General features: G+C 67.9%; 52 protein-coding genes and 1 riboswitch (2 of these 53 cut by a window edge). Of the genes, 30 read left to right on the top strand and 22 right to left on the bottom strand.

Going from position 1 to position 57,452, the window contains the following annotated elements:
* Together ACWESM_RS10885 and ACWESM_RS10880 are read right to left on the bottom strand one after the other, a co-directional pair.
* Positions 1–242 carry the start of an HpcH/HpaI aldolase/citrate lyase family protein gene (locus tag ACWESM_RS10885; RefSeq protein ID WP_355071153.1) on the bottom strand. It extends 973 nt beyond the left edge of the window, so 242 of the gene's 1,215 nt are visible here — the first part of the coding sequence; the start codon lies at positions 240–242; its stop codon lies beyond the left edge, outside the window.
* Between the two features lie 13 nt (positions 243–255).
* A complete protein-coding gene (locus tag ACWESM_RS10880; protein ID WP_355071151.1) occupies positions 256–1,473 on the bottom strand; it encodes a hypothetical protein in 1,218 nt (405 codons plus the stop codon).
* A gap of 144 nt (positions 1,474–1,617) precedes the next feature.
* On the opposite strand from ACWESM_RS10880, the gene ACWESM_RS10875 reads away from it, so the two are divergent.
* The 3 genes from ACWESM_RS10875 to ACWESM_RS10865 all read left to right on the top strand — a co-directional run bounded on the left by ACWESM_RS10875 (position 1,618) and on the right by ACWESM_RS10865 (position 4,169).
* Positions 1,618–2,193: a TerD family protein gene (locus ACWESM_RS10875; protein WP_355071149.1), complete on the top strand. Its 576-nt coding sequence runs from the start codon at positions 1,618–1,620 to the stop codon at positions 2,191–2,193.
* Between the two features lie 159 nt (positions 2,194–2,352).
* Positions 2,353–3,450 (top strand): DUF475 domain-containing protein, encoded by a 1,098-nt coding sequence (locus ACWESM_RS10870; RefSeq protein ID WP_355071148.1) that lies wholly within the window; start codon positions 2,353–2,355, stop codon positions 3,448–3,450.
* Between the two features lie 95 nt (positions 3,451–3,545).
* Positions 3,546–4,169, top strand: coding sequence for a TerD family protein (locus ACWESM_RS10865; protein WP_397075120.1), 624 nt, complete (start codon positions 3,546–3,548; stop codon positions 4,167–4,169).
* A gap of 1 nt (position 4,170) precedes the next feature.
* Here ACWESM_RS10865 and ACWESM_RS10860 read toward each other — a convergent pair whose 3' ends face one another.
* Positions 4,171–5,067, bottom strand: coding sequence for a DMT family transporter (locus tag ACWESM_RS10860; protein WP_364424828.1), 897 nt, complete (start codon positions 5,065–5,067; stop codon positions 4,171–4,173).
* Between the two features lie 83 nt (positions 5,068–5,150).
* On the opposite strand from ACWESM_RS10860, the gene ACWESM_RS10855 reads away from it, so the two are divergent.
* Entirely contained in the window at positions 5,151–5,684 is a 534-nt protein-coding gene (locus ACWESM_RS10855) for a CGNR zinc finger domain-containing protein (protein ID WP_364424829.1), read from the top strand.
* Here ACWESM_RS10855 and ACWESM_RS10850 read toward each other — a convergent pair.
* A complete protein-coding gene (locus tag ACWESM_RS10850) occupies positions 5,681–7,072 on the bottom strand; it encodes a hypothetical protein (RefSeq protein ID WP_452491510.1) in 1,392 nt (463 codons plus the stop codon). The two genes, ACWESM_RS10855 and ACWESM_RS10850, sit on opposite strands and share 4 nt — an antisense overlap.
* A gap of 214 nt (positions 7,073–7,286) precedes the next feature.
* Here ACWESM_RS10850 and rpsF point away from each other — a divergent pair, with 214 nt between their 5' ends.
* The 5 genes from rpsF to dnaB all read left to right on the top strand — a co-directional run bounded on the left by rpsF (position 7,287) and on the right by dnaB (position 12,202).
* A complete protein-coding gene (gene rpsF, locus ACWESM_RS10845) occupies positions 7,287–7,574 on the top strand; it encodes a 30S ribosomal protein S6 (protein ID WP_039803204.1) in 288 nt (95 codons plus the stop codon).
* An 88-nt stretch (positions 7,575–7,662) separates the two neighbouring features.
* Positions 7,663–8,199, top strand: a complete 537-nt coding sequence (locus tag ACWESM_RS10840; protein WP_039803206.1) for a single-stranded DNA-binding protein — start codon at positions 7,663–7,665, stop codon at positions 8,197–8,199.
* A 57-nt stretch (positions 8,200–8,256) separates the two neighbouring features.
* Complete coding sequence (rpsR, locus tag ACWESM_RS10835; protein WP_043700357.1) at positions 8,257–8,508, top strand: 30S ribosomal protein S18; 252 nt, start codon at positions 8,257–8,259, stop codon at positions 8,506–8,508.
* A 17-nt stretch (positions 8,509–8,525) separates the two neighbouring features.
* Positions 8,526–8,978 carry a 50S ribosomal protein L9 gene (gene rplI, locus ACWESM_RS10830; protein ID WP_355071139.1) on the top strand — a complete coding sequence of 151 codons (453 nt, stop codon included), beginning with the start codon at positions 8,526–8,528 and terminating at the stop codon, positions 8,976–8,978.
* A 629-nt stretch (positions 8,979–9,607) separates the two neighbouring features.
* The gene (gene dnaB / locus ACWESM_RS10825; protein ID WP_397276107.1) at positions 9,608–12,202 is read left to right on the top strand and encodes a replicative DNA helicase; all 2,595 of its coding nucleotides are present in this window, start codon (positions 9,608–9,610) and stop codon (positions 12,200–12,202) included.
* A gap of 18 nt (positions 12,203–12,220) precedes the next feature.
* Here dnaB and ACWESM_RS10820 read toward each other — a convergent pair whose 3' ends face one another.
* The gene (locus ACWESM_RS10820) at positions 12,221–12,634 is read right to left on the bottom strand and encodes a MerR family transcriptional regulator (protein WP_355071136.1); all 414 of its coding nucleotides are present in this window, start codon (positions 12,632–12,634) and stop codon (positions 12,221–12,223) included.
* Positions 12,635–12,660: 26 nt separating this feature from the next.
* Positions 12,661–13,677, bottom strand: coding sequence for an NADP-dependent oxidoreductase (locus ACWESM_RS10815; RefSeq protein ID WP_452491507.1), 1,017 nt, complete (start codon positions 13,675–13,677; stop codon positions 12,661–12,663).
* A 194-nt stretch (positions 13,678–13,871) separates the two neighbouring features.
* Between ACWESM_RS10815 and ACWESM_RS10810 the strand changes: the two genes are divergently transcribed.
* Entirely contained in the window at positions 13,872–15,542 is a 1,671-nt protein-coding gene (locus tag ACWESM_RS10810; protein WP_452491505.1) for a cutinase family protein, read from the top strand.
* A gap of 113 nt (positions 15,543–15,655) precedes the next feature.
* Here the strand turns inward: ACWESM_RS10810 and ACWESM_RS10805 are convergent, their stop codons facing one another.
* Entirely contained in the window at positions 15,656–16,876 is a 1,221-nt protein-coding gene (locus tag ACWESM_RS10805; RefSeq protein WP_452491503.1) for a phthiocerol/phthiodiolone dimycocerosyl transferase family protein, read from the bottom strand.
* 250 nt (positions 16,877–17,126) lie between these two features.
* On the opposite strand from ACWESM_RS10805, the gene ACWESM_RS10800 reads away from it, so the two are divergent.
* The 4 genes from ACWESM_RS10800 (at position 17,127) to ACWESM_RS10785 (ending at position 21,627) form a co-directional block, all read left to right on the top strand.
* Complete coding sequence (locus ACWESM_RS10800; RefSeq protein WP_355071129.1) at positions 17,127–18,038, top strand: DMT family transporter; 912 nt, start codon at positions 17,127–17,129, stop codon at positions 18,036–18,038.
* A gap of 102 nt (positions 18,039–18,140) precedes the next feature.
* On the top strand, positions 18,141–18,806 hold the full coding sequence (locus tag ACWESM_RS10795; protein ID WP_397276100.1) for a class I SAM-dependent methyltransferase: 666 nt from the start codon (positions 18,141–18,143) through the stop codon (positions 18,804–18,806).
* 134 nt (positions 18,807–18,940) lie between these two features.
* Positions 18,941–20,284, top strand: a complete 1,344-nt coding sequence (locus ACWESM_RS10790) for a WS/DGAT/MGAT family O-acyltransferase (RefSeq protein ID WP_364424839.1) — start codon at positions 18,941–18,943, stop codon at positions 20,282–20,284.
* 218 nt (positions 20,285–20,502) lie between these two features.
* Positions 20,503–21,627: an NAD(P)H-dependent flavin oxidoreductase gene (locus ACWESM_RS10785; RefSeq protein WP_364424840.1), complete on the top strand. Its 1,125-nt coding sequence runs from the start codon at positions 20,503–20,505 to the stop codon at positions 21,625–21,627.
* A 379-nt stretch (positions 21,628–22,006) separates the two neighbouring features.
* Here the strand turns inward: ACWESM_RS10785 and ACWESM_RS10780 are convergent, their stop codons facing one another.
* Positions 22,007–22,783, bottom strand: a complete 777-nt coding sequence (locus ACWESM_RS10780) for a GntR family transcriptional regulator (protein WP_355071122.1) — start codon at positions 22,781–22,783, stop codon at positions 22,007–22,009.
* A gap of 105 nt (positions 22,784–22,888) precedes the next feature.
* Here ACWESM_RS10780 and ACWESM_RS10775 point away from each other — a divergent pair, with 105 nt between their 5' ends.
* Entirely contained in the window at positions 22,889–24,379 is a 1,491-nt protein-coding gene (locus tag ACWESM_RS10775) for an ABC1 kinase family protein (RefSeq protein ID WP_452491499.1), read from the top strand.
* Between the two features lie 119 nt (positions 24,380–24,498).
* Here the strand turns inward: ACWESM_RS10775 and ACWESM_RS10770 are convergent, their stop codons facing one another.
* Positions 24,499–25,098 carry a DUF459 domain-containing protein gene (locus tag ACWESM_RS10770; RefSeq protein ID WP_397276092.1) on the bottom strand — a complete coding sequence of 200 codons (600 nt, stop codon included), beginning with the start codon at positions 25,096–25,098 and terminating at the stop codon, positions 24,499–24,501.
* 85 nt (positions 25,099–25,183) lie between these two features.
* Between ACWESM_RS10770 and ACWESM_RS10765 the strand changes: the two genes are divergently transcribed.
* Together ACWESM_RS10765 and ACWESM_RS10760 are read left to right on the top strand one after the other, a co-directional pair.
* The gene (locus ACWESM_RS10765) at positions 25,184–25,978 is read left to right on the top strand and encodes a 2OG-Fe(II) oxygenase family protein (RefSeq protein ID WP_452491498.1); all 795 of its coding nucleotides are present in this window, start codon (positions 25,184–25,186) and stop codon (positions 25,976–25,978) included.
* Positions 25,965–26,729 carry an SDR family NAD(P)-dependent oxidoreductase gene (locus ACWESM_RS10760; protein ID WP_364424844.1) on the top strand — a complete coding sequence of 255 codons (765 nt, stop codon included), beginning with the start codon at positions 25,965–25,967 and terminating at the stop codon, positions 26,727–26,729. The genes ACWESM_RS10765 and ACWESM_RS10760 overlap by 14 nt, the downstream gene beginning before the upstream one ends.
* 8 nt (positions 26,730–26,737) lie before the next feature.
* On the opposite strand, the gene ACWESM_RS10755 is transcribed toward ACWESM_RS10760, so the two are convergent.
* A complete protein-coding gene (locus ACWESM_RS10755) occupies positions 26,738–27,607 on the bottom strand; it encodes an SDR family NAD(P)-dependent oxidoreductase (RefSeq protein WP_355071113.1) in 870 nt (289 codons plus the stop codon).
* A 21-nt stretch (positions 27,608–27,628) separates the two neighbouring features.
* Positions 27,629–28,528, bottom strand: coding sequence for a polysaccharide deacetylase family protein (locus ACWESM_RS10750; RefSeq protein ID WP_355071111.1), 900 nt, complete (start codon positions 28,526–28,528; stop codon positions 27,629–27,631).
* 279 nt (positions 28,529–28,807) lie between these two features.
* On the opposite strand from ACWESM_RS10750, the gene ACWESM_RS10745 reads away from it, so the two are divergent.
* A complete protein-coding gene (locus ACWESM_RS10745) occupies positions 28,808–31,180 on the top strand; it encodes a lysylphosphatidylglycerol synthase transmembrane domain-containing protein (protein ID WP_364424845.1) in 2,373 nt (790 codons plus the stop codon).
* Here the strand turns inward: ACWESM_RS10745 and ACWESM_RS10740 are convergent.
* On the bottom strand, positions 31,177–31,875 hold the full coding sequence (locus ACWESM_RS10740; RefSeq protein WP_364424846.1) for a class I SAM-dependent methyltransferase: 699 nt from the start codon (positions 31,873–31,875) through the stop codon (positions 31,177–31,179). The two genes, ACWESM_RS10745 and ACWESM_RS10740, sit on opposite strands and share 4 nt — an antisense overlap.
* 98 nt (positions 31,876–31,973) lie before the next feature.
* On the opposite strand from ACWESM_RS10740, the gene ACWESM_RS10735 reads away from it, so the two are divergent.
* Positions 31,974–32,546, top strand: a complete 573-nt coding sequence (locus tag ACWESM_RS10735; protein ID WP_397276081.1) for a TetR/AcrR family transcriptional regulator — start codon at positions 31,974–31,976, stop codon at positions 32,544–32,546.
* A gap of 46 nt (positions 32,547–32,592) precedes the next feature.
* On the opposite strand, the gene ACWESM_RS10730 is transcribed toward ACWESM_RS10735, so the two are convergent.
* The gene (locus ACWESM_RS10730) at positions 32,593–33,195 is read right to left on the bottom strand and encodes a cysteine hydrolase (RefSeq protein ID WP_355071104.1); all 603 of its coding nucleotides are present in this window, start codon (positions 33,193–33,195) and stop codon (positions 32,593–32,595) included.
* 68 nt (positions 33,196–33,263) lie between these two features.
* Entirely contained in the window at positions 33,264–34,835 is a 1,572-nt protein-coding gene (fadD5, locus tag ACWESM_RS10725) for a fatty-acid--CoA ligase FadD5 (protein ID WP_412806898.1), read from the bottom strand.
* A gap of 342 nt (positions 34,836–35,177) precedes the next feature.
* Between fadD5 and ACWESM_RS10720 the strand changes: the two genes are divergently transcribed.
* On the top strand, positions 35,178–36,155 hold the full coding sequence (locus tag ACWESM_RS10720) for an NAD(P)H-dependent flavin oxidoreductase (protein ID WP_364424849.1): 978 nt from the start codon (positions 35,178–35,180) through the stop codon (positions 36,153–36,155).
* A 6-nt stretch (positions 36,156–36,161) separates the two neighbouring features.
* Here ACWESM_RS10720 and ACWESM_RS10715 read toward each other — a convergent pair whose 3' ends face one another.
* Entirely contained in the window at positions 36,162–37,133 is a 972-nt protein-coding gene (locus ACWESM_RS10715) for an MBL fold metallo-hydrolase (RefSeq protein ID WP_452491495.1), read from the bottom strand.
* A 114-nt stretch (positions 37,134–37,247) separates the two neighbouring features.
* Here ACWESM_RS10715 and ACWESM_RS10710 point away from each other — a divergent pair, with 114 nt between their 5' ends.
* From ACWESM_RS10710 to ACWESM_RS10700, 3 genes are read left to right on the top strand one after another with little or no spacing between them, the layout of a single operon-like run.
* A complete protein-coding gene (locus tag ACWESM_RS10710) occupies positions 37,248–37,580 on the top strand; it encodes an acyl carrier protein (protein ID WP_356963158.1) in 333 nt (110 codons plus the stop codon).
* Positions 37,577–42,646 (top strand): SDR family NAD(P)-dependent oxidoreductase, encoded by a 5,070-nt coding sequence (locus tag ACWESM_RS10705; protein WP_452491493.1) that lies wholly within the window; start codon positions 37,577–37,579, stop codon positions 42,644–42,646. The genes ACWESM_RS10710 and ACWESM_RS10705 overlap by 4 nt, the downstream gene beginning before the upstream one ends.
* On the top strand, positions 42,643–44,505 hold the full coding sequence (locus ACWESM_RS10700; protein ID WP_452491491.1) for a fatty acyl-AMP ligase: 1,863 nt from the start codon (positions 42,643–42,645) through the stop codon (positions 44,503–44,505). The genes ACWESM_RS10705 and ACWESM_RS10700 overlap by 4 nt, the downstream gene beginning before the upstream one ends.
* A gap of 21 nt (positions 44,506–44,526) precedes the next feature.
* On the opposite strand, the gene ACWESM_RS10695 is transcribed toward ACWESM_RS10700, so the two are convergent.
* The 3 genes from ACWESM_RS10695 to ACWESM_RS10685 all read right to left on the bottom strand — a co-directional run bounded on the left by ACWESM_RS10695 (position 44,527) and on the right by ACWESM_RS10685 (position 46,256).
* Entirely contained in the window at positions 44,527–44,931 is a 405-nt protein-coding gene (locus tag ACWESM_RS10695; protein ID WP_355071094.1) for an RNA-binding S4 domain-containing protein, read from the bottom strand.
* A 3-nt stretch (positions 44,932–44,934) separates the two neighbouring features.
* Positions 44,935–45,531, bottom strand: a complete 597-nt coding sequence (locus tag ACWESM_RS10690; RefSeq protein WP_355071092.1) for a C40 family peptidase — start codon at positions 45,529–45,531, stop codon at positions 44,935–44,937.
* A gap of 78 nt (positions 45,532–45,609) precedes the next feature.
* Positions 45,610–45,779, bottom strand: a riboswitch (cyclic di-AMP (ydaO/yuaA leader).
* Positions 45,780–45,998: 219 nt separating this feature from the next.
* Positions 45,999–46,256, bottom strand: a complete 258-nt coding sequence (locus tag ACWESM_RS10685; protein ID WP_355071090.1) for a hypothetical protein — start codon at positions 46,254–46,256, stop codon at positions 45,999–46,001.
* A 168-nt stretch (positions 46,257–46,424) separates the two neighbouring features.
* On the opposite strand from ACWESM_RS10685, the gene ACWESM_RS10680 reads away from it, so the two are divergent.
* The 7 genes from ACWESM_RS10680 (at position 46,425) to ACWESM_RS10650 (ending at position 55,797) form a co-directional block, all read left to right on the top strand.
* The gene (locus ACWESM_RS10680) at positions 46,425–47,606 is read left to right on the top strand and encodes an ATP-binding protein (protein WP_355071089.1); all 1,182 of its coding nucleotides are present in this window, start codon (positions 46,425–46,427) and stop codon (positions 47,604–47,606) included.
* A 161-nt stretch (positions 47,607–47,767) separates the two neighbouring features.
* Positions 47,768–49,723 carry an acyl-CoA dehydrogenase family protein gene (locus ACWESM_RS10675; RefSeq protein ID WP_364424853.1) on the top strand — a complete coding sequence of 652 codons (1,956 nt, stop codon included), beginning with the start codon at positions 47,768–47,770 and terminating at the stop codon, positions 49,721–49,723.
* Between the two features lie 330 nt (positions 49,724–50,053).
* On the top strand, positions 50,054–51,016 hold the full coding sequence (locus ACWESM_RS10670; protein WP_452491488.1) for an alpha/beta fold hydrolase: 963 nt from the start codon (positions 50,054–50,056) through the stop codon (positions 51,014–51,016).
* Between the two features lie 191 nt (positions 51,017–51,207).
* Positions 51,208–51,495, top strand: coding sequence for a hypothetical protein (locus ACWESM_RS10665; protein ID WP_355071084.1), 288 nt, complete (start codon positions 51,208–51,210; stop codon positions 51,493–51,495).
* 756 nt (positions 51,496–52,251) lie between these two features.
* Positions 52,252–53,082 carry a hypothetical protein gene (locus ACWESM_RS10660; protein ID WP_452491486.1) on the top strand — a complete coding sequence of 277 codons (831 nt, stop codon included), beginning with the start codon at positions 52,252–52,254 and terminating at the stop codon, positions 53,080–53,082.
* Between the two features lie 25 nt (positions 53,083–53,107).
* Positions 53,108–55,048: a fumarate reductase/succinate dehydrogenase flavoprotein subunit gene (locus ACWESM_RS10655; protein WP_364424855.1), complete on the top strand. Its 1,941-nt coding sequence runs from the start codon at positions 53,108–53,110 to the stop codon at positions 55,046–55,048.
* A gap of 2 nt (positions 55,049–55,050) precedes the next feature.
* Positions 55,051–55,797: a succinate dehydrogenase/fumarate reductase iron-sulfur subunit gene (locus tag ACWESM_RS10650; protein WP_355071079.1), complete on the top strand. Its 747-nt coding sequence runs from the start codon at positions 55,051–55,053 to the stop codon at positions 55,795–55,797.
* Between the two features lie 46 nt (positions 55,798–55,843).
* On the opposite strand, the gene ACWESM_RS10645 is transcribed toward ACWESM_RS10650, so the two are convergent.
* The 4 genes from ACWESM_RS10645 to ACWESM_RS10630 all read right to left on the bottom strand — a co-directional run.
* Positions 55,844–56,041 (bottom strand): hypothetical protein, encoded by a 198-nt coding sequence (locus tag ACWESM_RS10645; protein ID WP_355071078.1) that lies wholly within the window; start codon positions 56,039–56,041, stop codon positions 55,844–55,846.
* Between the two features lie 89 nt (positions 56,042–56,130).
* Positions 56,131–56,355 (bottom strand): DUF397 domain-containing protein, encoded by a 225-nt coding sequence (locus ACWESM_RS10640; RefSeq protein ID WP_355071076.1) that lies wholly within the window; start codon positions 56,353–56,355, stop codon positions 56,131–56,133.
* Between the two features lie 178 nt (positions 56,356–56,533).
* Positions 56,534–56,926: a DNA-directed RNA polymerase subunit beta gene (locus tag ACWESM_RS10635; RefSeq protein WP_452491484.1), complete on the bottom strand. Its 393-nt coding sequence runs from the start codon at positions 56,924–56,926 to the stop codon at positions 56,534–56,536.
* Between the two features lie 283 nt (positions 56,927–57,209).
* On the bottom strand, positions 57,210–57,452 hold the 3' end of the coding sequence (locus tag ACWESM_RS10630) for a DNA-3-methyladenine glycosylase family protein (RefSeq protein ID WP_364424879.1). 681 nt of this gene lie beyond the right edge of the window; only the last 243 of its 924 coding nucleotides appear in the window; its start codon lies beyond the right edge, outside the window — the gene reads right to left on this strand; it ends in the stop codon at positions 57,210–57,212.

Genomic DNA, 57,452 nt, shown 5'->3' with positions numbered 1-57,452 from the left:
CACACGCCGTGCCCGGCCCGCCTGCCGATCGTCAGCGCGAGATCGGGCCTGGTCGCGGGCGCGTACAGCGTCGCACCGAGACCGATCGCGAGCAGCTCGCGGTCGGTGTTGTCGTCGCCGAACGGTTCGGGCTGCCGGTGGAAAAGACGCCTCGCCTCCGGTCCGGGCAACTGCCGGAAGTGGCGCAGCGGCATTCGCTTCCGCAGGGAAACCTCCTGCTGGACGGCGATGCCTGCGGTCATCGTTGCCCCATTCTCATTCTCGTCGTGGTCCTGCTTGTCTTCTCATTCGATCCACTACCCCGGCTATGAATTCGGTGACGGCATCCAGTTCCGCCACATAGGCCCAGTAGTCGGGGTGACGCCCCGACAGTGTTTCGCTGATTCGGTCGATTCGTGCCGCTTGCGCGTCGAGGACCGAGCCCCATTCGGCGACCAGCCCGCGGCTCACCGCGAGCATCTGGGCGTCCCGCAGCCGGAATCGTACGGCCTTGGCCTGTTCGTGCGGGTCGGACCGAATCGCACGCAGCAGGCTGAGCCGCTTGGTGACGGCGTCGACTCGCTGCTCGGCCTCGGCGAGGAACCCGCGCGCGGATGTGGTCAGATCAAGTGCAAACTCCGGATTGTTCTCTACCGCCGCCGCACGCGCCCTGCCGAGGGCCGCGTCCGCGGCCTCGATGGCTCGCTGACTTTCCCGCTCATTGTTAGCCAGATCGGCCGAACTCGCAGCATTGAACTCGCGCAGCAGCGCCGAGAACGCCTGCGGAACGCCTTCGGCCCTGGTCCGGACCGCGGCAAGCCGGGTTGTCACGGACGATATCGCGTTGTTCGCGGCCGCCGCCCGAGATGGTGCTTGCGCCAACGCATCCGCCAGCTCGTTGGTGACCGCCTGCAGATGGTTCGCGGCCTCCCGCACGGTGCCCGCGGACCCGCCGGAGCCCGCCGCCTCCAGTGTGACCAGCGCCTCATCGACCGCGGCGGCGTGCCTGCGCACCGACGGATAGTCCGCGAACTCCGATTCGGCGGCCCGCCCGCGCACACCGGCCGCGGCGACCTTGACCTGCTGGGCCAACTGCGGCACCGCGCCGAGCACCGCCACCGACTCCTCCAGCTTGCCCTGGTCGCCGCGATAGAACTCGTCGACCGCGCGCGCCGCGTCGGCCAGTTGCCGTACCGCCGCGTCGACGCGCTGCCGGCCCTGCGGCACCGGCGGGCCGCCCTGCTGCGCGGCCTCCAGCTCGGCGCTCAGCGTCAGATACACCTCCGCGGCGCCATAGCACCTGTGCCGCAACGGTTCCCAGCGCGCGCCCGTGCGCCGCTCGGGGAAGATCTGATCGGCGGCGTGCACCGCGGCCTCGGCCGCGCTCTGGCGCCGATCCATGTCGAGGAAAGCCGTCGCCAGCGTCGTGCGGGCATGCTCGATCCACTCGTCGTTCTCCGACGAACGAAACCATCCACGCCTCCGGCCTGCCACGCCCCGATGGTAGGAGATCTTCCTGTTCGCCGGGGGTTACGCGGGTTCCTACGAAAGTTCGCGGAAACCTACTACTGTCGATGGCGTCCCCGGCGATCCGGACATGCTGGGAACCAATGACGGACTATTGAAAGGGAATCCCGCATGGGTGTCAGTTTGTCCAAGGGCGGCAATGTCTCGCTGACCAAGGCGGCGCCTAACCTCACTGCTGTCTCGGTCGGCCTGGGGTGGGATGTGCGGACCACCACCGGCACCGACTTCGACCTCGACGCCAGCGCCATCGCGACCGGCGGGGACAAGAAGGTCCTGTCCGACCAGCACTTCGTCTTCTTCAACAACCTGCGTTCTCCCGAGGGCTCGATCGAGCACGCGGGCGACAACCGGACCGGCGAAGGCGAGGGCGACGACGAGGTCATCAACGTCGACCTGGCGAACACCCCGCCCACGATCGAGAGCATCTTCTTCCCGGTCTCGATCTACGACGCCGACTCCCGGTCGCAGTCCTTCGGCCAGGTCCGCAACGCCTACATCCGTGTCGTGGACCGCAGCAACGGTGAGGAGCTCGCCCGCTACGACCTCACCGAGGACGCCTCGACCGAGACCGCCATGGTCTTCGGCGAGCTGTACCGCAACGGCGCGGAGTGGAAGTTCCGCGCGATCGGTCAGGGCTACGCCTCCGGTCTGGCGGGCATCGCCCGTGATTACGGCGTGAACGTCTGAGCAACACTTAGCTGTTCACAGGGGGCCCGGCGACGGGCCCCCTCGTCGTGCCACCCAGGCATGCCGGCGCCCTGGGAGCAACGTTGGACAACCGGCGATCCAGCAGCCACGCTGGTAGCAAACGTCGCCGCCTCGTTTTCACTCACGAAAGGTCCCAGCGTGGTCCTGCGCATATTCGGCATGTCCCTCGTCGTCACGGTGCTCTCGCTCGTCGTCGCGGTCGTGTACGGCGGACCGACCGCCCTCGCGCTCGCCGCGATCCTCGGCATCCTCGAGGTGTCGCTCTCGTTCGACAACGCCGTGATCAACGCCACCGTCCTGGAACGGATGAGCGCGTTCTGGCAGCGGATCTTCCTCACCGTCGGCGTGCTGATCGCCGTGTTCGGCATGCGGCTGGTCTTCCCGCTGGCGATCGTGTGGATCACCGCGGGGCTGGATCCGGTGCGGGCCTTCGACCTGGCCCTCAACCCGCCCCCGGACGGCGCCCTTACCTTCCCGGACGGCAGCCCGAGCTACGAGAAGCTGCTCACCGACGCGCATCCGCAGATCGCGGCGTTCGGCGGTATGTTCCTGGCCCTGCTGTTCCTCAACTTCATCTTCGAGGAACGCGAGATCACCTGGCTGAGCTGGCTGGAGCGGCCGCTTGCCAAGGCGGGCAAGCTGGACATGCTCTCCGTGGTGGTCGCGGGTGCGGGCCTGATCCTCACCGCGGAGTTCATCGCCGACGAGGCGCACCGCTCGACCGTGCTGGTCGCGGGCCTGCTCGGCATGATCACCTACATCGCGGTGGACGGGCTCGGCTCCATGTTCCACACCGAGGAGCAGAGCGGAGGGCCGTCGGAGCTGGTCAAGGCCACCGGTAAGGCGGGCTTCTTCCTGTTCCTCTACCTGGAGGTGCTCGACGCGTCGTTCTCCTTCGACGGCGTGATCGGCGCGTTCGCCATCACCTCCGACCCGATCATCATCGCGCTCGGCCTCGGCCTGATCGGCGCCATGTTCGTCCGGTCGATCACGGTGTACCTGGTTCGCAAGGGCACGCTGTCGGAGTACGTCTACCTGGAGCACGGCGCGCACTGGGCGATCGGCGCGCTCGCGGCGATCCTGCTGGTCTCGATCGGAGTGCACATCAACGAGGTCGTCACCGGCCTGGTCGGCGTCGCGTTCATCGGCGCGGCGTTCATCACCAGCATCGTCCGCAACGGCCGAGCGGACGAAGAGGAACTGGACAGCGAACGGGAACCGACGCCGGTAGGCTGATTCCCGGCAAGCAGCCCGAAGACCCGTTGCGGCAGCGGCCCCATCCCGAGGGATGGCCGCTGCCGCTCTCGTTTCCACAGAGGGGGGATCGCGCCATGGCGATCGACGACAACCCCGGCGGCGTCAACCTGTCCAAGGTGACCCTGTCGAAGGCGACACCGAGCATCAACCTGACCAAGCCGGGTGAGCAGCAGGGCACCATGCGGGTCAACCTGAACTGGTCGAGCGGACCGAGGGGATTCTTCCGCCGCGCCAAGCCGATCGATCTCGACCTCGGCTGTCTCTACGAACTGTCCAACGGCGCCAAGGGCGTCGTCCAGGCGATCGGCGGCAATTTCGGCACGCTGGAGGCCGAGCCCTACATCCGGCTCGACGGCGACGATCGCAGCGGCGCGGCCGCGTCGGGCGAGAACCTGCACATCGACCTCGCGCGGCCCGAGCTGTTCCGGCGCATCCTGATCTTCGCCTTCATCTACGAGGGTGTGCCGAACTGGGCCGCCGCCGACGGCGTGGTGACGCTCTACCCCACATCCGGTCCGCAGGTCGAGGTCCGCCTCGATTCTCCGGTGGACGGCGCTCGCTCGTGCGCCATCGCCCTGCTGCAGAACCAGGGGGCCGGGATCACCGTGCACCGGGAAGTGCACTACGTCAACGGCGCCCAGCGCGAACTCGACCAGGCATACCAGTGGGGTATGCAGTGGCAGGCCGGGCGCAAGTAGGTCACCGCGGCACGGGCACCGGCTGCCGCGCGACGACCGCCGTCGCCGGCTTGCGAGCCGCGAACACCAAACCCACCAGGCCGATGGCGAGTCCGGCGACGGTCAACGGTCGCAGCGGCTGATCGATCAGCAACCAGGCCAGGATCGCGGTCACGGCGGGCGTCGCGAAGAACAGCTTGCCCACCCTGGTCGCGTCCCACCGGCGCAACATGGCGTTGAGCAGCAGGAACGCGGCCATGGAGTTGACCAGCACCATCCAGATGAGCGACCCGGCGAACCGGCCCACGTCCGACACGTGCACTTGGCCGGACAGCCAGGTCAGCACCCCGGCGATCGGCGCGCTGATCGCCACGTGCAGCGCCGTGGCCGCCCTGGGATCGACGGTGGGCGTGAATCGCTTCTGGTACACGGTGCCGATGCTCAACCCGAGCAGCCCTGCCACGCACAGCAGCAGTCCGGCCAGGGAGAAGTGGGACTGGTCGAACACGGCGAGTGCGACTCCGATGCCGCCGATGCCGAAGCCGAACCACTGCCGCATCGTGACGACTTCGCCGATCAGTCCGGCGCACAGAGCGATGACCACCGGATTCAAGCCCTGCACCAGCGCGATCACCGCCGCCGAAACATGCTCGGCCATCGCCGTGTAGAACGCGCCGAACTGGACCATCTGCATCAACAGCCCGGCGACGAGCACGTGACGCAATTGGCCTCCCTGCGGCCACGTGACCCGCGCGAGGAGGGCGTAGGCCGTGAGCAGCACTCCCGCGACGGCGAAGCGCACGAACAGCACCAGTAGCGGCGGCGCCGCGCCGACCCCGATCACCCCCGCGATGAACGCACTGCTCCACAACAAGACGAACAGCGGCTGCGCGGCCACCATCGCGAATCGGCTCTGCACGGACCCTCCTCGAGTAACCACCTTGGGTGGTTATCACAGTGGCATCCGGTTCAATAACCTGTCAAGGCGGTTACTATGAGGAGGTGTTCACCTTCGTGAGCGGCAACCTCGCCCTGGACTTCGCCGGTACCGTCATGGGGCGCTCGACCAGGTTCGAGGACGTCCTCTCCACACCCGCGGCGCTGGCCGACTGGATCGTCGCCGCGGGCCTGCTCGACAGTCCGCCAACCGCCGACGCGGACACCCTCGCGCGGGCGGTGCGCTTGCGTGAGGCGGCCTATCGCATGGCGCTGGCCGCTGCCCGCGAAACCGCCTTCGACGACGGCGATCGCCGGACCGTCAACGAATTCGCCGAGGGCGTCCCGCCCTCGATCAGCCTGCGCGCCGACGGCACGGTCGTCCGTTCCGGCGACGCGGACGCGGCCTTGGCCGCCGTCGCACGTTCCGCGATCGAGTTACTGGGCAGCAGGGCGCTCGTCAAGGAGTGCGGTCGCCCCGTGTGCACGCGGCTGTATGTGGACACTTCCCGTGGCGGCTCGCGCCGGTGGTGCGACATGACCCTGTGCGGCAACCGCGCCAAAAGCGCGGCCTTTCGGGCCCGGCACGGTGGGCCTTAGACCACCGGAACCAGATCGCGGGGGTCGGACCGCGCGGCCCGGGGCGTCATCGACCGATTTCCACGCGGCGCCGCCCACAGGAAGACGAAGAAGAACACGATCAGCAGGCTCGCGCGCCCCCACACACCGAATTGGACGATGTGCTCCATCAACTCGACCGACTTGCCCGTACCCATCGAGTAGAAGTAGCGGAACACCCCGATCCCGATGGCCGCGTCGGCGACGAGATAGCTGCCGACCAACCACCAGGGGATCTCGAGCAGCACCAGGAACGGCACCAGCCAGAGGGTGTACTGCGGGGAATGCACCTTGTGGAACAACAGGAATCCACACAGCATCGCGCCGCTCACACCGACCCACGGGAACACGCCGGTCGCCAGGTAGCGCCGCCAGCCGAGCCACATGGCCAGCGCGAACGCCGCGAGCACCAGCAACGGGGAAGCGACCGAGACCAGTTGCTGGAACGCCGCCTCGCTGCGCGGATCGGGACCGAACATCGGCCGAAGTCCCCAGTACCAGATGGAATTCGTGGTGATATCGGCCTGACGCAACTGCTGGAAGGTGATGGACGCGCGCCAGCCTTCGTAACCCACCAGCGCGAACGGCAGATTCACCACTACCACGGTGCCGATCGCCGCGCCCGCGGTGAGCAGAGCGCCACGGACGTCCGGTCCGCGATCGCCCGCTCCCGTGTCGCGCTCGCCACCGCCGGTGAGCACGTACGCCAGCAAGGGCAACACGAAGATCCCCGGGTACAGCTTGAGGCAGAACCCGAGCCCGAGCAGCACCGCGGCCACGACGCCCCTGGTACGCACCGAGTAGCGGGTCAACGCGGTCATCACGTAGACGGCCGCCACCGCCGTGCACACCACCGGAAGCTCCCAGTTGTGGAAGGCATAGAGCACCAGCGGCGGTCCGGCCGCCCACAGCAGGGCCGCGCCGCCGGCCAGGCGAGCCAGCATCCACGCGGTCAGCAACGCGAAGGGCGCCAGCAGCAGCGCCGAGTACCGCAGGAAATCGGCGTCATTGTGCGCGCTCACCGCGCCGAACCACATCAGCACGCCGCTGAGCACCGGATATTCCACCGCGCCGCCGACCAACGCCCCGTCGTCGGTGATGCCGCCGGTCACATAGGGAAAGACGTGCTCGTTGATGTCTCGGCCGAGCCAGAGGAATTGGATATCGGAATAGCAGACGTCCGAATCCTTGATCACATCGAAAACCGTGCTGCGCCCGTCCCGGTCGAACGGCGCACCCGCGCAACGCGCCTTGTTCGCGTACGCCAGCGCGAGGACGAGACCGCAGAGCAGCACCACCACCACGGCGAACGCCGCGCGGCGTCGCACGCCACCCGCGGGCAGGTCGCTGGCGGCGAGTCCGGTCGGCATGGATCCACCCTAAGCGGACGGTCGGGGCCGTGCCGCCATTCCCCTTCCTAGCGACGCGAACGCGCGAGCCGAACACGTGCGAGCCGGGGCGGCTCGCGGGGCGATTTCACTGCTCAGGTGCCGCTCATGTAGCCTGTTCGGGTTGCTGACGCAACGACCCTCCTGCCACGGACCGTCCGTGGCCGTTTCCTAGTCCACAGGAGGTGATTGGTCCGTGCGTCATTACGAAGTGATGGTCATCCTCGATCCGAGCCTGGACGAGCGCACTGTTGGTCCGTCGCTGGACAACCTGCTCAGTGTCGTTCGCACCGAGGGCGGCAAGATCGACAAGGTCGACATCTGGGGCCGCCGCAGGCTCGCCTACGAGATCGCCAAGCACGCCGAGGGCATCTACGCCGTGGTCGACCTGACCGCCGAGCCCGCCACCGTGAGCGAGCTCGACCGCCAGCTCGGTCTCAACGAGTCGGTGCTGCGCACCAAGGTTCTGCGCCACGACAAGTAGTCCGGCAACCCTCGTTTGCGTCGGAGCCTGTGCCTAGGCTCTAGCGCAACAGCGAGACGCGGACTGCACACCGAGCAGGAGGAACCACATGGCAGGCGACACGGTCATCACCGTCATCGGAAATCTGACGGCCGACCCGGAGCTTCGATTCACACCGGCGGGACAGGCGGTGGCGAATTTCACCGTCGCGTCGACTCCCCGTGTGTTCGACCGTAATTCGAACGAATGGAAAGACGGCGAAGCGCTGTTCCTGCGCTGCAATATCTGGCGCGAGGCCGCAGAGAATGTCGCCGAAAGCCTGACCAGGGGTTCCCGTGTCATCGTGAGCGGACGGCTCAAGCAGCGCTCCTACGAAACCCGCGAGGGTGAGAAGCGCACGGTCGTCGAGCTCGAGGTCGACGAGGTCGGTCCCTCGCTGCGCTACGCCACCGCGAAGGTCAACAAGACCAGCCGCGGCAGTGGTGGCGGCGGCTTCGGGTCCGGGTCCGGCGGCGGTGGCGGCTATGCCTCCTCCGGTGGTGGCGGTGGGCGTTCCGGCGGTGCCGAGGACGACCCTTGGGGCAGTGCGCCCGCGGCAGGCTCCTTCGGGGGCAACAGCCGCATGGATGACGAACCGCCGTTCTGAGAACGGCCACAACGGCCCGCACGATTCGGGCCATCACTGATTACGGAGTACAAGACCATGCCTAAAGCGCCCGCGCGCGAAAAGGTGCTGAAGAAGAAGGCTTGCTCGTTCTGCAAGGAGAGCAAGACCGGAACCGTCACGATCGATTACAAGGACACGGCGTTGCTGCGCAAGTACGTCAGCGACCGCGGCAAGATCCGCGCCCGCCGCGTCACCGGCAACTGCGTCCAGCACCAGCGTGATGTCGCGGTTGCGGTCAAGAACTCGCGTGAGGTCGCGCTGCTGCCTTACGTGTCGACGGCTCGCTGAGAAAGGGAGGCACGCCAATGAAGTTGATTCTTACCGCTGATGTGGACAACCTCGGTGCCCCCGGCGACACCGTTGAGGTCAAGGACGGCTACGGCCGCAACTACCTGCTGCCGCGCGGCCTGGCGATCGCGGCCAGCCGTGGCGCGCAGAAGCAGGTCGAGGGCATTCGCCGGGCGCAGGAAGCCCGCCGGGTCCGCGACCTGGACCACGCCAACGAGCTGAAGCAGGCCATCGAGAACCTGGAGTCGGTCTCGCTGGCGGTGAAGACCGCGGGCACCGGCAAGCTGTTCGGCTCGGTGACCCAGTCGGACGTCGCGGCGGCCGTCAAGGCGGCGGGTGGCCCCGTCGTCGACAAGCGCAGCATCGAGCTGCCGAAGGCGCACATCAAGTCGACCGGCAAGCACGCCATCCTGGTGCACCTGCACCCGGACGTGGCGGCGAAGTTCGACCTCACGGTCACCGCCGCCTGATTCCAGGCATCGCGTCGAGGACCACTCCCGTCCGTTCACGGGAGTGGTCCTCGGTCGTGCTCCGCTGCCGCGAGCCGCTTTGTAGCTAATTATTTGCCAGATGACCGAGCGCGTCATCAGGGACAATCTGGGCCGCACCGCACACCGCAACGACGCCTGGTCTACCCAGCCTGTGGATTACTGGTCGAACCGACCGTCCGCAATGTGATTCAGGCCATATGCAGCTCACGTGCTGTTAACCCAACACGCCCGGCTGTTCAACTTGGCCGACACGCCGGTACTTCATTAATCCACACCTGGAAGAACGCGGAAGTCCATATCTATCTGCGTATTTGACCCCGCCGACCTGGGTTTTCCCCAAGTTGTACACAGGGGGTGCACACGGTTGAGTGAACTCTCCCCAAGTTATCCACAGCTGTGTGCACAGTGCGGTTTGGTGCACAGCCAGCGGGTCGCCTAGGTTCGTCGCATCGCTGCGCGCGGGCCGCTCCCGAGCGCGCGCACGGACCGGTGCCGCGGCGGTAGCTGGAGCCCTGGTCAAAGGCTTTTTCGAACGTGTCGGTGCCCGGGAGTAAAACGAGTCGACAGGGTGCATCCCGGTCGTGGGGTAGAGAGGACGGTCGAGTCTGGTGACAACCACCGATGACCGCGGGCACACGGACTTCCCGCCCGAACCTCCCGGCGAGGACTTCGGCCGCCAGCCTCCGCACGACATGGCGGCCGAGCAGTCGGTGCTCGGCGGCATGCTGTTGAGCAAGGACGCCATCGCCGACGTCGTCGAGGCGATTCGGCCCGGCGATTTCTACCGTCCCGCCCATCAGGCCATCTACGACACGATCCTGGATCTCTACGGGCGCGGCGAACCCGCCGACCCGGTGACCGTCGCCGCGGGCCTGGACCGCCGTGGCGAGCTCAAGCGCATCGGCGGCGCGCCGTATCTGGTCACGCTCACCCAGACCGTGCCGACCGCGGCCAACGCGGGCTACTACGCCGAAATCGTGGCCGAGAAGGCCATTTTGCGCCGCCTGGTCGAGGCGGGCACCCGCATCGTCCAGTACGGCTACGCGGGCGCCGACGGCCAGGACGTCGCCGAGGTCGTCGACCGCGCCCAAGCCGAGGTCTACGAGGTCACCGAACGCCGCACCAGCGAAGACTTCCTCCCCCTCGAAGAACTGCTCCAGCCGACGATGGACGAAATCGACTCCATCGCCAGCCGCGGCGGCATCTCCCTCGGCGTCCCCACCGGTTTCACCGAACTCGACGAAATCACCAATGGCCTGCACCCCGGTCAGATGATCATCGTCGCGGCCAGGCCTGGTGTGGGCAAGGCGCTGGCCCTGGACACCCCCCTTCCGACACCCACCGGATGGACCACCATGGGTGAGGTCCACGTCGGCGACGAATTGTTGGACGCGAAGGGTCGTCCCACCCGCGTCGTAGCGGCGACCGACGTTTTGTCCGGGCGTCCCTGCTACGAGGTGGAGTTCTCCGACGGCTCCGTGCTCGTCGCGGATGAACAACATCAATGGCTCACGGAGACCAGGGCATCCAGACGGTCGAAACGGGCAGCTGCCGAGGTGCGTACGACCGCCGAGATCGCGAGAACGCTGCGGTGCGACACCGCGGATCGCAGACTGAACCACTCGGTCAGCAATTCCGGCCCGCTACAACTGCCTGCGCGCGCCCTGACGGTGCCGCCCTACACGCTGGGCGCCTGGCTCGGCGACGGAACGTCCGCCGCCGCACAGCTCACCTGCGCCGATCCAGAGATCATCGCGCGAATCGAGGCCGAGGGGATCGTCGCGGTGCCCTCGCGGTCGGCTCGGCTGCGTTATCAGCTGACATTGCCTGCCGACGAGCCGATCCCCGCACGCGAGTGCCTGGTCTGCGGCAAGGAATTCGTTCCTTTCACCACCGAGGTCCGCACCTGTGGGCGGTCCTGCGGCGGAAAGGCTCGGTTCCTTTCGGCTCCGGTGCCTGCACCGCGCTGCCCGAATTGCGGCGAACGGTCGATCGGTCTGCGCCTGTGCCAGAAGTGCCGGAACACCGTCGGGAGCGTGCAGGCGCGCCTGCGGACGCTCGGTGTCCTCGGTGACAAGCACATTCCCATCGACTACCTGCGAGCGTCCGAGCAACAGCGACGGTCCCTACTGGCCGGTTTGCTGGACACCGACGGCACCGTGACCAACGGCGGCTCCGTACAGTTCAGTGTCACGAACGCCCGGCTCGTCGCAGACGTGCACGAGCTGATCGTCGGCCTCGGTTACCGCTGTCATCTCTCCACCAAGCGAGTCCGAGGGCGTTCCGAGGAATCCTCTACCGCTTACACCCTCACCTTCGCCACCGACGACGAGGTGTTCGGTCTGTATCGGAAGGCCTTGCTGCACAAGGAACGGCGCGCCAGCCGCAGCACGGTGCGATCGAACTCGCGATTCGTCGTCGATGTACGCCGGATCGACAGCGTGCCGGTGCGCTGCGTCGAAGTGGACAACGCCGATCATCTGTATCTGGCCGGACGCTCGATGATTCCCACGCACAACTCGACTTTGGGAATGGATTTCATGCGCAGTTGCTCGATCAAGCATGGCTTGGCGAGCGTTATCTTTTCCTTGGAGATGAGTCGTACCGAGATCGTCATGCGGTTGTTGTCGGCGGAGGCGAAGATCAAGCTCGGGGATATGCGGTCCGGGCGGATGAGCGACGACGACTGGACCAAGTTGGCGCGGCGGATGAGTGAGATCAGCGAGGCGCCGCTGTTCGTGGACGATTCGCCGAACCTGACGATGATGGAGATCCGCGCCAAAGCGCGGCGGCTCAAGCAGCGCCATGATTTGAAACTCGTGGTCGTGGATTACCTCCAGCTGATGACGTCCGGCAAAAAGGTCGAATCCCGTCAGCAGGAAGTCTCGGACTTCTCCCGTAATCTGAAACTGCTGGCCAAGGAACTCGAAGTGCCGGTGGTCGCGATCAGCCAGCTCAACCGCGGTCCCGAACAACGAACCGACAAGCGCCCCATGGTGTCCGATCTCCGCGAGTCGGGATCTTTGGAACAAGACGCGGATATGGTCATCCTGCTGCACCGTCCCGACGCTTTCGAGCGCGACGACCCGCGCGGCGGTGAGGCCGACCTGATTCTCGGTAAACACCGTAACGGCCCCACCGCGACGATCACCGTCGCCCATCAGCTGCATTTGTCGCGGTTCGTGGATATGGCGCGCGGCTGAGTTCGGGGGAGGCTGGGCTCAAGTACCGCACGGCTGTTGGTCTTCGCCAGTCGGCTCGCTCGGGCTGTCCTGTGCCAGCCACGGCATCCGGTCGATCAGGCGATCACGTAGTTCGATCAGATTCGCGATGCGCCGATTGAGCTCGGCGAACCGTGGTGGGCCGACGGATGCGTACCCGTTGGGGCACCGCGGCTCGAACGGGAAAGTTTGGGGCAGGTCGCGGTCGAGGTAGGGCACGAACGCGCGGACATCGTCGATGGTGAATCCGGCATCGAGCAGTTCCCGGATGTTGTGTACCCGCTTCACCGCCTCTTCGTCGTAGCGGCGGTAGCCCGAAGTGGTGCGTTCACAGGTGAGCAGACCTCGTTCCTCGTAGAAGCGCAGAGCGCGCGTGGTCGTTCCGGTCCGCTCCGCCAGTTCACCGATCAGCATTGTCGTGTCCTTCCCGTGGTGACTGTTCAACGCGTGAGCCGCACAACTACTTTCCCGGTGTAGCGACCTCGCACCAGGTCGAGCAGTGCCTGTGGAGCGTTTTCCAGCCCATCGACGACATTCTCGGCGTGCCGCAGCGAACCCTCGGCGAGCCACTGGCGTAACCGCCGTCCGAATTCCGGCGCCAGATCCAGGTGATCGAGGGCGGTGAATCCGCGCAGTGTGATTCGCTTCGCGATCACCGGCAGCAGGTCTCCGGGCCCACCATCGGGCGTCCCACCCGCGCGCTGCCGGGCGAGCGCGCCGCACAGGGCGATTCGTCCGCCGACGTTCATCGTCTCGATCGCGGCGCGCAGTTGCGCGCCGCCGACGTTGTCGAAATACACGTCGACCCCTTCCGGCGCGGCTGCCCGGAACTGGTCGGACAACGGCTGGTCGTGATAGTCGAACGCCGTGTCGAAGCCGAGCTCGTCGATGACGTAGCGGGCCTTCCGCGGTGATCCCACGCTCCCGACGACTCGCCCGGCGCCGAGCAGTCGCGCGAGCTGGCCGGCCAGGCTTCCGGTAGCTCCGGCGGCGCTGGAGACCAGAACGGTCTCACCCTCGCGTAACCCCGCGACCACGGTCAGCCCCACATACGCGACCAATCCGAAACCGAGGTACGTCGACGGCGACGGATACGCCTGTGCGTCGACGACCCGAACGCTGTCGGCGTCCGCGATGGCGTACTCGCGCCAGCCGTGTTGGTGCAGCACCAATGCTCCCTCCGGCACATACTGGTCAGCGGACGCGACGACCTCACCGATCGCGCCACCGGACATCACTTCGCCGACAGCGAAGGCGGGCATCGGGATTTCGGGATATCCGCCGATTTGCATCAGCATCCCCGGATCGAGCGACAGGTACAGGTTGCGGATCAGCACTTGTCCCGGTGCGGGATCGGGTACCGCCTCTTCGATCAGCCGGAAGTCCGGCAATGCCGGCAATCCGTTCGGTCGCGCGGCCAGCTGAATCGCTCGGGAGGTTCGCGTCACAGTCGTCATGCCCCGACGCTAAGGATTGACGCATACGTGAAGGTCAAGCAGCAATCAGGCGCAAGGGGACGCTTCGCGGTTCGAACCCTTCCATCCGGCACTAAGTAACGCTCAGGGCCCCTACCACGACGTCCTCGGTGACGTATGGCCCGTCGGGGGGCTTGTCCGTCCACTTTGTCGGTGTATGGAATGGAAATCAGGACATGGCTCTTCGCGAGTTCTTCGCGCGGCATCGCATCGCTTCGGCGGTTGCCGCTCCGGCGGTGCTGGGCGTGGCGGCGGTGGTCGCCACCTCGTTGGCGTTGACGTCGACGCCGGAAACCAGGGAAACCCAGCTCACGACCTCTGTCACGGAATGCCGCGACATGGTCACCATCTCGGTGGCCGGTCGCAACGACACTCCGGTGGAGGGGACCACCAGGATGCTGGTGGATGCCAACGGCAACCCGTTGCCCGCCGCGCTGTCGGGTGATCACAGCAGTGAGTGGGTCGATCCGGTCGTCAACGCACCGGCCGACGACGTCGATCCGGACGCGTACGCCGCGGTCTACATCGCCTATCCGGCGAATATGTCCACCTACGAGGACGCTGTCAACGCCGGTGTCGCGAACACCGAGCGGGTGATGCGGGAGATCGCCCAGGCGTGCCCCGACACCAAGTTCTCGATCGTCGGCTACAGCGAGGGCGCCGACGTCGTCCGCCGCGTCGCGATGCAGATCGGCCATCAGGAACCCGGCCAGGACGGCGCGTACGGGATCGTGGATCCGGCCGACGTCGTCGGCGTCATCATCCTCGCCGACTCGGGTCGCTCTGCGGGCGACGGGCCGTTCCCGGGATCGAAGGACCCGTTCAGCAACCCGGACGGCTTCGACCAGCAATATCAGAACGGCACGAACGCGGTTCCCGGGCAGGGCGCGGTGCGCGGCACCAGCGGTGACTTCGGCGCGCTGAACGGCAAGATCGCGTCGTTCTGCTCCGATGGCGATCTCACCTGCTCGGCGCCGCAGAACATCTCCCTGCTGCAATTGGTGGTCAATGTCGGCAGGCAGTTGAACGTGGACGCGCTCGAGCGCGACGGGCTCACGCCGGCGACCGGGCAGGACGTCGCCGTGGTCCTCGGCCGGATCGCGATGGCGGCGTTCGCGGACATCCAGTCGCAGCCGAACTGGATGCAGAGCGACGAGACCTTCCTGCAGGTGCTGCTGCGGGTGTCGGACCCGGCGTACAAGCCGGGTGAGAAGAAAGCGCCGGTGCAGGCGGACTCCATTGCCACGAACGACATGTCGCCGCTGGCCTACCTGCCGCAGAAGGTGCTCAACGAGATCGTCGGGCTCATCGTGACGAACCAGAACACGATCCCGGTCATCCTCAGCGACCCGTACAACCTCACCCTGGGCCCGAATCACACCGGTCACCACTTCGACTACTGGGACGACGCGGACCCCGCCGCGGGCAAGCCGCTGACCTCGGCGGAGTACGCGGCCGCGTGGCTCGCCCATCTGGCGAAGCAGGCGCAGGCCGGTAAGCAGGTCGACCCGACGTCCAAGCCGCAGGAGGCGGACCTGGCCGCCGTGTACAAGGCGGCGGAGACCACCTCGGCGGCTCCGACGACCGAACCCGCCAAGAGCTCGACCACGGCACCGAAGCCGACCAGCGCCGCCCCTACGACGACCGGCACCACGGACCGGCCGACGACGACGGCGCCGACCTCGACCACCACCTCGGCGCCGGTGGTCACCACCACCACGCCCGCGCCTGCTCCGGTCGCGGCGCCGGTCGAGACGACGAAGCCGACCACCACGACCGAATCGACCACGACGACAACGCACTCCGCGGCGCCGACCACCACGGCGACCGCGAAGGCGTCGAACTGATCGACCCGCGGGCCGCGATCACAGCCGTTCGGCGTGATCGCGGCCCGCGGCGTATTCGCCCGCCAACGCGCGAGCGGTGACGTGTAACCGGGTGCGCTCGGTGTCGGGCGGAATCAGTCGTGCACGGCGCGAAGGTTGCGGGCCAGCACTTCGACGCGATGGCGTTGGAGCTGGGTGAATTCCTCAGGATGATGGATCTCCACACTCAGCCGTCCGGCGAAAGTGCTGATGACGCAGGTGCCGCCGCCCGGTTGCTGCGGACGGCGGCCGGTCAGGTCCGGCTTCGCGAGCATGGTGGAGTGGAAGTCGTCGATGCGCAACTCGCCCTGCTCGGGCAGCGGCGGGATAGTGCCCCAGTTGGTCGCGATGACCACGCCGGGCAGAGCCGGTCGCGGCGCCGCCGCCATGTCGGGGATGCTCAACGGCGTGCGTTGCACGATGCCAGCGGCCAGGCCCGCGTGCAGCGCCGCGCTGATGCCGCGGGCCGATTCCACCAGCGTGACGGCGGATTCGGGGGAGAGGTAATTGGCGAAACCGAGGACGTTCGTGCCTTCGGTGGCGGAGATTTCGGGGCTCACCCTGGTCCGCAGGTCGACGGAGTACAGGTAGAGCAGCCCGGTGAGCGGTAGCTCGCGGATCTCGGCTTCGGTCCGCAACAGCGCCGCCGACACCAGACCGTGCACCGTGACGTTCTCGCGATGTCCGAGGGCGACCAGCGCCGCGGTCTCCTCTCGGGAGAGCCGGCATCGGGTGGTGTGCAGCGTCGGATAGTCGTCGTCGCGCGGCTGCGGTACCTGTGGCGCGGTAGCAGCGGCCCCGGCTCCGGGCAGCGCCATCTTCTCGATGCCTCGCGCCGCGAGCAGATGCTCGATCGATTCGGGGAACGCGTGCACCGGCGACTCGGGGATCTTTCCGCCGACCGCGTCTCGATACCCGGCCCAGAACTCGGTGACGATGGCGAACGCGTGGAACGCGTCCGCGATGCTGTGATGGATCACGACGGTGACGCTCGCGGTGTCGCCGTCGCGTACCACGCACAGCCCACAGACGCCGGTGCGCTGGTCGAATTTCGCTCCGGTGAAGGGGAATTCGGTATCGCCGTCGGCGACAAAGACCTGGGGTGCCGCGTCCGTCACGGTGAAGACTCGACCGCCGTCGGCGGACGACTCGATGCGGGCGCGCAGAATGGGATGCGCCCGGGCGACTGCCTCGAAGGCGGCTGTCAACGCGGGCAGGTCCAACCGACCGGATACCCGTGCCGCATAACCGATGAAGACCTCGCCCGCGGCGAACATCTCCTCGCTCGGGGCCAGTCGGCGGATGACGTCGACCACGATGATGCCTTCCCTTCGCTCCGGGCGAAGACTAGCCCGAACAACGTTGCACTCGCGCATCATTCGCTCAAATAGGACGAACGGGACATGGAAACCGGAGCGAACCGGCCTTGCCGGAGCGGGGAAGTGGATCTGTCGGATGATCGGATCACCTGGATAAGCTCCCAGTGGTCGAAAGCGAGCGGAGCATGTTCTCAACCCCCGGCACCGAATCGGTCGCCGTCCGTCCGCACCGCGCGGTGGTCGTGCGATGACCCGCCGCGGATGGGCCCTCTTCCTGGCGATGGGCGTGATCTGGGGCGTGCCGTACGCGATGATCCGCATCGCGGTGGAGGATCTCGACCCGATCGTGGTCGCGTTCGGCCGCACGCTGATCGGTGGCTTGCTGCTCCTGCCGGTCGCGCTCTACGCCGACGCGCTGGCGCCGGTGTTCCGGCGATGGCGGCCTCTGCTGCTCTACACCCTGGTGGAGATCACCGGGCCGTGGTTCCTGATCGGGTACGCCGAGACCACGCTGCACAGTTCGACGGTCGGCTTGCTGATCGCGGCGGTGCCGCTGATCGCCGTGGTGATCGTGACCGTGCTCGGCCACGACCGGTTCGACGCGAGCCGGGTGGTCGGCCTGCTCGTCGGGTTCGCGGGCGTCGCCGCGCTCGTCGGCTTGGATGTCGATTCGGGGAATCCGGCGGCGATCGCGGCGATCGGGCTCACCACGGTCGGCTACGCGGTCGGTCCGATCGTCATCAATCGCGCACTGGCCGATCTGCCCCCGCTCGGTGTGGTGACCGCATCGCTGCTGCTGGCGGCGGTGATCTACGCGCCGTTCGCGGGGTGGCTGCGCCCGTCGCGCATCACCGCCGACGCGGCCTGGTCGGTGCTCGGCCTCGCGGTGATCTGCACGGCCGTAGCGTTCCTGTTCTTCTTCGCGCTGATCGCCGAGGTCGGCCCGGCCCGTGCGACGGTGATCACCTACATCAATCCCGCGGTGGCGATCCTGCTCGGCGTCACGGCGCTCGGCGAGCCGCTGACCGCGGGCATGGCGATCGGCTTCCCGCTGGTCATCCTCGGTTCCGTGCTGGGAACCGCGCGCGGTCGCGACACAGCGGCACGAGCGGACGCGCCCGCCGCGCCGGAAGCTGCCGCCCAATTACCCGAGAGGTGATCGCCACGGCGCCTCATCACCCGGCACCGCGTCTACGCGGACGACCTCGCCGTCGCCCTGGCATTCGATTCGAGGGAGTGAGCACGTAATACGCTGCTCCGGGTGCTGGATTCGACCGAAGACTTCGCAGACGAACACCCTGACGTGGCCGTCACCCGAGCCGCCTACGACGACGTCGCCGAGCTCTACACCGAGCTTTTCCGCCACCACCTCGCCGGTGCGATGCTCGATCGGGCGATGCTCGGCGCCTTCGTGGAATCGGTGGCGGGCAACGGCTCCGGCCCCATAGCCGATGTCGGCTGCGGCCCGGGACGGATCACCGGACACCTCGCTGCGTTGGGTGCGCAGGTATTCGGGATCGATCTCTCGCCGCGAATGGTGGAGCTGGCCCGCGTGGAACATCCGCAGCTACTTTTCGCGCAAGGTTCCGTAGAGCAGCTACCGATAAGCAACGAGGCGCTCGGCGGCATAGTCGCGTGGTATTCGTTGATTCACCTCCCACCGGATCGCGTGCCGCACGTGTTGAGCGAGTTCCATCGGGTACTCGCAAGCAAAGGGCACGTGTTGCTGGCTTTCCAGACGGCCGACCAGCCCGACGCGGTGGAAGCCTTCGACCACAAGGTGACTCGCGCCTACCGGTGGGCGCCGAAGCGTCTCGTGCGTCTGCTCGGTGACGCCGGGTTCGCCATGATCGCTCGCATGGTGCGCGAGCCGGGTCCCGACGAGCGGTTCGGGCAGGCCTACCTGCTGGCCTCGAAGGTTCGGTGATTCACCGAACGCGGTCCGTCGCGCCCGGGTAAGTTTGTCGTGTCGCGGCGGTTTCATGGCTGCGCGGGCCCGCCGACAACGTGGTCGATTCGTACTCCGAACATCCTCACCATGTCGTCAGGGGGCGACTCATCATGGAATTCATCGCGCCGGTCGATGCCGTCTTCTTGCTCGCCGAATCCCGCGAACAGCCGATGCACGTGGGAGCGTTGCAGCTGTTCGAGCCGCCGGAGGACGCCGGAGCGGACTTCGCCGCACAAGTGCACGACAAGCTATTACGCAGCACCGACATCGATCCGGCCTTTCGCAAGCATCCCGCGACGATCTTCGGGTCTCCGCAGATGGCGTGGACGCGCGCCGAGGACGTGGAACTCGACTACCACGTGCGGCGGCTGGCCGTGCCCGGGCCGGGACGCATGGACCAACTCGTTGAGCTGGCCTCCGGCCTGCACGGCAGTCTGCTCGACCGGCACCGCCCGCTGTGGGAGTTCCACCTGATCGAGGGCCTCGCCGACGGCAGGTTCGCACTGTATTCGAAGATGCATCACGCGTTGATCGACGGCGTTTCCGCCCAGCGTCTACTCCGGCGCACGCTGACCGGCGATCCGTCCTCGAGTGTCACGCGCGTGCCGTGGCACCTGCCTCGGGGCAGGCGTAGGACGCCGTCCGGTACGGATGGTGTGGCGCGAAACCTGTTCTCCGCCGCGACATCCGGCGCATCGGTGCTGCGTGCCGCGCGCACCGCGCTGTCGCGGCAGCAGCTGACCCTGCCGTTCGCGGCGCCGCGCACCATGTTCAACGTCCCGATCGGCGGCGCGCGCCGTGCGGTGGTGCGGTCCTGGCCGTTGGAACGGTTGCAGCAAGTGAAAAAGGCGACCGGCTCGACGCTCAACGACGTGGTGCTCACCATGTCGGCGGGCGCACTGCGGCGCTACCTGCTCGAACGAGACGCTCTGCCGGACAAGCCGTTGGTCGCGATGGTGCCGATGTCGCTGCGCGCCGAGGACGACGACGAGACCAACGGGGTCAAGGTCGGCGCGGTGCTGTGCAACCTCGGCACCGACATCGCCGATGCGCTGGAGCGCCTGCAGGTGGTCACCGCGTCGATGCGCGACGGCAAGGACGTCTATCGCACGCTGTCGTGCAATCAGACGATGGCGTTGTCGGCACTGATGCTCAGCCCGCTCGCCCTCAACCTCGTGCCCGCGCTGATCCCGTGGACCAGTCCGACCTTCAACATCGTCATCTCGAACGTGCCCGGGCCGCGAGAGCCGATGTACTGGAACGGCGCGCGTCTCGACGCGAGTTACCCGCTGTCGATCCCGTTCGACGGTCAGGCGGTGAACATCACGCTCACCTCCAACGCGGGCAATCTCGACTTCGGTCTGGTCGGCTGCCGTCGCAGTGTGCCGCAGCTGCCCCGTCTGCTCGACCACCTGGAGGAGTCGCTCGCCGAACTGGAGCGCGCCACCGCCTGATCCGGCATCGCATTCCGCAGAAAACTAGAACGTGTTACTGTCGAGGCATGGTGCGAAGGCCAGTCGAGGATGCCGCAGCCGCTTCATGGCGATATCAGCGGCTCGCGGTGGACTCGACGTGCGGCGACCAGGCCGAACCGAGCGCCACTTATGCAACTCGTTCTAGTACATCTGCGCCGCGCCGTTCGCGGCGGAGCAGTTAGGGAGACCAGCACGCCATGCGTACCGAAATCTGCGAACGGCTCGGGATCGAATTCCCTATCTTCGCCTTCACCCACTGCCGCGACGTGGCGGCCGCGGTCAGCAATGCGGGCGGACTCGGCGTGCTCGGCGCCGTCGGCTTCACCGCCGAGCAGCTCGAGGTCGAGTTGGCTTGGCTGGATGAGCACGTACAGGGCGTGTACGGCGTCGATCTGGTGATTCCCTCCAAGTACGAGGGCAAGGGCATCGATGGACTGAGCCCGGAGGAACTCGAAGCCAAGCTGGCCGAACTGGTCCCGCAGGGGCACCGCGACTTCGCCGAGAAGATCCTCGCCGACCACGGCGTGCCCAAGCTGCCCGAAGGCGAGCACCACAACCAACTGCTCGGCTGGACCGCCACCACAGCGGGCCCGCAGGTGGAGGTGATTCTGCGGCACCCGAAGGCGAAGCTGGTCGCCAACGCCCTCGGCACCCCGCCCGAGGACGTGATCAAGCAGGTGCAGGATTCCGGCCGGTTGATCGGCGCGCTGTGCGGTTCGGTCAAGCACGCGCTCAACCACAAGCGCGCCGGCCTCGACTTCGTGGTCTGCCAGGGCACCGAGGGCGGCGGCCACTGCGGCGAGGTCTCCTCGATGGTGCTGTGGCCACAGGTCATCGATGCCGTCGGCGATCTGCCCGTGCTGGCCGCGGGCGGCATCGGCAACGGCCGCCAGGTGGCCGCCGCGATGGCGATGGGCGCGGCGGGCGCGTGGACCGGCTCGGTGTGGCTCACCGTCGAGGAAGCCAACGTGCCGCCCGCCCAGATGCAGACCTACATCGACGCGACCAGCCACGACACCGTGCGTTCGCGCGCATGGACCGGCAAGCCCGCCCGCATGCTGCGCAACGACTGGACCGAGGCGTGGGAGCGGGCCGATACCCCCGACCCGCTGCCGATGCCGCTGCAGATGATGGTCGCGTTGGAAGGCGTGAAGCGCGGGCACCGTTATCCGGAGGCCGCCAAGGACGTCAACTTCAATCCGGTCGGCCAGATCGTCGGCATGATGAATCGGGTGGAGCGTTCCGCGGATGTGGTCAACCGCCTGATCCAGGAGTACGTCGAGGCGTGCGAGCGCCTCAACAAGCTCAACGGCGGGGCCTGAGTCCGGGCGTCGATTCCGGGACGGCGATGCCGTGCGGCATCCGTCCGGTCGAAGCCCGGGACGATCGCACCGGCGTAGCGGCGGCCACCCCTACGCCGGTGCGATCTCCGGTTCACGACTTCGGGCCGAACTCGAACCCCGCTGCCCAGAAGCACTCGGTCGCGCCGCTGAGACCCTGTGCCGGAGACGATTTCGTCGTGGTCGGCGCGGTGCGCAGCGGCCCGAACACCCGCGCGAGTCGCGGCCGATTCATCCCATTCGACCCATTAGCGTCTGGGACAGATACCCTCAGGGAACGCGGTGGCCCGGCTGACTTCGGCGCAACGAGAGGATGGTCGGGGCAAATCGTCCCAGACGCACTGTGCAGCGTACGAAACGACTAGGCGGTGGCGGCCTGGTTCACGCCGGCGCTTTCCTCGATGCCGACCACCAATTCCTCGAAGCGCGCGATCACCTTCTCGTGGTACATGCCGAACAGATCCTCGAACAGCGCCAGCTGAGCCTCGCTCGGCCCCGAGCCGGAATCCCACACCGCGGCCAGCGCTCGCCAGACCAGAACGTGCAGATCCGGCGCGCCCGCGAAATACGCTTCGACCGCCTCCGGCACCTCGAGCACCGTCTCACCGATCGAGTTCAAGATCGCCCGCTGCATGGGGAGACCGAGCGTGGTCAGCAGTCTGCGCACCAGCGCGACCTCGAGCGCCAGCATCTGCCGCAGATCCGGAACCTGCTGACGCGCCAGGGATTCGAGCTCGTCGATGGTGGATTTCAGTTCGGCCGAATCGATCCGCTGTTCGCCACCGGTGTAGGCGAGCAGCGTCTCGAGCACAAGATTGCGCTCGACGTCCACGATGTCGCGGAACATCTCCATCGCGATGTCCGGCATGGGAATCGAGAAGCGGAACAGCTGGCGGTACACGTCCACCCCGCCCGCCTCTCGGACGTCACGGATCGTGAATCCCTTGCCGCGCCGGGCTTCGACGAAACCGTACGACTCCAGCCTGCCCAGCGTCAGCTGCGCGGTCGCGCGGTTCATATCGAATTCCTCGGCGACCTGACGCACCGACGGCATGAGATCCCCCGGCTGATATTCCCCCGCGGCAACCCGGCGCGCCAGCTCGTCGGCAACGTCGGCGACCACCGTCTGGGATCCCATCGAAGTCACCTTTCGACTACTTTCGAACACGTCCCAGACAGTCTAAGCCCTACTGTCGGGTACTGCACCTGTGTCACACTTGTGCCCGCGACTGTGAGGTGAGTCATGACCATCCGGCCCATCGGAGAGCGCCCCGAGCCGGGGGCCGCGGGCAAACGATCCCGGCTCTTCGCGTCGCGTTCCCACGATAAACCGCCTGTTCACGGCGCTGTTCGCGGCGCGAGACTGGCCGCGCTGCCGGTGGCCTTCGCGGGACGGCAGGCCGCGGGCATCGGCAAGCGGGCGCTCGGCAGATCGGCCGAAGAAGTCAATCGGGACATTCAGCTCCGCACCGCGCAGCACATCTTCGAGGTGCTCGGCGAGCTGAAAGGCTGCGCCGCGAAGCTGGGGCAACTGCTGGCCATCTACGAGTTGGCACTGCCGCGGGAGGTGGCCGAGCCGTACCGGATCGCGCTCAGCAGGTTGCAGGACGCCGCGCCCGCGATGCTGCCGCACACCGTCCGCGCTGCCATAGCCGAAAGCATGGGGATGGAATGGCATTCGCACTTCCGCGAGTTCGATGATCGACGCGCCGCCGCGGCCTCGCTAGGGCAGGTGCACCGGGCGATCTGGCACGACGGCAGACCGGTCGCGGTCAAGGTGATGTATCCCGGCGGCAGGCAGGCGGTGGCCCGCGATTTGGACCACCTGCGCCGGATCTCCTATCTCGCCACGGTTTTCCTGCCGGGCGCGGACGTGAAGGCGGTGACCGAAGCGATCTGCGCGTCGGTCGCAGGGGAACTCGACTATGCGGCGGAAGCCGAGCATCAGCGCGCCTTCGCCGCGGCCTACGCGGATGATCCCGACTTCTATGTGCCGAATGTGGTTGCGCAACACGGTGACGTGCTGATCAGCGAATGGATCGATGGCACACCCGTACCGCGCGTCCTCGCCGCGGGCACGCAGGCCGAGCGTGACCGGGTGGGCATGCTCATGGTCCGCTTCGTGACCTCCGGCTGGGCTCGCCACGGCCTGCTGTACGCCGATCCGCATCCGGGCAACTTCCGCGTGCTGCCGGACGGCCGGCTCGGCGTCATGGACTTCGGCGCGTGCAGCCCGTGGCCTCCTGCGGGTTTCGGCGAACTGACGCTCGACTGCTGTAAAGCGATATTCCGAGGCGGGCCAGGAGATCTGGCCGACGCCACGCGCCGACACGGCTTCGTGGCGAACGGACTCGCTCTCGACAGCGACGCGCTCTACGCCGCCATCACTCCCTGCGGTGAACCCTTCCGGCACGAGACCTACCGGCTGACCACCCGCTGGTTGCGGCGACAAGTGTTGCGCACCACCAATCCTCGATTGACCAATGTGGTCCGGCAGCTGACCATGCCCGCCTACTTCACGCCGTTCGCCCGCTCGTTCCTCACGCTCGTGGGCGTGCTCGGTCAGCTGGAGACCGAAGGTCCTTATCGCGACGAGATCGTCCGTTGGGTACCGGAATTGAGCGAAGCGTTCGTCTCGGACGAGGTGCCGAAGGGCGGTTCGCCGACGCTGGATCTGGAGCCCGCGCGGAGACGGCGGGCAGAGGCGGCCGAGCGGGGAATGTCGATCGGGTAATTCCGGTCACTTTGGGGCGCAGGGGATTTCGGTGCAACGCCGGGTCGGTGACGCCGAATTCGAAATAGTAGCCTGTTCTGTCTGAGACAGATTAGTCTATACGATCCGAAATCGACGTGTCACCGCGACAGCCACGCGCGCCACTGCGGAGCGATGAGCGCGGCCATCTCCTCGTAACCCGCCGCCCCTGGGTGCGCCCCGTCACCCGCGCGCACGTCGGCGGCCCACACCGCGCTGTCGCGCAGTAGCTGGTGCACTCGCACGTACGGCACCTCCGCCGCGGCGCAGACCTGCGCGAATCGCTCGTCCAGTGCGGCGGTGCGGGCATTGTGCTCGTCGTCGGCGATCGGCGGCGGAGCGACCATCAGCACCGGCCACCCTCGCTCGCCCGCCTGCCCGAGCAACTCGCCGAGGTTGGCCACCGATTCCCCGGGCGCGACCCGCGGACCGCCGTTCTCGTGCATGGCGTCGTTCACGCCGAAGGAGAGCACGACCCGCGCGTCCACGCCCTCCGGCAGGCGGGGCGCGCATTCGGCGCGGAAGCGCCGCACGATCTCGGCCGAGGTCTGTCTGCGCACCCCGAGGTTGTAGGCCGTCAGCGGAATCCCTTCCGCATGTGCCGCGGACGCGAGCCTGCCTACCCACCCCCGGAAATCCGGGTCGCCGACACCGGCGACGAACGAATCCCCGACGAAACACACCCGCAGATCCCGGTTCATTCGCGTGATCCTCGCAGGGCCGGTACCGGCCCGCGTGTTCCGGGTACGGGCAATATGATCACGGAGGTTCGACCGGGAGGGAGTAATGGTGACAACCGAGCCGGAGCTCGCGACACCGCCGGTTCCGCAGTGGTTCGCAGAGTTGTTCGCCCACCGACGCTGGATCCGGCGCAGCAGGCCCTTTCCGCACGTGTACGCCCGCGATGTCTTCGTTCCCGAGTTCTATCAGCGGTTGACCGAGCAACTGGAGCGGGTTCGCGGCGAGCGCCCCGACCTGGTCGCCCCGGTCGCCGACGGCTACAGCGCCGACGGAATTCGGCTGGGGGACCTGCGCGACGGCCCGCTCGCGGTGTTCACCTCACGCGAGTGGCACGACCTGGTCGCCCGGCTCGGGGGTGTCGAACCGACCGGCGACGTCGAAGGATCGGTGCACCACCACGGGCCGGGCAGCCCGTTCGGCTGGCCGCACAACGATCTCAACCCGGCCTGGTTCCCCGGCCCGCCGCCAAGTCCCGGCGAAGTACGCCTGCCCGACGCCACCGTGCACACCAAAACTGGGGCACGCGCGCCCGGCGTCGTCGCGCGCGAGACCGTGCGCGGCATCGCGGTGCTGTTCTATCTGGGCAATCCGGGCTGGCAGCCGGGCGACGGCGGCGAGACCGCGCTGTACGACCACGTCGCCCAGGGAGCCGCGCTGCCGTCGGTGTCCCTCGTCCCGCCGCTGGACAATTCGCTGCTGCTGTTCGAGGTCACCCCGCGCACCTGGCACACGTTCGCGGGCAACAACGTCAACGACCGCAACAGCGTGGTGATGTGGGTGCACCGCACCAAGGCGGACGCCGAACGGCGCTGGGGAGGAGACAAGATTGTCCACTGGTGAACGCCGCGTCTGCCTGCTCACCGGTGCGAGCGGCACGCTGGGCGACGCGTTCTGCCAGGCCTACTACCGCGACTACGACATCGTCGCCGTGTGCCGCACGCGCACACCCGCGGTGCCGTCGCAGCTGGAGTGGTACATCGATCCGCTGGCGCCGGACGCGACCGTGCCCGAGAACGATTCCCGTGTGTTCGTGGTGCGGTCGGATCTGACCGAGCCGGGTGAAGTGGAACGGGTGGTCGATCTGGCGCTGGCCCGGTTCGGCGGAGTCGACCTGCTGGTGAACAACGCGGCGCACGTCCGGCTGCATCCGGGCGGCATCGTCGACGGCGACGCAGCGCTGGACGACTTCGATCCGCACTTCGCGCTGAACGTAGCGGTACCCCTGCGTCTTTCGGCGCGGCTGGCACAACGATGCTGGTTGCACGCGGGACCCGAGAATCGCGCGCGCAACCGCAACATCGTCAATGTCTCGAGCATCTCCGGCTCGGAGGTCTACCCGGCACAGACGCTGTACTCCGCGTCGAAAGCCGCGCTCAACCAGCTGACCCGGAATATCGCCGCCGAGTTCGCCGAGTTCGGGGTGCGCGCGAACGCGATCGCCCCGACCACTTTTCCGGCCCTGGTCCCCACCGAGCAAGTCGCGCGCGCGATCGTCGAGCTGGACGCGGGCGCGGTGTCCGGTGGGGTGTACGGGGTCGGTGTCGAGCCGGAGCGGGCAGCGGGCTCCTCACTCCGGCTCGCAGAACCGTGACCGCCTGACTATTCGGTCGACGTGAGCCCGGTGGCCCGCTCGGACAGCGTCCAGAGCCGTCCCGCGAGATCGGCGTCGACCGCCTGCTTGTTGCGCGGCGGCTCCAGTCGGAAACGATGGAAGTACTGGCCGTTGATCGCCGCACCGTCGGCGGTCGTGGCCAAATGCACCAGCGGCTCGGCGCCCTTGTCCGGCTGGATGAAGAACGGGCGCGCCAGCGGAGACCGGACGAACCAGCCGAAGCCGAGTGGCGCGTTGTCGTAGACATGGGTCGCGACCACACCGGGGTGGAAGGCCGCGGTGGTGATGCCGGTGCCCTCGGTGCGGCGGGCCAGTTCCCTGGTGAACAAGATATTCGCCAGTTTGGACGCGCCGTACGCGCCGAGCTGGTTGAACGAGCCGGTCGGCGCGTTGGCCGTGTCCAAGTCCAGCTTCGCCATCCGGTAGGTCGTGCTCGCGGTGTTCACCACCCGGGCCCGCGAACGGGTCAAACGCTCCAGCAGCAGGTTGGTCAGCAGGAACGGGGACAGGTGATTGACCTGGAAGGTGAGTTCGTTGCCGTCGTCGGTGACCGTCCGCTTGGGCCACGCGCCGCCCGCGTTGTTGGCCAGCACGTCGATCGTCGGGTACCGGTCGAGCAGTTGGTCGGCCAGCTTGCGCACGTCGTCGAGCCGGGCGAAGTCGGCGACGAACGGCTGCGCGCCCGCCTTCGCCGCCACCTCGGCGGTGCGCTCCGGTGATCGGCCGACGACGGCGACGGTGGCGCCGCGAGCCGCGAGCCGCTGCGCCGCTGCCGCGCCGATGCCCGAGCTCGCGCCGGTCACCACCACCGTCTTTCCGGTGAGGTCCTGGTCCTGTGTCTGTTCCTGCGCTGCCATCGCTGCCTCTCGCAGATCGGTTTACCTGACCCGATCGTCATCGGCTCGCGCGGGTTCGGCAAGCACCGACGCGCTCGAGTAGTGGGCGGCGATCTCGTCGCTGGTGGTCAGCCACACTCTCGGGTGGCCCGACACGTATGCGAGTGCTTCGTCCAGGTATTTGATCCGGAAAGCCTGCCCGATCACGAAGGGGTGCAGGGCCAGCGCCATGACCCGCCCGCTGTCGGCCGACTCGGCGTAGAGCTGGTCGAACTGATCGCGGACCATGCGCACGAAATCCGGTCCGCTGGTGGCTTTGCCGAGGAACAGTGTGTTGTCGTTGAGTTCCACCGAGTAAGGGACACTGAGCACGCCGGGTACCGACAGGGGATAGGGCTGGTCGTCGTTGGTCCAGTCGAGGACGTAGCCGAGGCCGAGTTCGGCCAGCAGCGACGGGGTGCGGAAGGACTCGGTGAGCGCGGGCCCCATCCAGCCGCGCGGCCTGCGTCCGGTCGCGCGCTCGATGGTCGCGACCACATCGGCGAGGTAGGCGCCCTCCTCCTCCGCCGGAACGTCCGGCTGGAAGATCGAGTTGTTCTTCCCGTGCGCGAGCCACGCCCAGTCCCGCCGTACACCCGCCGCGATGATCTGCGGATACCGCTCGGCGACATCGGAATTCAGCAACGCGCTGGCCCGGATACCGTGCCGGTCGAGCACCTCGATCACCCGCCAGATGCCCACCCGCGGTCCGTAATCACGCCAGCCGTAGTTCAGCGGATCCGGCGCGAGCCCGGCAGTACCGGGAAAGATGCTCGTGGACGGCCGGTCCACCCGATAGTGCTCGACATTGAGTCCGACATAGAACGCCACCCTGGCACCGCCGGGCCACCGCAACGGCGGACGATCGACGATCGGGCTGTACTCGAAGAGTTCGTTGTCCATGCCCTCATGCTGAAACTTGACACTGATGTGAAGATCAACCTCGAGCGTGAGTGATGTCCGGCACACTGCACAACCGAGCGGAGACAGCGGCGGGGTTCCGCGAGCCGGATCGTCCACACCAGCCGGTATCGTGCAGCGAACGTAACAACAGACTTCGTACGCACATGGGTAACTCACCGGGTACGCCCAGAAAAGGGGAGCGGCACTCGACGCAGGACCTGAACGCGGGTCTCGCGGCTCCAACCAGTACGGCCTGAATACCCGGAGAGGCGGGCGAGCATGCGAGTGGACGGGCGGGAGATCCCGGTCACGGGGAGCCTGCTACAGCCGCTGATCCGGCGCACGAGTGACATCATCCGGGTCGTCCTCGCAACACTGTGGGTGGCGGTCGTGATCGCGGCCTCACTGATCACCCGCCCGGAATGGCTGGCCCTGGAACGCTCGGTCTCCAACATCGTCGGTTTCCTCAACCCGGACCAGTCGAACCTGGTGTACCTGGTCTACGGCATGGCGATTCTCGCGCTGCCGTTCGCGATCCTGATCGAGCTGATCATCGGCAGGCAGTGGAAGCTGCTCGCCGGCTATGCCGCTGCCGGGGTGGTAGCGGGATTGCTGTTGTCCATCACCGGCACCGGCCTCTCCGCGCCGAAATGGCATCTGCAGGTGCCGGACCGGTTGGACACCTTCCTGTCCCAGTTCCTCGACGATCCGCGCTGGATCGCGATGATCGCCGCCATGCTCACCGTCGCCAGTCCGTGGCTGCCCACCCGCCCGCGGCGCTGGTTGTGGTTCCTGCTGCTGGCGTTCGCGCCGATCCACCTCGCGGTCAGCACCGTGGTGCCCGCCCGGGCGATGTTCGGGCTCGCGGTCGGCTGGCTGGTCGGCGCGGTGATCGTGCTCGTGGTGGGCACGCCCGCGTTGGAGGTTCCGCTCGACGCGGCCGTGCGGGTGCTCGCCAATCGTGGTCACACGGTCACCGGGTTCACCGTGGTGCATCCGGCGGGCCGCGGTCCGTTGGTGCTCGCCGCCGCCATCGAAGGGCCGGAACGCGAGCTGCTCGTCGAGATGTTCGGCAAGAACCAGCGCAGTTTCGGCGCGCTGCGCCAGCTGTGGCGCTGGCTGACCTTCCGCTCCAGCGAAACCGCGGCCATCCACGGTTCCATGCACCGTGCGGTCGAGCATCGCGCGCTCATGGCGATCGCCGTCGCCGACCTGGGGCTCGGCAGCGGCACCCCCGTCGCGGTCGCCGCGCTGTCGCGTGGCTGGATGTTGTACGCGCACACGCAGCCGTGCGGCACGGCGATCACCGAACAGTCCGCCGAAGTGCTGCCCGGAGTGTGGCGAGCGCTGGACACTCTGCAACAGAAGCAGATCTCACACGGCGACCTGCGGCCGGTCGACATCCGTGTGGCCGACGGCGTCACACTGTTCGGCGGCTTCGGCAACGCCGAATACGGAGCGTCGGACGCGCAACTGCAATCCGACATCGCCCAGTTGCTGGTGACGACCACCGCGACGTTCGGCAAGGAGCCCGCCGTGCGCGCGGCGATCGAAACCCTGGGTGAGGCGCGGGTACTCGCCGCGGCGGGCCGGTTGACCAAGTCGGCCATACCGACCGGCATCCGCAAAGCGGTCCCGGAATGGAAGACCGCGCTGTCCGACGCCCGCGACGAGGTGCGCAAACAGACCGGTCAGGACCGGATCGAAGCCGAGCAGATCACCCGGTTCTCCCGCAACCAGATCATCCAGTTGGTCCTGCTGATCGGGCTGGTGTACGTCGCCTACCCGTTCATCAGCGCCGTGCCGACCTTCTTCACCCAGCTGCGCACGGCGAACTGGTGGTGGGCGCTGCTCGGGCTGCTCGTCTCCGCCCTGACCTACGTCGGCGCGGCGGCGGCGCTGTGGGCCTGTGCGTTCGGCGCGGTGAACATCCGGAATCTGCTCATCATGCAGGTCGCCAATACTTTCGCCGCGACCACCACTCCCGCAGGCGTCGGCGGACTCGCGTTGAGCGTGCGGTTTCTGCAGAAGTCAGGTATCGGCACGGTGCGCGCCACCGCCGCGGTCGCGCTGCAACAGGCGGTGCAGGTGATCACGCATGTCGGCCTGCTGCTCGCGTTCAGCATCCTGGCGGGCACCTCGACGGACCTGTCGCATTTCGTCCCGCACGCCACGGTGCTGTATCTGCTCGCCGGCGTGGGCGTCGGGATCGTCGGCGCGTTCATGTTCGTGCCGAAACTGCGCCGCTGGCTGAACGACGCGGTGCGGCCGCAGTTGCAGGAGGTCATCGGCGAACTCGCCGACCTGGCCCGCGATCCCAAACGTTCCGCGGTGATCATCGGCGGATGCGCGGCGCTCACCGTCGGTATGGCGGGCGCGCTGTGGGCCAGCGTGCAGGCGTTCGGCGGCGGCACCACCTTCATCACCGTCACGATCGTCACCATGATCGGCGGCACGCTGGCCGCGGCCGCGCCGACCCCGGGCGGTGTCGGCGCGGTCGAGGCGGCGCTGATCGGTGGTCTGGCCGCCTTCGGCCTGCCCGCGAACATCGCGGTGCCCTCGGTGCTGCTCTACCGCGTACTCACCTGCTGGCTTCCGGTGTTCTGCGGCTGGGGCGCCATGCGCTGGCTGGCGAAGAAGGACCTGATCTAAGCGGCGGTCTCGCCTGGTTTGTTCGCCAGCAGCACGGCGGTCGCGGGGCGGACGACGACGAATTCGACACTTTCGAAACCGTTCGCGCGCAGGTCGTCTCGATACCGGCGGATATCGATGCCCGCCAGTGGATCACCGTGGTCGTGATCGGCGTCGTGGGTGCGGTGCGCCGCGAATCTCGCCATGACGCGCACCACGGTGGAGAGCAACGGATCGGTCGGCAGCGTGTCGGCGAGCAGCAGCCGGCCGCCCGGGCGCAATACCCGGAACATCTGCGCGATGGCGTCGGCACGGTGCGACGCGGGGATGTGATGCATCGCGAAGGTCGAGGTCACGAGATCGGCGGACGCGTCGGGCAGCGGAAGATCCTGTGCCGTCCCGACTTCGAACCGGCAATTGGCCAGGTCATGTGAGCGCGCGGTCGCGTAGTCGATCATCTGCGGCGACGGATCGACGCCGGTGACCCGGCCGACGCGGCGAGCGAGCACGCGAGCGAGGTCGCCCGGACCGCAACCGACATCGACGACCTCGGCGCCGGCGGCGGGACGAGCCAACTCGGCGAGCCGGGCGTTCAGGCGGTTCGCCCGGCCGAGTAGAAGCGCGGCTTTGAGGGCACGGTAGCGGCGCGGTTGGGTGAGCAGCACGCCGACGTCGGGGTGGCTATCGGTGGCAGACTGATGTTCGTTTCCGGACATGAGTTCAGGATCTGCCGATATGGCCGTGCCGACCAGGATCAATGCCACGGAAACCGTCCGTAATCGGACGCGTACGAGACATTTGTCCGGGAGGCACCGTGCGGGAAGAACAGGACAGCGCCGATCGCCGGGTCCGGCGCACCAGGGCCTCGCTGCACCGAGCGCTGATCGAACTCATGGTCGAAGGCGCCTACGACCGGATCACCGTGCGCGACATCCTCGAGCGCGCGGACGTCGGGCGGTCGACGTTCTACACCCACTACCGGGACAAAGACGATCTGCTGCTGCGCAGCAGCACCGACTACCTGCGCGCGGCCATGACCGCGGCGGAGACCGACGCGGACGCTCCCGAACCGCTCGCGCCGGTGCGCACGCTGTTCGAGCTGGCCGCCGGTCACCCGGAGATCTACCGGGCGCTGCTCGGCCGCAAGAGCGGCACGGTGCTATTGCGCACCACGCGGGTGATGGTCGCGCAGATCCTCGCCGAGCGGCTGCGCGACCGGCTGACGATGCCGGAAGACGAGTTCGCGACCACCGTGACGTTCCTGTCCTGGGGTGTCGTCGGCCTGCTCGGCGCGATCGCGGAAGGACACCCACCGCTCTCGGCCGAGGAGGCGTACCAGCAGGTGGTCCGCCTCATCGGTCCAGGGTTGGCCGGACGGAGTGGGTGACCGGCCTTCCGCGTGGGCCGAGAAGCCATTTCCTCCGCGGCGATGCTCAGCCGCTGATCAGTTCCAGCGCATCCGCGGCGCGCACACTGCCCGCTGTGACGAGTTCGAGGTTGGCCAAAGCGGCTTCGTGCGCTTCCGGGGTGGCGGCGGCCACGCAGTCGGCTACCGGGTGCACGGTGAAGCCGAGATCGGTGCCGTGCCGTGCGGTCTGCTCGACGGTCAGGTTGGTGGCGACGCCAGTGACGAAGAGCGTCTCGATCCCTTGATCGGCCAACCATTCCGGCAGTTTGCTGCCCGCCAGGCCGGAGAGTTTCTGGTTGTCGAAGACTTCCGTCGGCTGCGCCGCCATCTCCGGAATTATCGCGGCGCCCGGTGATTCCGGCCGGAACTCGGTCTGCGCCGCGCCGACCGAGCGCATGAATCCGGTGTTGCGCACCAGTTCTCCTTCGCCGATCGGAATGGTGAACCGGGTGAAGACCACCGGCAGCCGCGCCGCGAGCGCCGCGGCGTGGAAGTCCGTGGCCCGCGCCACGACGCCAGAAGCCGCCACGGGCGCGGCCAGCATGGGACCGAAGAACCCCTCCGGCCGAATGACATTCACCTGCCAGTGCAGCGCCAGCACGGCGGCGCGGATGCGTCGGATCGCCATGTGACGACCTTACGCATCCGCGCCCGCGTGCATTGTCCGATTCACGTGAAACCGAACGCACCGCACGCTCAGGACGAATAGTCCTTGCGCAACTGGACTTTGACCACCTTGCCGCTCGCATTGCGCGGCAGCTCGGCAAGCAGCACCAGTTCCTTGGGGTGCTTGTAGCGCGCGAGGTTCTCGTTGAGGAACGGCTCCAACTCGGCCAAGGTCAGCTCATCGTCCGGGTTGTGCAGGGCGACCACCGCGACCGGCACCTCACCCCACTTCTCGTGCGTGCGGCCCACCACCGCGGCCTCCCGGATCTTCGGGTGGGCGAACAGGACGTTCTCCACCTCGGCGCAGTAGATGTTCTCGCCACCGGAGATGATCATGTCCTTCTTGCGGTCCACCACGTAGACGAAGCCCTCTTCGTCCTGGCGGACCAGGTCGCCGGAGTGGAACCAGCCGCCCGCGAAGGCCTCGGCGGTGGCTTCCGGCTTGTTCCAGTAGCCCTGCATGAGCGTGGGACCGCGATAGACGATCTCGCCCACTTCGCCGGGCGCGACGTCGTTCATCTCGTCGTCGACGATGCGCGCCTGGATGGTGGGGATCACCTTGCCGACCGAGCCGAGCTTGCGGATGGCGTCCTTGCCCTCCAGCACGCAGGTGATCGGCGACATCTCCGTCTGGCCGAACACCGCGACGTTGAACGAGTTCGGGAAGCACTCGGCCATCGCGCGCAGCACGGTGTCGGAGGCGGGCGCGGCGCCCCAGCTGAGCACCTCGAGCGCGAGCTTGCGATCCTTCACCGTCGGATGGTCGCAGACCAGCTGCCACTGCGCGGGCACGCAGAACGCGGAGGTGGCCTGCTCGCGCTCCAGCGCGTCCAGGAACTCACCGGCGTCGAAGGCGCCGAGCGGATGCAGCACCGTCTTCGAGCCCAGCAGGAAGGCGGGCGCGAGGCTACCGAGACCGGCGATGTGGAACAGCGGCGAGGTGCACAGCCCGATCGAGTCGGGTTCCAGCGCCAGCGCTCGGATGCAGGTCAGCGCCTGCGCGTTCATATTCGCGTGGGTCAGCACCGCGCCCTTCGGGCTGCCGGTGGTGCCCGAGGTGTACATGATGAGGCTGGGGGTGTCCTCGGGGATGTCCAGCGGGGTGTGCGACTCACCCGATTCGGCGATCAGGTCGTCGTAGCCGATCACGCCGTCCTCGGACGCGCCGCCGATCACCACGAGGGTCTCCAGGGCGGGCGCCTGCGCTCGCACGGCGGCGGCCAGCGGCCGCAGCACGGTATCGGTGACGACCGCCTTGGCCCCGCTGTCGCCGACGATATAGGCGACCTCCGGCGGCGTGAGCCGGAAGTTGACCGGGACCGCGATCGCGCCCAGCGCGTTGATGCCGAACACGGCCTCGAGGTATTCCGGGTAATTCAGCGCCAGGATCAGCACCCGGTCGCCGAACCCGACGCCCCGGCGCGCCAGTCCGTCGGCGAACTTCAGCGACCGCTCGTGCAACTGCCGCCAGGTCGTGTCCACGCCACGGAACCGGATCGCGACCGCGTCCGGGCGCATCTGCGCGTGCACGGCGATCTGGTTGTTCCAGTGATTACGCCGCGACCTGATCGGCTCGTCGAGCGCTGCTGCCCCGGTGGTCATTGCCACGAACTCCTCTCGGACCGTCATCGGCCCGCCGGGTGGTCCGACGGCGGCGACGGGCTGAATCGCGTGCAGAATATCAACTAACTTAAACGCCCGGCAAGAGATTGCGGAATGAATCCGGGTTAATCAGCCCGGAGCTGGTACCCGGTTCGGCTTGAACTCTTCTAGCAGGCCATTTGACCTCCCACCGAACGGTTGCGAAGCGGAAACGGCAGCGATGAAGATCGTCAAATATGCGAACCTCGGCTCACTTGTGAGTTGAAGACGGGCCGATTCTCGTGTCACCATCGACCCGAACGGGCGAACCGGCACGCCCGCGCGAGACATAGGAGAAGCGCAATGCTGCGGACCAGGTTCACCGAGAAGTTCGGGGTGGAACACCCGATCGTGCAGGGCGGCATGATGTGGGTCGGGCGGGCCGAACTCGTCGCGGCCGTCGCCAACGCGGGCGGGCTCGGCTTCATCACGGCGCTGACCCAGCCGACCCCGGACGACCTGCTCCGCGAGATCGAGCGCACCAGAGAACTCACCGACAAGCCGTTCGGCGTGAACGTCACCATTCTGCCGTCGATCAATCCGCCGCCGTACGCGGAATACGTGCGGGCGATCATCGACAGCGGCGTCGGGATCGTCGAAACGGCAGGCAGCAACCCCGAACCGTTCCTGCCGTACTACAAGGACGCGGGTATCAAGGTGCTGCACAAGTGCACCAGCGTGCGGCACGCGCTGAAGGCCGAGCGGATCGGCGTGGACGGAGTGAGCATCGATGGCTTCGAATGCGCGGGCCACCCCGGTGAGGACGACGTCCCCGGCCTGGTGCTCATCCCGGCCGCCGCACGGGAGCTGAGCATCCCGATGATCGCCTCCGGCGGCATCGCCGACGCCCGCGGCCTGGTCGCCGCGCTCGCCCTCGGCGCGGACGGCGTCAACATGGGCACTCGGTTCCTGTGCACGCAGGAGTCCTCGATCGATCAGAAGGTCAAGGAGAAGATCGTCGCGAACTCCGAGCGCGACACCCAGCTCATCTTCCGCACCATGCGCAACACGGCGCGGGTGGCGGACAACGAGATCAGCCGCAAGGTCGTCGAGATCGAGAAGTCCGGCGGCACCTTCGACGACGTGCGGGACCTGGTGGCGGGAGCGCGCGGCCGCCGGGTGTTCGAGGAGGGCGACCTGGACGCGGGCATCTGGTCGGTCGGCCTGTGCCAGGGCCTGATCCACGACATCCCGACCTGCGCCGAGCTGATCGGCCGGATGGTCACCGAGGCCGAGGAGCTGATCACGGCCCGTCTGGCCGAAACCGTGGTGGTCGGCTGACCGCGTTTACTTGGCCGCGCGGGCGGTGACGGCCGCGTAGTCGTGGCTCGCGACGAGTTCGATGCCGTCGGGCAGCGTGTGCAGGCGATGGATCGTGGTGAAGGCGGCGTCCCGGTCGGCGTCGAACAGCTTGCCCGGCATGGGCGCCTTCTCCCGCAGCAGATCGACCTGCAACTTGCTCCAGACGGCGTCGCCGGCGAACAGCACGCGGCTGCCGTCGTCCACCGCGAGCAATACGCCGATGCTGCCCGGCGTGTGGCCCGCGAGATCGACCAGCAGCACGGAGCCGTCGCCGAACAGGTCCTTGCTGCGCGGGAAGGTCAGCACGGGCGGTCCGTCCAGCTCGAAGCGGTCGAAACTGCGCCCACGCAGCGGTCCGCGCGCCACACCGGCCGGTGCGTGCGGGCCGCCCATCGCCCAGTCGTACTCGACTCCGGGCAATCGGATCTCGACCGAGGCGGGCAGCTCCAGCAGGCCGGAGACGTGATCCCAGTGCAGATGGGTCGGCACCACGAAATCGATGTCCTCGCCCGCGACATCGTGCGCGGCGAGCGCGTCGGACAGCCCGAGCACCGGCTTGTCCGGCGCGACGAGCAGCGGCACCGGGAACGGCAATTCGGGCAGCACGCGCTCGTGCACGCCCGCACACAGGGCCGGGTCGACCAGGAACCGCGCCTTCGGATGCTCGACCAGGAACGCCGCCATCGACAGCCGCATCTCCCGCAGGCTGCGCACGCCCTCGGCCACGATCGTGGTCGGCGCCGACATGGTGGCCTGGGTGAGCACGGTCAGCCGGACCGTGGCGCTCGCGGCGGGCGGCGGCAGCGCTTCGAGGTTCGCCAGCAGGGCGGTGTCGGGGCGGCGCGGCCGCAACAACCGGCCCGGCGTGGCCGCCAGGGCGGCGCAGCAGCGCAGCAGGGTGGGCAGAGTCGGCGTGCGCTCGGCACGGGTGGCGGCACCGCTGTCCGGTTCGGTCACGGTGCCACGGTATGTGATCACGCCGGTTCGCGAAAGAGCCGGGCAGGCAGCGGATATGCGACGTTGCTCCGGGCGGTTTCTGCGGCATAATCGCGGGGGTACCGTTCTCGAGCGGTGACAGCAGCCGGGGAGACGGGGAGGGAGGACGCGATGCGGCCCGGTCTTCCGGACGGGCACAGTGGTGCACCGGAACACGACGGTTCGCTCGGCAATAGCCGACGCACCGCACTCACTTGTGCCGCCGTCCTTGCCGTAGCGGATCTACTAGGTGTCGACGCCGCCTCGGTGTCGACCAGCTCGCCATTCACCGATCTCGGCCTCGGTTCCACTCAGCTCGCGAGGCTGACCGCCTATCTCGAGGACGCCATGGGAGTCGAAGTTCCGCTGACCGCGCTCTACGACCATCCGGACATCGAACAGCTTGTCGAGTATCTCGCGATGCGATGAGCAGCGCGGCCACTGATTCCGTCGGCTCGCATCCACCCGTCTCCATCATCGGCATCGGCTGCCGACTGCCCGGGGCGGCGAGCGTCGCCGAGTTCTGGCAGCTGTTGCTCGAGGGCCGGGACGCCACGTCCGCCCCGCCCGCCGGGCGGCTGGGCTCGCGGCGCGGCGGGTACCTCGCGGATGTCGAGTCCTTCGACAACGACTGGTTCGCCATCTCCGACCGCGAGGCCGCGCTGATGGATCCGCAGCAGCGGCTCGCGCTGGAAGTCGCGGTCGAGGCGCTCGACGATGCCGGGATCGGCTATCGCACGCGGGGTTCCGGCGCGGCCGTCGTCTTCGGCGCGTCGGGGTACGACCACGGCATCGCGGTGCTCGGCCGCGCGGGTCACGACGCGCCCTACGCGGTGACCGGGTCGGCGCTCAGCATCATCGCCAACCGGTTGTCGTACGTGCTCGACCTGCACGGGCCGAGTCTGGTACTCGACAGCGCATGCTCGTCCTCGCTCGCCGCGGTCGACCTCGCGGTCCGGCTGCTCGCCGACGGCGCCGTCCCGTTCGCCATCGTGGGCGGCGTCAATCTCGTCTTGCTGGAACACACCTCGAACTACCTGGCCGAGGGCGGCTTCCTGTCGCCCGGCGGACGCTCGACGCCGTTCGACGTCGCCGCGGACGGTTACACCCGCGGCGACGGCTGCGCCGTGGTGATTCTGCAGCGCAGCGCGGACGCGGTACGCGAGGGCAACCGGGTGTACGCGGAGATCGTCGGAACCGCCGTCGGATCGGACGGCCGCTCCAACGGCCTGTACGCGCCGAACGGCCGCGCACAGCAGGAGACGTTGCGGGCCGCGTGGTCGCGAGCCGGGCGCCCGCCCAGCAGCGCGGGGTACATCGAATGCCACGGCACCGGAACGCCTTTGGGTGACGCGGTGGAGGTCGGCGCGCTCGCCGCCGCGCTCGGGCCCGGCGCGGACGACCCGATCTGGATCGGTTCGGTGAAGTCCAACATCGGGCATCTGGAGGCCGCCGCCGGAGTCACCGGGATGGTGAAGACCGCGCTGTCCGTCCACCACGGGGTGATCGCCCCGACGATCAACGTGCACACCGAGCATCCGCTGCTGCGCTTGGCCGAGCGCGGCCTGCGCGTGCCCACCGAGCCGGTGGACTGGAGCGGGGTGGACGCGACGGAACGCGTGGCGGGCATCAGCTCGTTCGGATTCGGCGGCACGATCGCGCATCTCGTGCTCCGCGGCGCCACGCGAGCGCGGGCCGAACACGATGCGCACTTCCCGATACTGCTGCCGCTCACCGCACGTGACGAGGAGGAACTGCGCGACCGCGCGCTGCGGCTGGCCGATGAATTCGACCGAACAGGGCCCTCCTTGCCCGAATCGGTCGCAGCGGCGGCGCGAGCGGTGCCGGAGCCGACCCGGGCCGCGATCCTCGCGCACGATCACGCCGACGCGGTGCACCGGTTGCGCACGCTCGGCCACGGCGACGCCGACGCGGCGCTGGGCCCCGTGGCGAACCGCCGCCGTGGCGGGCTGTTGTTCCTGTTCTCCGGGCAAGGCGGCCAGCATCCGAAGATGGGCCGTGCGCTGGCGGCGCGATATCCGGTCTTCGCCGCCGCACTCGCCGAGGCGACCGACGCGATCGTGACGGCGGGCGGGCCGCGGGTCTGGACGCCGCGTCACGGTTTCACCTCCGCGGGTGCGGCGCAAGCCACCGATCTGGTGCAGCCCGCGTTGTTCGCCTTCCAGGTGGCGCTGGTGAAATTGCTGGCGGCATGGGGGATCCGCCCTGATGCGGTGGCCGGCCACAGTCTCGGCGAGATCGCGGCGGCGGCGGTGAGCGGCGCGCTGACCCTCGCGGACGCGGCGCGCGTGGTGGTGCTGCGCAGCGCGACGCTGGCGCATCTGGACGGGCGCGGCGCGATGGCAGTGCTGGAGGCGGCCCCGGGCGAGGCGGCCAAACTCGTGGAGCCGATGCGATCGGAAGTGGCCGTCGCCGCGATCAACGGCCCGAGGTCGGTAGTCGTGTCCGGCACCCCGCGCTATATCGACACGCTGGTGCGGCGAGCCACCCGCCGCAACATGTTCGCGCGCAGGCTCGCGGTCGACTTCGCCGCGCACAGCCCGCAGGTCACCACCGTGCTCGCGCCTTTCGTCGCGGCGTTGACCGAGATCACGCCCCTGACGCCGCGCCTGCCGGTGTATTCGACGGCGCGGCGCGGCGCGAAAATCACCACCGCCGCTATGGACCGCGACTACTGGACGGAGAATGCCGCGGGCACGGTGGAATTGGCGGCCGCGCTCGAGCGCGCGGCCGAAGACGGCATCGCCACCGTGGTGGAGATCGGCCCGCAGCCGGTGTTGCTCGCGGCGGTGCGGGAGTACCCGGACTTCCGCGACGGCACGCATGCCGCGGCGCTGCGCGATGACGAGGCGAGCGGCTTCCTCACCGGCGTGGCCGGGCTGTACCTGGAGGGGCGGCCGGTCGACTGGTCCGCACTCGGCCCCTTCGGCACACCCGTACCGCGGCAGTGGCGCAAGCGGAAATTCCCGCTGCTGGTGGCCGGACCCGCGAGCGCGCACGTCCCCGAATCCGCCTTCGCCGCCGAGGATCTGACCCATCACGTGGTACAGGGCGACAACATCGTGCCCGCCGTCTTCTGGCTGCGGCGGCTGCTGCGGCTCGCCAAGGACACGGCGGGGGCGGCCGCACTGGCCGACTTCGCCGTACATGAGAGGACCGATCCCAGCGCCCTGCCCGAGGTCGTCTATCGCGGGCCGGGAGCGGAGGAAAGCGTACGGGCGGAGGTCACGGGCACCGGAACGCTGGCTTCGGCCCGGCCCGCCGGTGACCCCACACCCGCGGATATCGTCGCATGGATGCGGGTGGTCGACGCAAACCGGGCCGCAAGACATCACATGCGCGTCATCACCATCGGCGTCTTCTACCAGGAATTGCGCCGCAGACGGCTGGAGTACGGTCCGCGATTCCGCCCGCTGCGCGGCATCGCCGCGGGCACCGGACGGGCGCTGGGCCTGTTCGACGCCGCCGAATTGCATCGCACCGCGACGCTGGACGGCTGCCTGCATGTGCTCGCCGCGGCGGTGTTCGACGAATTGCCCGGCACGTCGATTCCGCTGCCGATCGGCATCGACTCGGCCTGGCTGTCACATGAACCGAATCGCCACGTGCTCGAGGTGCACGCGCTGGTCCGCGAGCGCGCCGACACCGGATTGATCGGCGACGTCATCGCGACCGACCAGCACGGGGTGCCCTGTCTCGCCTTCTCCGGTGTACACATTCGCTATGCCGACCCCACCGACGAGGAGGGGCTCGGCAGGCTTCGCACGGCGCACGCCGAACACGAAACGCGAAACGCGCCCTTCCGTCAGGAGTCCTGGGAGTCGCGCGATCCCGGTTCACTCGGGCTCGGTGACGCACCCGCGACCCTCGTGCGGCGCGCGGTGGTGGTCGGCGCCTCCGACCTCGCCGTCCGGCTCGCTCGCGCGCTGGACGCCGAGCTGCCCACCGAGCGGATCGCGCGGGAACCGGACGACGCGAGCTCGCTCGTCAGCGCGGTACTGGCCGGGCGCAGCGGTGACCACGCCGTAGTGGCCGTCTGGCCCAGCGGTTTCGGCGTGAGCGCGGGCAAGAGCGCCGCGGCGGCCGGTCGTGTCCTCGAACTACTGCAACTGATCTCCGCTCACGACGCCACCGCGTCCGTGACGGTGGTACTGCCGCACGAGGATCCGGCCCGCCCGCTCCCGCGGCCCGATGAGCCCGCCGCGGCGGCCTCGGTCGTCCCCGCGGCGATCGCCGGGCTGGTGCGCTCGCTGCAACTGGAGACGGGTCGTACGGTGCGCCTGGTCTGGGCCGATTCCGACCCTAGGAACCTGCCGCTGCTCACCCGCCTGGTGGCGACCACCGACAGCGCCGTTCCCGACGAGCTGCGCCTGTCGGCGGGCGAGACCGCGGTGCGTCGCTTCACGCCCGCGCGACCACGCGCCGTGCCTGCCGTCGGCGTCGACGCGAACGGAACATACGTCGTCACCGGCGGACTGGGCACGCTCGGCTCGGTCGCCGTGCGCTGGTTGCTCGACGCGGGCGCGCGCGACGTGGTGGTGCTGACCAGGGCGCCTCGCCCGGTGCCCGCGCTGCTCGACGGCTTGGAGGACCGCATCGTCGTGGTGCGCTGCGACGCCGCCGACCGGGACGACCTGGCCAACGCGCTCAGCGACATCCGGGCCTCCGACTCGATGATCCGTGGTGTCGTGCACGCGGCGGGCGTGCTGGAGGACGCCGGGTTCGACGCGATTACCGCGAGCCAGCTGACCAGGACGTTCCTGCCCAAATCCACCGCGGCGGGCAATCTGATCGAGCTCACCGCCACCGACGCCACCGACTTCGTATTGCTGTTCTCCTCGGCCACCGGCGCCCTCGGTGCGCCGGGGCAGGCCGCGTACGCTGCCGCCAACGCCGCGATGGACGCACTCGCGCAGCGTGATCCGGGCAGACGGATCCTGAGCGTCGGCTGGGGGCTGTGGGATTCCGGCCTCGCCGCGGCGGCGGGCGGCGCGAGCCATTTGCGTCGAGCGGGCATCGGCGCGTTCGACTTGCCGGGCGGAAGTGCCGTACTGTCCCAGGTCCTGCGCTACGACGGCCCATACCTTCTGGTGCTGGAGCACACGCCGACGACCGACACTTCCCCGATCGCGATCCGTTTGACGAATCTGCTCGTGCCCGTCGGCCGTCCCGACCCCGCGCCCGCCCGCGCCGAGGCGAGTGAGCGCACGCCCGAGCCCGCCGAACCGCTGACCACGACCATCCGCCGCGTTCTGGCGAGCACGCTCGATCTGCCCGCCGAGCACATCGACGCCGGGGCCGACTTCAACGACCTCGGACTCAGTTCGTTGCTCGCGATCGAGATGCGCCGAAACCTGGAAGCGCGGCTACGCGTCCGGATCGCGACGGCGGAGTTGTTCAAACACCCCACCATCACCGCCCTCGGCGCCGCCCTGCTGGATCGGGTCGCCGCGAACACCGGAGAGACCTCGTGAGCCGCGGCGACCACCCGGCGGGGAATGGTCTCGCGACTTCGGTGGCCGCGTGGGCCGCCACCCGCCCGGACGAGCCCGCCTTCACCGAGCTGCGGTTCCGCGTCCAGGAACGCAAGCCCGTCACGCTGACCTACGCGCGCCTGCATGCCGCGTCGGGCGCGCTGGCCGCACGACTGCGGCAGGAAAGCGCCCCCGGCGACCGCGTGGGCATCCTCTGCGCCCACGGCATCGACTACGCGGTGGCGTTTCTCGCCTGCCTGTACAGCAATCGAGTCGCGGTGCCGCTGTTCCCGGCCGCGGGCGCACGCAACCGCGAACGCCTGCACGCCGTCCTGGCCGATGCCAGGCCCTCGCTCAGCCTGCTCTCCGCTCACGACGAGATCACCGCGCCGATCCTGGGCACAGCACTGGGACGAGCACTCGCCTTGCCCGCGAATCCCGGTGTGCCGGACTGGGGTTCAGCCGCGGGAATCAGGTCCGGCGCGCCTACCGCGATGGCGTCGGCGAGCGTGGCCGACCCGACGACACGCCGCGCGGGGTCACTCGAGACACGCTTCGTCGCACCCGGCATTGGTCCCGCCACGCCGTCGGCCGCACCGGTGATCGATCCGGTGTGCGACGAGCTGGCCTATTTGCAGTACACCTCCGGATCGACGAGGTCTCCCGCGGGCGTCCGGGTCACGCACGACAATCTCGCCACGGCGTTGACGCAACTCGGGCACGCCGTGTCGGTCGCGGACGATCGGCCCGTCGTGACCTGGCTGCCGTTCTTCCACGACATGGGTCTGATCCTCGGCCTTTCGCTGCCACTCTTCCTGGGCGTGCACGGCATCACGCTGGCGCCCGCCGAGTTCGTGAAGCGCCCCGTCCGCTGGCTGCGCGCGATCGCCGACTACCGCGCCGGTACCACGGGGTGTCCCAATTTCGGCCTGAAACTCGCGGTGTCCGGCACCACCCCCGCCGAGCGGGCCGGGCTGGACCTGTCCGGACTGGACATCGTGCTCAACGGCTCGGAGCCGGTCCGCGCCGACGCCTTGCAGGAGTTCACCGAGACCTTCGCCCCTTACGGTTTTCGCCATCACGCGCACACTCCCGGCTTCGGCTTGGCCGAGGCCACCCTGACGGTCACCGTCTGCGACCAGCGCGAGAACCCGGTATGGCACCGTTTCGACCGCGCCGCACTGTCCGAAGGCCGCGCGGTCGCGCTGTCCGAGGACGCGGCGGGATCCGTGGACGGTGTGCCACTGGTCGGGTGCGGCGCACCCGCTGGACAACAGCTGCGGATCGTCGATCCGGTGCTCGGAACCGCGCTGCCCGCTGGACGCGTCGGCGAGATCTGGGTGGCCGGAGACAATGTGTGCGACGGATATTTCGGGAGACCGGATGCCACGGCGGAGATATTCTGCGCCACGCTGCCGGGAAGCACTGCCCGCTGGCTGCGCACCGGCGATCTCGGCTTCCAGCACGAGGGCCAGCTCTACATCGCCGGCCGCCGCAAGGACGTCATCGTGGTCGACGGACGCAATCACTATCCCGCCGACATCGAGGCGACGGTGCAGGCATGCGCGCCCGAGGTCAGGCCGGGTCACGTGACGGCGTTCGGGCACGACGACGGGCTGCGCGAAGACCTGGTCGTTGCCGCCGAACTCGGCACGGTCGACGGACGCGAGCCGATCGAACTGTTCGCCCTGGCCCGGCGCATCCGCACCGCGGTCGCGTCCACCCACGAGGTGATGCCCGGTGCGGTACTGCTCCTCGAACCGGGGCGAATCCCCAAGACCAGCAGCGGAAAGCTCCGCCGCGGCGAGTGCAGGGCACGCTATCTGGCGGGCCGACTCAGCCCGGTGGCCATGATCTGAACAGCGGTCGCCGGCTTTCGTTCAGTGCTCGTCTCGGCCCATGAGACGGTCGGTCTCGCGACGCTCGCGCTTGGTGGGCCGCCCTGCGCCGCGGTCACGGCGGGGCATGCTCGCCAGGATTTCGCGCGGGGGAGGAGGCGGACTGCGATCGATCAAGCACTGCGCGGCGATCGGAGCGCCGACGCGCTTGGTGACGATCCGCTCCACGATGACAATGCGTTCGATACCGCCCGCGCGGACGCGGACCTCGTCACCGGGACGCACGGGCTGTGCGGGCTTGACTGTCGCGCCGTTCACCCGGACGTGCCCGCCACGACATGCCTCCGCAGCGGCGGATCTGGTCTTGAACAGACGCACCGCCCAGGTCCACGAATCAACGCGGGCCTGGGTGGCGATGTTCTGGATGCCGGATTCGGCGCGGGCCACTCGTTAGACGATACGGCGTGCGGTGACCACCATGTCGGGGCGCAGCGGCGTGTAGGACACCGGCGTACCCGTCTGCACCGCGTTCAGGAGCTTGTTGTCGCCCGCGTAGATGCCGACGTGACCGCCGCCGTTGGTGATGACGATGTCACCCGGCTTCAGCTCGTTGTAAGCGACCGGAGCGCCGACGTGCGACTGCTCGAAGCTGGTGCGGGGAAGCTCGATGCCCGCCTGACGGAATGCCCACTGGACGAGACCGGAGCAGTCGAAGGAGCGGGGACCCGCCGCGCCCCAGGAGTACTGGGCGCCGACCTTGGTCCTGGCGGCGTCGAGGGCGATGTCACCCGGGGAGTTGCTCTGCTGCTGGCCGAACAGGCCCGGCAGCATGGGCGCGAAATTGGGAGCCTGAGGAGCGACCTCTTGCGGCGCCTGGGCAGGGGCGGCGGGAACGGCCGCGAGCGCCTGCTGGATCTGCTGATTGAGCTGCTGGACCGGCTGTTCCCATTCCTGCGGAACATCGAAATTGCCGACACCGGGAACGTTGATGGTCGCGGCCATGGCCGGAATCGCGGGCATGGCGCCGGTCGCGGCCACCGCACCCATGACAATCGCACCCTTGACGGAATTCGGAACCCGAGAATCCCGTTGCAAGCTGTGTTTACCCACCGAGCTACGTCTCCGATCTTGCTGCTCTCCCGCCGACCGGGTTAGCTGACGGGCTCGGGCCGGGAGAGCGGCCCTACCTCGCGACCGAAATCGGCCTCGAGGATTCACCCCAGACGAACCTGTGGGTCCCCGGTACGACAGCCGAGACCGGTTGGCCCCGACAGCCGTTAAGGCGGTAACTAGTGGCGCCGTTTCTCTTACGAAGCGACTGGTTCCACTAAGTCACGAAGAGATTACGGCGCCGACGCGATGTTGTCCACCCCACAGAGCTGCGTCTTTTCCATCACGACCGGAGCCCGCTTGGATCGGCGGAAAATGGCCGCCCAAGCGAAGGTCACGGACTGATCTCGCCGGGCGGCGCGAGGTCACCGAAGGACATCGCCGGCCCGTCCGACCACTCGGGTTCAGGGGCGCGTTCCGTGCACCGCGCGCTCGAGTTCGTCGATCCTGCGGCGCGCCTCGGCCAGCTCGACCTCGAGCTTGCCGAGCGCCATGACCAGCGGGCCGACCGCGAGATCGGCGACCAGCTGTGGATCGTCGTAGCCCCGCTCGATCGCGACGAGGATGTTGGACCGGATGCGCTGGGCCACCGTGGCGCCCGCCGGCACGTTCCAAGACCCGACTACCTCGGCGAGGCCGGCGAGAGGTGGTTCGTCGGACATGCCCCTCCGTTCCCGCGCTGCCGTGCCGCGCGACCGTTCTGGCGAACCGCAACCAGCCTAGAGAGCCGGCGGCGAGAGCAATAGTGCAATACGAAACGCTAAGGCTTTCTAGAACACGCCATAGATGTGCCCAGATTATCCGGACGAAACGCGCTACGGTGTCGGGGCATGGACCCCGTGCGGAATCCGTATGCCCCTGGGGCGGGACAGCGCCCGCCCGAATTGGCCGGGCGCGACAAGCAACTCACGGCTTTCGACATCGTGCTCGAACGCGTCGCGCGCGGCAGGCCGGAACGCAGCGTCATGCTCACCGGCTTGCGCGGCGTCGGAAAGACGGTGTTGCTCAACCAGCTTCGCTCGGCCGCCATCTCGCGCGGCTGGGGCACCGGCAAGATCGAGGCGCGCCCGGACCAGGAATTGCGCCGCCCGCTGTCCTCGGCGCTGCACATGGCGGCGCGTGCGATCGCGACGGCGCACCGCAATCCGGAACGGGTGGACGACTTCCTCGGCATCCTCAAGGCTTTCGCGCTGCGGTCCACCGCGGACAAGGGCATGCGGGAACGCTGGCAGCCCGGCATCGACGTGCCCGCGGTGAGCGGCCGGGCCGATTCCGGCGACATCGAGATCGATCTGGTGGAGCTGCTGGTCGAGGCGGCGGCGCTGGCCGGTGACATCGGCGTCGGCATCGCGATCTTCATCGACGAGATGCAGGATCTGGGGCCCGCCGACATCTCCGCGATCTGCGGCGCGTGCCACGAACTGAGCCAGGACGCCGCACCGCTGATCGTGGTGGGCGCGGGCCTGCCGCACCTGCCCGCGGTGCTGTCCGCCTCGAAGAGCTACTCGGAACGACTATTCAGCTATCACCGCATCGACCGCCTGGATCGGGAGTCCGCCGACCAAGCGCTGATCGCGCCCGCCCAGCGCGAGGATGTGAAGTTCACCGACGAGGCATTGGACTCGTTGTACAGCAAGGCCGATGGTTACCCGTATTTCGTGCAGGCGTACGGCAAGGCCGCATGGGATCAGGCGCCGGAGAGCCCGATCACGGCCGAGGATGTGGAGGTGGCCTCGCCCGCCGCCGAGGAAGAGTTGGCGGTCGGATTCTTCGGTTCCCGTTATGAGCGGGCTACCCCCGCTGAGCGGGAATACATGCGCGCCATGGCCGACCTGTCCGGCGACGACGGGCCGGTGGCGACCGCGGCGGTGGCCAACGAACTCGGCCGCAAACCGGCTTCCCTCTCGCCCGCCCGGGACGGCCTGATCAAGAAAGGCCTCATCTACTCCGCCGAGCGCGGCACCATCGGATTCACGGTGCCGCACTTCGGCCGCTATCTGCGCTCGGTGTGAGCGCCCGCCGGCCACGCGCGCAGCGATTGATTGCCAACTATTCGCCCGTCTTTCAAGATCAATAGATATTCGTAGATTTATCTCGACCAGCAGGCCTACCGATGAGTAACAAACCCTCCTACACTCGGATGTGATCCTGATCACGTCCGAGGGAGGACATCATGGCGACAGCCGCGAAAGTCGACGCCACCGAAGAACAGGCCCGCGCACTGGTCGAGGAATCCCGCGAAACGAGCTGGGCCAAGCCGTCCTTCGCCAAGGAAATGTTCCTGGGGCGGTTCCGGCTCGACCTGATCCACCCGTATCCGGAGCCCGGCCCCGAGGACGCCGAGCGGACCGAGGCGTTCCTGTCCCGGCTGCGGACGCTGTGCGAGTCCATCGACGGATCGGTGATCGAAGCGGAGAGCCGGATCCCGGACGAGTACGTCAAGGGCCTGGCCGAACTCGGTTGCTTCGGCCTGAAGATCCCACAATCGTTCGGCGGCCAGGGACTTTCCCAGTTCGGCTACAACCGAGCGTTGATGCTGGTCGGCTCGGCGCACCCGAGCCTCGGCGTGCTGCTGTCCGCACATCAGTCGATCGGGGTGCCCGAACCGCTGAAACTGGCGGGCACCGACGAGCAGAAGGCCGAGTTCCTGCCCCGCTGCGCGGCCGGGGCGGTCAGCGCGTTCCTGCTCACCGAGCCCGATGTCGGCTCCGATCCGGCCAGGATGGCCAGTACCGCGACGCCGACCGAGGACGGCGAGGCCTACCTGCTCAACGGCGTGAAGCTGTGGACGACCAACGGCGTGGTCGCCGAGTTGCTGGTGGTGATGGCACGCGTGCCCAAGAGCGAGGGGCACCGCGGTGGCATCTCGGCGTTCGTGGTCGAAGCCGACTCACCGGGCATCACCGTCGAGCGGCGCAACTCGTTCATGGGCTTGCGCGGCATCGAGAACGGCCTGACCCGGATGCACGACGTCCGGGTGCCCAAGCGCAACCTGATCGGCCGGGAGGGCGACGGCCTCAAGATCGCGCTCACCACCCTGAACGCGGGCAGGCTCGCCATCCCCGCGTTGTGCACCGCCGCCGCCAAGTGGTCGCTGAAGATCGCGCGGGAGTGGAGCACCCAGCGGGTGCAGTGGGGCAGGCCGGTCGGCGAGCACGCGGCCGTCGGTCAGAAGATCGCGTTCATCGCGGCGACGACGTTCGCGCTGGAAGCGGCGCTCGATCTGTCGGCCACCATGTCCGACGAGGGCCGCAACGACATCCGGATCGAAGCGGCGCTGGCCAAGCTGTGGGCCAGTGAGATGAGCTGCCGGATCGCCGACGAACTCGTGCAGATCCGCGGCGGCCGCGGCTACGAGACGGCGGCCTCGCTCGCCGCGCGGGGCGAGCGGGCCGTCCCCGCCGAGCAGCTGGTGCGCGATCTGCGGATCAACCGCATCTTCGAAGGCTCCAGCGAGATCATGCGGTTGCTGATCGCCAGGGAGATGGCCGACGCGCACATGGCGGCCGCCGGCGCGCTGGTCGACCGCAAAGCAGAGTTCAAGGACAAGGCGAAGGCCGCGGTCGGCGCGACGGGTTTCTACGCCAAGTGGTTCCCGCAGCTCGCGGTCGGCGCGGGGACGGTACCCGCGGCGTACACCGAATTCGGCGTGCTGGCCCGGCATTTGCGCTTCGTCGAGCGCAGTGCGCGCAAGCAGGCCAGGTCCCTGATGTACGCGATGGGCCGGTGGCAGGCGGGCCTGGAGTACCGGCAGAACTTCCTCGGCCGGATCGTCGACATCGGCGCCGAGCTGTTCGCGATGTCGGCGGCCTGCGTGCGAGCCCACGCGTTGCGCGCCGCCGACGCGCCGGAGGGCAAGGCGGCCGAAGAACTGGCGGACACCTTCTGCAGGCAGTCGCGGCTGCGCGTGCGCGAGTTGTTCGACGCGCTGTGGGACAACACCGACGACGACGACCGCACCCTCACCCGCGGCGTGCTCGACGGCCGCTACGAATGGCTGGAGGGCGGCGTGCTCGACCCGAGCGAGGGGACCGGCCCGTGGATCGCGGAGTGGCAGATGGGCCCGTCCACCGAGGAGAACCTCCTGCATCCATTCCTGCCGTCCACGCGTTCCCGCGCGGAAGCCTGAGCGGTAGCGGACCCGCCGCACGCCCACCCGAGCGTGCGGCGGGCGGTCGCTCGCGAACTATTCGCCAATATCGGAATTCTTCTAGAGAACCGCAGATATTTCTCGCGAGCGTGCCGCACATAGCGATCAGGGCAATCTAAAGCTATCTAGTTCTCCAACTACTATTTCGTAGATTTTTCTGTGCGAGCGAAGCCAGCTGCTCGATCGACCGGCAGCGTCGGTTGGACAACGTGTACGTAACGGCAGGTGTAGGGGGTTAACGGGGCGGAAATCCAGTGCGACATCTGGGCAAGAGGCGCCGAACATGCGCCGCGCCCACAGGAGGGTGCCATGTCCACGACCATCGCCCGCCGCGCCGTAGATCACGACGGCCACCACGTCACAGTGTCGGCCGAAGACGGCGTTCCCCTCGCGGTCCGCGTCTTCGGCGGCGACGACGCCCTCGCGACCGTCGTCTTCGTGCACGGCCACTGCCTGCGCACCGAATCCTGGATCTACCTGCGCGAGCACCTCCTCCGGCAGTGGGGAGACGACACCAGGATGGTGTTCTACGATCACCGCGGCCACGGCGAATCCGGGGTGGCGCATCCGTCGACCTACACCATCGAACAGCTCGGGCACGACCTGGACACCGTGTTGCGGACGGTCGCGCCGGCCGGTCCGGTGATCCTGGTCGGCCACTCGATGGGCGCGATGGTCGTGCTCGCCTACGCCCGGCTCTACCCGCAGGCCATCGGCACGCGGATCGCGGGCGTCGGGTTGCTCGCGGCCGCTGCCGCCGGGATCACCGAGGTGGGGCTGGCGCGCCTGTTGAACCGGCGGGCGGTGAACTCGCTGCAAGCCGCCGTCACGCACGCCCCGAGGGTGATGCAGGCGTCCAGGCACCTGACCCGCCGCCTGTTCACGCCGATCCTGCGCGAGGCCGAATTCGGCACCAGGAAGGTGAACCCGCGGATCGCCGCGCTGGCCACGGCCATGCTGAACGACACGCCGCTGCTGACCATGGCCGGATTCCTGCACTCGCTGATCACCTTCGACGAGACGGCGACTCTGCACCGGCTCGGCGCGATTCCCACGCTGGTGCTGGCGGGCTCGGCGGACCTCATCTTCCCGTTCGCGCACTCGGTGGCACTGGCCTCCCAGCTGGCCGGTTCCGAACTGGTCCGGCTCGAAGGCGCCGGGCACAGCGTGCTGCTCGAGCGGGCCGAAGAAGTCGCGCTGTCCATCGCCGGACTCGCCGAACGCGCGTTCGCCGCGGCGCCGTCGGGCGCCGGGTACGCCGCAGTGGGCTGAGCTCGGCAAGCGGGCGGCAACCATCGGATTTCGACCGCACGCGAGCCAGGATCGAATTCTTTCGGTACTGTGTTGTAGATCACGTTGTGTGGTGGGTCACACGGCTCGGTACAGCGCGGCCCAAGGCGAACGGGCAACCGCGCGTCACGGCACCGAGTTCGCATGTCCGCCAGGGAATCCAGGAGGTATCGATGACTCGCAGCGAATTCGCGGAACTACGCTACGCGGTCGGCCAACTCCGGCAATCCATCGGCGTACTCCGCACCCAGTACGGCGACGCCAGCACGGTGCGGCGGTTGGAGAACGACCTCGAGCGCCTCGCCATCGACGCCGACGAACTCGAGCAGTCACCGCCGCCGGAGGTGCGGCGGACCGCCCAAGACGTCATCTACGTGCCGGACAGCAAGTCCGACGAGGCCGCTTGGATGGGCGCACAGGACGAGGGGCTCGGCTTCCACTCCCGTCCGCGGACGAAGTAGTTCCGGGGTGGGCGGCGCGCGCCGCCCATCGCGGTACTCCCTGCCCGATGCCTGCCGTGGCGGCCGCACCCGTGCCACCGGGCCGCGCGCGGTCCCGGCGGCCTGGCGCACGGCGCCGCCGTGATCGCACAGCGCGCGATGGACGTCTGAGCCGTATCGGTCCTCCGCACGACACAGTTCGTGCAGCGACCCGCCATGGTGCGCAAGCCGCTCACCCCCGCCGGACACCGAGCGGGATGAAGATGTTCACCTTGCCCGGCGCGACGATCGAGTCGTTCTCCCGCGCACCAGCGCCGAGACCGCCACCCGTGTCGGTTCCCGCACCGAGCGTTCGGTCACCGCGGCGGGCACACCATCGAGACCGACATCCGGCGAGGCCGCGCGGCGCGTGCCGCTGCCTGCACACCCTCCCGTTGCCGGGTGCATCCGAGCAGGTCAACAGGTTGATTCCGGTCGGATATGGCCGACGATCGATGTCTTCACCCTGCGGTTGAAGAGACAATTACGGCATTCCGTTTTTGCCTGCTCGAATCTTGTTTCGCGGAAGGTGACTTCGAAAAGTCCGGTTGGCCCGGAACCCGCGTAGACAAGCATGAGGCGTGCCTGATGTGGCGCAAATCATACGGTTGACGGCGGGGCATGTTTGTCGAGACCCCGTTCGATCAATAGCGCACGTGTCGTATGGTGCTCAGCATCACATTCGATTGCGGAGGTAACGATGACCACCCGCACACAAGATCAGCGAGGCATCCGCCTGTGAGTGCCGCACCGACCGCCGCCCCCGAAGCGGGCACCGGCGTATTCAGCAGAACAAGGGCCCGAATCTCGGATCGCACGTTGCGCACCGACCGATGGTGGATCCCCCCACTCGTCACGGCGCTCGGGCTAGCCGCGTTCGTCATCTACGCGACGATCAGATCGTATGTGCGCACGGCATATTGGGTCCCGGACTATCACTATCTGACCCCGTTCTATTCACCGTGCCTGAGCACTTCCTGCGTCGAGGGCTCCAGCCATTTCGGCACCCCTTTCGGCGATCTGCCCGCGATCCTGCCGCTGGGCTTCGTGGTGCTGCCCTTCCTGCTCGGTTTCCGCCTGACCTGCTACTACTACCGCAAGGCCTACTACCGGGCGGTGTGGTTCTCCCCGCCCGCCTGCGCCGTGGCCGAGCCGCACGCCAAGTACACCGGTGAGACCAGGCTGCCGCTGATCGTCCAGAACGCGCATCGCTACTTCTTCTATGTGGCCCTGGTGGTTTCGGTGATCAACACCTACGACGCCATCGTCGCCTTCCACGGCAAGACCGGTGGCTTCGGTTTCGGCCTCGGCAATATCGTGCTGCTGGTCAACGTGATCCTGCTGTGGGCCTACACGCTGTCGTGCCACTCGTGCAGGCACATCGCGGGTGGACGGCTCAAGAACTTCTCCGCGCATCCGGTGCGCTACTGGTTCTGGACTCAGGTCTCCAAGCTGAACACCCGGCACATGGCGCTGGCCTGGACCACTCTCGGCACGCTCGTGCTGACCGACTTCTACGTCATGTTGGTTGCCAGCCAAACGATTTCGGACCTGCGGTTCATCGACTGACCGCCTCATCGAGGAGTTTCTCTGCATGGCAGAAGTGGAACGGCACAAGTACGACGTCGTCGTGATCGGAGCGGGCGGCGCCGGATTGCGGGCGGTCATCGAAGCCAGGGAGCACGGCCTGTCCGTCGCGGTGGTGTGCAAGTCGCTGTTCGGCAAAGCGCACACCGTGATGGCCGAAGGCGGCTGCGCGGCGTCGATGGGCAACGCGAACGAGAAGGACAATTGGCAGGTTCACTTCCGGGACACGATGCGCGGCGGCAAGTTCCTGAACAACTGGCGCATGGCCGAATTGCATGCTCAGGAAGCGCCCGATCGAGTGTGGGAACTGGAGACCTACGGGGCGCTGTTCGACCGGACGGCGGACGGCCGCATCAGTCAGCGCAATTTCGGCGGCCACACCTACCCGCGGCTCGCGCATGTCGGCGACCGGACCGGCCTCGAGATCATCCGCACCATGCAGCAGAAGATCGTGTCGCTGCAACAGGAGGATTTCGCCGAGACCGGTGACTACGAGAAGCGCATCAAAGTCTTCGCCGAATGCACCATCACCGAATTGCTCAAGGACGGTGACCGCATCTCCGGCGCGTTCGGTTACTGGCGCGAATCCGGCCGCTTCATCCTGTTCGAGACCCCCGCGGTGGTCCTGGCGACCGGCGGCATCGGCAAGTCGTACAAGGTGACCTCGAACTCCTGGGAGTACACCGGCGACGGGCACGCGCTGGCGCTGCGCGCGGGCGCGACGCTGATCAACATGGAGTTCCTGCAGTTCCACCCCACCGGCATGGTCTGGCCGCCCAGCGTGAAGGGCATCCTGGTCACCGAGGGCGTACGCGGCGACGGCGGGGTGCTGAAGAACACCGAGGACAAGCGGTTCATGTTCGACTACATTCCGCCGGTCTTCAAGGGGCAGTACGCCGAGACCGAGGAAGAGGCCGACCAGTGGCTGCGCGACAACGACTCCGCTCGCCGCACACCGGACCTGCTGCCGCGTGACGAGGTCGCCCGCGCCATCAACGAAGAGGTCAAGGCCGGGCGCGGCACCGAGCACGGCGGCGTCTACCTCGACATCGCTTCCCGGATGCCTGCCGAGGAGATCGTGCGACGACTGCCTTCGATGCACCATCAGTTCAAAGAGCTGGCGGACGTCGACATCACGAAGGAACCGATGGAGGTCGGGCCCACCTGTCACTACGTGATGGGCGGAGTCGAGGTCGATCCGGACACCGGCGCGGCCACGGTGCCCGGTCTGTTCGCCGCGGGTGAGTGTTCCGGCGGCATGCACGGGTCCAACCGCCTCGGCGGGAACTCGCTGTCCGACCTGCTGGTGTTCGGCCGCCGGGCCGGGCTCGGGGCCGCGGCCTATGTGGAACAGCTCGGCGAGCGGCCCGCAGTCGCGGACGACGATGTCACGAACGCCGCGAAGGCCGCCGTGGCGCCGTTCGATCCGCCCGCCGACGGCAAAGGCGAGAACCCCTACACCTTGCACACCGATTTGCAGCAGACGATGAACGACCTGGTCGGCATCATCCGCAAGGAACACGAGGTGCGCGAGGCGATCGACAAACTCGCCGAGTTGCGTGCCCGGTTCCGCCAGGTGACCGTCGAGGGCCACCGCCAGTTCAACCCCGGCTGGCATCTCGCGCTCGACCTGCAAAACATGCTGCTGGTCAGCGAATGCGTGGCGCACGCGGCGCTGCTGCGGACCGAGAGCCGCGGCGGGCACACCCGGGACGACCACCCGTCGATGGACCCCGACTGGCGGAACAAACTGCTGGTCTGCGCGGTGGATCCGGGCACGGCCTGCGACCCGATCCCCGGCGTCACCGTGACGCGCAAGGATCAGATCCCGATGCGATCGGACCTGCTCGCCCTCTTCGATCTCGGCGAGCTCGAGAAGTACTACACCCCGGATGAACTCGCCGGGCACCCGGCCGCGGCCGGGCAATCGACGGAGCGAGAGGCGTAACGATGGGTTACGACGCCAAATTCCGCGTATGGCGCGGCGATCTCGACGGCGGAGAACTGCAGGATTTCACCGTGCTGGTGAACGAGGGCGAGGTCGTACTCGACATCATCCACCGGCTACAGGCCACCCAGGCGCCCGATTTGGCCGTGCGCTGGAACTGCAAGGCGGGCAAGTGCGGTTCCTGTTCGGCCGAAGTGAACGGGCGGCCGCGCCTGCTGTGCATGACCCGGATGTCCACCTTCACCCAGGACGAAGTGATCACGGTGACGCCGATGCGCACCTTCCCCGTGATCAAGGACCTCGTGACGGACGTGTCGTTCAATTACGAAAAGGCGCGGGAGATACCGTCTTTCACGCCACCCGCCGATCTCAAACCGGGCGAGTACCGGATGAAGCAGGTCGACGTCGAACGTTCGCAGGAATTCCGCAAGTGCATCGAGTGCTTCCTGTGCCAGAACACCTGTCACGTGGTGCGTGACCACGAAGAGAACAAGAAAGCGTTCGCCGGACCGCGTTATTTGATGCGGATCAGTGAATTGGAGATGCACCCGCTGGACGCGGGCGACCGCACCGAACTCGCCCAGGACGAGCAAGGGCTCGGTCTGTGCAACATCACCAAATGCTGTACCGAGGTCTGCCCCGAGCACATCAAGATCACCGACAACGCGTTGATCCCGATGAAGGAACGGGTGGCCGACCGCAAGTACGACCCGCTGGTCTGGCTGGGCAACAAGCTGTTCCGCCGATAGACGCCGGACAACCGGCCGGGGCGATCCCCGGCCGGTCGGCGCACCCTTACAACATGGCCACGACGCCGAGGGCCACGACCCACACCAGCATGCCGACGAGCAGCGCCGACAACAGCGAGCTGGTGAGGACGAAGACTCCGACCGCCGACACCGCGAACAACAGCGCGACGATCAGCCATTCCACCCAATCGTCCGGCCGCAATTTCCGGTACCGGGGATGGGAACTCTTGAGCCCTCGGTCCACAGATGATGGGCTACCCGTATTCGGCCTCGATAAACGTCTTTTCGTTGCCGAAAATGTGTCATTCCGTGATCTTCGAAGGCGGCCGTGCCTTATCGCGGCCGGTCGAACTCTCCGTCCTGCACACCGGCGGTGAAGGCGGCCCACTCCGCGGGCGTGAAGATCAGCACCGGCCCCTCGGGATCGTTCCCGTTGCGCATTCCCACGTGTCCGTCGGCGAGCAGCGCCACTTCGACGCTGTCGTTGCCCGCCCCTTCCCCGGCCCTCCGCCACGTGGCGCCGGACAGGTCGATGTTCGTGTTGCCTTGAATGCTCACGAGACGGACTCCTTCGCTATCTGCCGTGGGAGACGTGTGTACGGACCGAGAACCCAGCACCACCGCTGGGCGCACGCACGCGCGCCCGATAGTACCGCCGCCGACCGGCGCTGTCGGGCGAACAACCGACGAAGAACGGCCCGGTACTCCGACCGACCACGTGATTCGCCGCCTGCGCTCAGCGGCGGCGTGGCGCGGGCTCCGCCCACGCACGAATGGCCGCGACGACGACCCGGCCGGACGGGCGAAACCTGTTCCGTGGCGGCACTATCCAAGACCGAATCGCGCCGACCGACGCCGTCGGGGACGGCAACGCGATCGTCGACCCTGTGCGGCAGACCGAGACGTTGAGCCGGAACAACTCCGCGAACAGGCGCGTGTCGTTTTCCGGCAGGTCCGGCGCGATCAGGAAGGTCCATCGATTCGAGCGCGGGTGCGCCAGGATCGGGCCCAGCCGCACGCTCTTGCTCTGCATGTGCGCCTTGACCGCCTGACCCAGGCTGCTCGGCATGGTCAACGCCCACACCGACCCTGCGCGCATCACGATCCGGCCGAGCTCGGGCGGATCCACAACGGCGGGCAGATCGCATTCCCGCCGGTAGAACAGGCATCTGGATCGTGGCGTATCCCCGAGTGGCCTCTGCTCCACTGACAACCCCCTGCAGTTGTGTGGTTCGACGATGAGTGCGCGCCATACGGAACCCCTCCGGCTACCGCTCGCGTACCGATGAGAATGCGGCGATGGCCGAGTGTGGCGCGACTACCTATAGTTTTGCTTTTCTCCGGCCGGAACCGACTGATAAAGAATGGGCAAAACTGCGGAAAAGTGAACGCGCCGAGGGGCCGCTGTGAACTCAGTGCCAGGTGTGATCGGTCAGCGGGGTGCGCGGGCCGAACTTCGGCTTGTAGAAGTGGCCGCTGATTTCCAGCAGGCGGATCGCTCGATAACGGTGCGGGCGCAGCGGCTCCAGGTATTCGACCATCGCATCGTCATCCATGGGACGGCCGAGCAGAGTCCAGCCGACCGCGGCGGACAGGTGGTAATCGCCGACCGACAGCGCGTCCGCGTCGCCGAAAGCCCGCTGCGCGATCTCCGC

This window comes from Nocardia sp. NPDC003999, from assembly GCF_053604885.1.
This window is presented reverse-complemented; position numbering and strand designations above follow the sequence as displayed.

Bases quoted from the DNA above. Each gene is read 5' to 3' on its own strand.
- ACWESM_RS10875 (WP_355071149.1), top strand. From the start codon at position 1,618: ATGGGTGTCAGTTTGTCCAAGGGCGGCAATGTCTCGCTGACCAAGGCG.
- ACWESM_RS10865 (WP_397075120.1), top strand. From the start codon at position 3,546: ATGGCGATCGACGACAACCCCGGCGGCGTCAACCTGTCCAAGGTGACC.
- ACWESM_RS10850 (WP_452491510.1), bottom strand. From the start codon at position 7,072: ATGCCGACCGGACTCGCCGCCAGCGACCTGCCCGCGGGTGGCGTGCGA.
- ACWESM_RS10840 (WP_039803206.1), top strand. From the start codon at position 7,663: ATGGCAGGCGACACGGTCATCACCGTCATCGGAAATCTGACGGCCGAC.
- rpsR (WP_043700357.1), top strand. From the start codon at position 8,257: ATGCCTAAAGCGCCCGCGCGCGAAAAGGTGCTGAAGAAGAAGGCTTGC.
- rplI (WP_355071139.1), top strand. From the start codon at position 8,526: ATGAAGTTGATTCTTACCGCTGATGTGGACAACCTCGGTGCCCCCGGC.
- ACWESM_RS10820 (WP_355071136.1), bottom strand. From the start codon at position 12,634: ATGCTGATCGGTGAACTGGCGGAGCGGACCGGAACGACCACGCGCGCT.
- ACWESM_RS10815 (WP_452491507.1), bottom strand. From the start codon at position 13,677: ATGACGACTGTGACGCGAACCTCCCGAGCGATTCAGCTGGCCGCGCGA.
- ACWESM_RS10810 (WP_452491505.1), top strand. From the start codon at position 13,872: ATGGCTCTTCGCGAGTTCTTCGCGCGGCATCGCATCGCTTCGGCGGTT.
- ACWESM_RS10800 (WP_355071129.1), top strand. From the start codon at position 17,127: ATGACCCGCCGCGGATGGGCCCTCTTCCTGGCGATGGGCGTGATCTGG.
- ACWESM_RS10790 (WP_364424839.1), top strand. From the start codon at position 18,941: ATGGAATTCATCGCGCCGGTCGATGCCGTCTTCTTGCTCGCCGAATCC.
- ACWESM_RS10785 (WP_364424840.1), top strand. From the start codon at position 20,503: ATGCGTACCGAAATCTGCGAACGGCTCGGGATCGAATTCCCTATCTTC.
- ACWESM_RS10780 (WP_355071122.1), bottom strand. From the start codon at position 22,783: ATGGGATCCCAGACGGTGGTCGCCGACGTTGCCGACGAGCTGGCGCGC.
- ACWESM_RS10775 (WP_452491499.1), top strand. From the start codon at position 22,889: ATGACCATCCGGCCCATCGGAGAGCGCCCCGAGCCGGGGGCCGCGGGC.
- ACWESM_RS10770 (WP_397276092.1), bottom strand. From the start codon at position 25,098: ATGAACCGGGATCTGCGGGTGTGTTTCGTCGGGGATTCGTTCGTCGCC.
- ACWESM_RS10765 (WP_452491498.1), top strand. From the start codon at position 25,184: ATGGTGACAACCGAGCCGGAGCTCGCGACACCGCCGGTTCCGCAGTGG.
- ACWESM_RS10755 (WP_355071113.1), bottom strand. From the start codon at position 27,607: ATGGCAGCGCAGGAACAGACACAGGACCAGGACCTCACCGGAAAGACG.
- ACWESM_RS10750 (WP_355071111.1), bottom strand. From the start codon at position 28,528: ATGGACAACGAACTCTTCGAGTACAGCCCGATCGTCGATCGTCCGCCG.
- ACWESM_RS10745 (WP_364424845.1), top strand. From the start codon at position 28,808: ATGCGAGTGGACGGGCGGGAGATCCCGGTCACGGGGAGCCTGCTACAG.
- ACWESM_RS10740 (WP_364424846.1), bottom strand. From the start codon at position 31,875: ATGTCCGGAAACGAACATCAGTCTGCCACCGATAGCCACCCCGACGTC.
- ACWESM_RS10730 (WP_355071104.1), bottom strand. From the start codon at position 33,195: ATGGCGATCCGACGCATCCGCGCCGCCGTGCTGGCGCTGCACTGGCAG.
- fadD5 (WP_412806898.1), bottom strand. From the start codon at position 34,835: ATGACCACCGGGGCAGCAGCGCTCGACGAGCCGATCAGGTCGCGGCGT.
- ACWESM_RS10720 (WP_364424849.1), top strand. From the start codon at position 35,178: ATGCTGCGGACCAGGTTCACCGAGAAGTTCGGGGTGGAACACCCGATC.
- ACWESM_RS10705 (WP_452491493.1), top strand. From the start codon at position 37,577: ATGAGCAGCGCGGCCACTGATTCCGTCGGCTCGCATCCACCCGTCTCC.
- ACWESM_RS10690 (WP_355071092.1), bottom strand. From the start codon at position 45,531: ATGGGTGCGGTGGCCGCGACCGGCGCCATGCCCGCGATTCCGGCCATG.
- ACWESM_RS10685 (WP_355071090.1), bottom strand. From the start codon at position 46,256: ATGTCCGACGAACCACCTCTCGCCGGCCTCGCCGAGGTAGTCGGGTCT.
- ACWESM_RS10680 (WP_355071089.1), top strand. From the start codon at position 46,425: ATGGACCCCGTGCGGAATCCGTATGCCCCTGGGGCGGGACAGCGCCCG.
- ACWESM_RS10675 (WP_364424853.1), top strand. From the start codon at position 47,768: ATGGCGACAGCCGCGAAAGTCGACGCCACCGAAGAACAGGCCCGCGCA.
- ACWESM_RS10670 (WP_452491488.1), top strand. From the start codon at position 50,054: ATGTCCACGACCATCGCCCGCCGCGCCGTAGATCACGACGGCCACCAC.
- ACWESM_RS10665 (WP_355071084.1), top strand. From the start codon at position 51,208: ATGACTCGCAGCGAATTCGCGGAACTACGCTACGCGGTCGGCCAACTC.
- ACWESM_RS10655 (WP_364424855.1), top strand. From the start codon at position 53,108: ATGGCAGAAGTGGAACGGCACAAGTACGACGTCGTCGTGATCGGAGCG.
- ACWESM_RS10650 (WP_355071079.1), top strand. From the start codon at position 55,051: ATGGGTTACGACGCCAAATTCCGCGTATGGCGCGGCGATCTCGACGGC.